Below are 51758 nucleotides of genomic sequence, written 5' to 3'. Positions count from 1 at the left end.
CGCGCAGATAGCGGCCGGCGATCATCAGCAGCGCGAACAGGATGCTGCCGAGGAGAGCGATCAGCGCCGGCCAGCTCAGGCTTGCACCCGTCGGGTCGAGTGCGATCACCACGCCGACGAAGCCAGCCGCGACCGCCAGCCAGCGCGGCAGATCGACCTTCTCGCCGAGCAGCAGCGCCGCGAAGACGACGGCCCAGACCGGCGCCGCCATCCAGATCGTCATGGTGTCGGCAAGCGGCAGATAGACCACGGCCGCGTAGAACAGCGCCGATTCGGAGGCGCCCAGCGCGACACGCAGCGCCTGGAGCCACGGCTTGGCTGGCCGCAGCGTGCGCATGACGCCCTGCCTGACGATGAAGGGCGCGAGCACGACCAGCGCGGCGGCGCTGCGGATCAGCAGCAATTGGCCCACGGTGTAGGTGGCGACCAGCCATTTGCCCATCACGTCGTTGAGCGAGAACAGCAGGATGCCGAAGAGCATCATCGCAATGCCGGCGAGGGTCGCGTTGCGGGTGGGCATGGGGCCTTCGAACCGTGGCGGATGCACTCCGCAATGGCGGAGGCCGCCTTAAGGATCAAGCGCGCTCGCATCGGAGGGGGCAGACCGGAAGCGCCGCACAATAATTCGTTATTGACTTAATTAAGCTAAGTATGAATTATCGATCCATGGACGCCTTCACCGCCCTCGCCGATCCGACCCGCCGCCGCATCGTCGAGATGCTGGCGCAAGGCGCGCTCTCGGCCGGCGAGATCGGGGAGGGGTTCACGGTGTCGGCGCCGGCGATCTCGCAGCATCTGAAGACGCTGCGCGAAGCCGGGCTGGTGCGGGTCACGGTCGCCGGCCAACGGCGCATCTATGCGCTCGATCCCGACGGCATCGATCAATTCGACCAGTGGGTCAGGCGCGTGCGCGCCTTCTGGCCCGATCGTCTGGCGGCTCTGGAGGCCGCGTTGCAACAGCCCGATCCGGGCGAGGAGGCGTGATGCAGACGGATGCAATCGCAGCGAAGACCCGCGAAGCGACGACCGGCAAGGCCTATGGCGAGGTTCTGGACAGTGGCGCGGTGCGCTTCGAGCGGCTGCTGCCCGGGCCGATCGAACGCGTCTGGGCTTATCTCGTCGAGGGCGAAAAGCGGGCGACCTGGTTCTGCGGCGGTGAGACGGAGGCGCGGGTTGGCGGCAGGATCGAGCTGTTCTTCAAGCATTCGCAGATCACGAACGAGCCGCCGCCCGAAAGCGCCCGCAAGATGCACGACGAAGGCGCACTGATGAGCGGCACTGTCACGGTCTACGACCCGCCTCATCGGCTCGCCTTCAACTGGGTCGGCATGGGCGACCCGGACTCGGATGTCGAGATCGAACTCGCTCCGGTCGGCGACAAGGTCCGCCTCGTGCTGATCCATCGCCGGCTGGCGACGAAGCACCGGATGGCGATGGTCTCCAGCGGCTGGCACCTGCATCTGGGCCTGCTCGAGGACCGGCTGCTCGGGCAGCCGCCGCGTGCCTTCTGGTCGGTGCATGAAGGGCTGATGGCGCAGTATGCGCAGATGCAGCAGGAGGTGCCCTGTAAGGCCGGCCCGTAGAACCCGAGGCAACCAAGGGCCGTGTGCCGGCCGGCGAGCGGCGGTGTCGGCCCTACAGACTCGCCGCTGCCCGCGCCGCCTGGTCGTACTGGCCCGAGAGCGAGCGCATCGCGGCGGCGATCTCGGAGATGCGGGCGGGGTCGACGCCGGTGGCGAGGATCGACTTGACCAGGAGCTGTTCGCGGATCCGGGCGTAAGCCCGGCACGCCTCCTCGCCGGCGGGCGTCACCGTGACGGTCTTTTCCTTGCCCTTGCGGCCGGCCTTCAACAGCTTGAGCCGCTCCAGCTTCTTGAGCGCATAATTCACCAGATGGGTGTCCTCGATGTTGAGGACGAGGCAGATGTCCGCCAGGCGCTTGGCCTTGCCACGGTGATTGACGTTGTGCAGCACCAGCACGTCGAGCGGGGAGAGATCCGGCAGCCCGCCGGCCGCCATGCCGCGCACCATCCAGCGATGGAAGGCGTGCACGGTCATGCTCATCGCGAATTCGAATTCCGACAGAGCCGGCATCGCGCCCGCGGCCAGATGGCCGGAGGAGACGATGGGGCCGAGATCGTCGGGGAAAGGCTTTGGTTCTGGCATGGCTGAGGCGCCCGTCATTCTCGGGCGGCGCCAGAGCGCCGACCCGAGAATCTCCTGCAGGAAAGCCTCCTGTGGGAGATGGTCGGGGCAAGCCCGACCATGACGCGGTTCGTCACATCTTCTTGTAGGCGTCGACGATGGCCTGGCCGTCGGCGCCGGCCTTCTTCAGCCAGTCGGCGGTCAGGGTGTCGCCGGCCTTCTTGAAGCCCGCCGCGAGTTCGGCGCTCGGGGCCTGGACCTTCATGCCCTTGGCCTTGAGCTGGTCGAGATACCAGCCCGACTTGTCCTGCCACATCTTCCAGCCGCGCTCCTCGGCGGTGGCCGAGGCCTTCAGGATGGCGTCCTGCGTCGCCTTGTCGAGGCCGGCGAAGGCGGCCTTGTTGACGAAGGTGGCGTTCTTCGGGATCCAGGCCTGGACGTCGTAGAAATGCGTCAGCGACTCCCAGACCTTGGAATCATAGCCCGTGCCGCCCGAGGACATGAAGGAGTTGACGACGCCGGTCGCCAGCGCCTGCGGCAGTTCGGCCGCCTGGATCGTCACCGACTGCATGCCGAGCAGATCGCCCAGCCGCGCCGTGCCGACATTGTAGGAGCGCCACTTCTGGCCCTTCATGTCGTCGATCGTGTTGATGTCCTTCTTGGTGTAGACGCCCTGCGGCGCCCAGGGAACCATGAACAGGAGCTTGATGCCCTGGCTGTCGAGCTTCTTCTCCACGGCCGCCTTCGAGGCCGCATAGAGTTTCTTCGCCTCGGGAAAGGACGCCGCGAGGAAGGGCACGACATCGATGCCGAAGATCGGGTCCTCGTTCTCGTGGATCGAGATCAGGACTTCGCCCATCTGGGCCTGGCCGCTCTGGACGGCGCGCTTGATCTCGGGCGCCTTGAAGAGCGAGGCGCCGGGATGGACCGTGATGGCGAGCTTGCCGCCGGTCGCAGCTTCGACATCCTTGCCGAACTGGATGAGGTTCTCGCTGTGCGGGTTGTCGATCGGATAGGCGGCCGGCAGGTTCCACTTTGTCTGCGCGACGGCGGGCGCCGCGAAGGCGAGTGCGCTGACGCCGAAGGCGAGGGCGGCGGCGCTGAAGGTTCTGCGATTGATCATGATCTTATTCCCTCTTTTGTTGCTTGGTTGCTTGGTCGAAAGGCATCAGTCCGGGAAAGCGAGCTTGGGCAGATAGAGCACGATCTGCGGGAAGGTCGTGATGATGAAGACGGCGATGTTGAGCAGAATGAAGAACGGAAACGCGGCCTTCGCAACCGTCCAGGTGTCCCGCCCGCTCATGTTCTGCAGCACGAAGAGGTTGAAGCCCACCGGCGGGGTGATCTGCGCCATCTCGACATGGATGATCAGGTAGACGCCGAACCAGACCAGGTCGAAGCCGGCCTCCTTGACCATCGGCAGGACAATCACCGCCGTCAGCACGATCATCGAGATGCCGTCGATCAGGCAGCCCAGGATGATGTACATCACGGTCAGCGCCAGCACGAGCATGTGCGGCGAGAGGGCCTGGCCCTTGACCCAGTCGGCCAGCGCGGCGGGGATGCCGGTATAGGCCATGGCCGCCGTGCAGAAAGCCGCGCCCGCCAGGATCAGCATGATCATGCAGGTCAGGCGCGTCGCGCTCATGATGCTCTCATAAAGCGTCTTCCAGGTCAGCGTGCCGCTCCACCACGCCAGGAAGAGCGCACCGGTGACGCCCCAGGCGGCGCATTCGGTCGCGGTGGCGAAGCCCAGCACGAGTGCCAGGAAGACCGCCGCGATCAGCAGCAGGCAGGGCGCCAGCTTGGCCGACTGCCTGAGCTTCTCGAAGAAGGGCAGCGAGGGGTCGCGCGGCGGCGTCTTGTCGGGGTTGAGCAGCGACCAGATGATGACGTAGCCCATGTACAGCGCCATCACGAGCAGGCCGGGCAGGAAGCCGCCGAGGAAGACCTGCAGCACCGAGACGTTGGCGGTGACGGCGTAGACCACCATCGGGATCGAGGGCGGGATCAGCAGGCCGAGCGTGCCGGAGCCAGCGAGCGTGCCGAGGCTCAGGCTTTCGCTGTAGCCGCGCTTGCGCAGCTCCGGCAGCGAGATCTTGCCGATGGTCGCCACGGTGGCGGCCGAGGAGCCCGAGACGGCCGCGAAGATGCCGCAGCCGATGATGTTGGTGTGGATCAGCCGGCCGGGCAGCCATTGCAGCCAGGGCGAGAGCCCCTGGAACATCTGCTCGGACAGCCGCGTCCGGAACAGGATCTCGCCCATCCAGATGAAGAGCGGCAGGGCGGCCAGCGTCCAGGAGCTGGCGCTGCTCCAGACGGTGGTGGCCAGCACCTGGCCGATCGGAACGTCGGTGACCAGCACCATGGCGAGCAGGCCGACGAGGCCGAGGCCGACGGAAATCCAGACGCCGCTGCCGAGAACAAGGACGAGGAAGCCGAGCAGGATGAGGGCGAGAATAGGCAGGGACATCAGACGCTTCCACCCTGGGCAATGCGCTCGATCAGCTCTTCGGCCGACTTCGGCGGTTCCGGCTCATAGGTCGGACGCCCGCCACGGGCGACGATGACGAACTCGTCGAGGATGGCGACGAGCAGGATGGCGAGGCCCGCAACCAGCCCGAGCTGGGGAATCCAGAGCGGAACGGCGACGACGCCGGTCGACATGTCGAAATACTGCCAGGAATCATGCGCGAGCTTGCCGGCCTGGAAGGTGAAGTAGCCGATGAAGAGCGACGCCGTGCCCAGCGAGAACAGTTCGGCCGCACGGCGCTTTCGACCCTTCAGCCGCTCGATCAATAGGCCGACGCGGATCATCTCGCCACGCTTGAAGGTGTGGGCGAGGCCGAGAAACGCCATCGCGACCAGGGCCCAGCCGGTGAAGTCGTCGCCCGACGGCACGTTGAAGTTGATCTCCCGGCCGACGGAGAGCAGCATCATCAGCGCGAAGATCACGACGAGGAAAGCGCCGGCGAGATAGCCGGCGGCGAGGTAAAGGCCGTCGAGGAAACGCCGCATCAGACGCCGCGCCCCATGGAGCGAGCGCGCACTGCGCCTGCGGTTGCCAGGACTGTCGCCATCATTGCATCCTCCGCCTCGTGGCCGTCCGGCCCCTCAGCCATGTTCCGGTCACAATTGCGATCGTATCGACCGAAACCTCCTTGTCAACAACACATCGACAATTTATCGATGAAACGTCAGAGACGCTGGTTTTGCGTCAGATCAGGGGATGTCGGGGATGTCGTTTTCGCGTTGGGACTTCTGGATCGACCGGGGCGGCACCTTCACCGATGTGATCGGCCGTGATCCCGCAGGCAAACTTCACGCCAGGAAGCTGCTGTCGGAGAATCCGGGCGCCTATCGGGACGCGGCGGTGCAGGGAATCCGCGACCATCTCGGGCTGAAGGCGGGCGAGGCGATTCCGGCCGGGCTGGTCGGCGAGGTCCGCATGGGCACGACGGTGGCGACCAACGCCCTCCTCGAGCGCAAGGGCGACCGGACGCTCCTGGTCACGACCAAGGGTTTCCGCGACGCGCTGCGCATCGGCTACCAGGCGCGACCCGACATCTTCGCCAAGGAGATCATCAAGCCCGAGCAGCTCTACGAGGCGGTGGTCGAGATCGACGAGCGCGTGCTGGCCGACGGCGTGGTCGAGCAGGCGCCCGACGAGGCGGCAATCCGCACCGCGCTGCAGGCGCAGTTCGATGCCGGCTTCCGCGCGGTGGCGATCGCCTTCATGCACGCTTATCGCTATCCGGCCCATGAGCAGGTCGCGGCCAGGATCGCCCGCGAGATCGGCTTTCCGCAGGTCTCGGTCAGCCACGAGGTCTCGCCGCTGATCAAGCTGGTCGGCCGCGGCGACACCACCGTGGTCGACGCCTATCTCTCGCCGATCCTCGGCCGCTATGTCGCGCAGGTGTCGGAAGAGCTCGACATTGCCCGCACCGGCGCGCGGTTGATGTTCATGATGTCATCGGGCGGGCTCACCGCCGCCGAACTCTTCCAGGGCAAGGATGCGATCCTGTCCGGCCCGGCCGGCGGCGTCGTCGGGCTCGCCGAGACCGGCCGCTCCGCCGGCTTCGACAAGGTCATCGGCTTCGACATGGGCGGCACCTCGACCGATGTCGCCCATTTCGACGGCGAGTATGAGCGCGCCTTCGAGACGGAGGTCGCGGGCGTTCGGATGCGCGCGCCGATGATGCTGATCCATACGGTCGCGGCCGGCGGCGGCTCGATCCTGCATTATGACGGCGCGCGCTTCCGCGTCGGGCCCGATTCCGCCGGCGCCAATCCTGGGCCGGCCGCCTATCGCCGCGGTGGGCCGCTCGCTGTGACCGATGCGAACGTCATGGTCGGCAAGCTGATCCCGGCCTACTTCCCGCCGATCTTCGGCGAGAAGCGCGATCAGCCGCTCGATGTCGAGGCCGTGAAGGCGAAGTTCGTGGCGCTTGCGGCGGAGGTCGGCGACGGCCGCAGCCCCGAGCAGGTCGCCGACGGCTTCATCCAGATCGCCGTCGCCAACATGGCGGAGGCGATCAAGAAGATCTCGGTCCAGCGCGGCTACGACATCACGCGCTATGCGTTGAACTCGTTCGGCGGCGCCGGCGGGCAGCATGCCTGCCTCGTGGCGGATGCGTTGGGCATCAAGACCGTGCTGCTGCACCCCTTCTCCGGCCTGCTCTCGGCCTATGGCATGGGTCTGGCCGAGATTCGCGCGACGCGGACCGCTGCGCTCGACGTAGCCCTCGATGGCGGCGCCCAGGCGGCGGTCGAGGCAGCCGCGGCCGGGCTCGCCGCCGAGACCCGGGCCGAGGTGTCTGGGCAGGGCGTGCCTGACGGCGATATCGCGATCCTGACCCGCGCCCATGTCCGCTATGCCGGCACCGATACCGCCATTGCGGTTGCGGCCGGCACGCCCGACGCGATGAAGGCGGCGTTCCAGGCGGCGCACAAGGCCCGCTTCGGCTTCATGGACGAGGCCAAGGCGCTGGTGATCGAGGCCGTCGAGGTCGAGGCGATCGGCGGCGGGGCGAAGTTCGAGGAGGCCTCTGTGCCCGAAACCGCGGGCGAGCCCGTGGCCGCGCAGACGACTCGCCTCTTCTCGAAGGGCCAGTGGCACGAGGCGCAAATCGTCCGGCGCGAGGCGATGCAGCCCGGCCAGGGCGTCGCGGGGCCGGCGATCATCATCGAGCCGAACCAGACCGTCGTGGTCGAGGAGGGCTGGAGCGCCAGGCTCACCGCCAAGGATCATCTCGTGCTGGTGCGCTCCAAGGCGCTCGTCCAGAACGCCGCGATCGGCACCCGGGCCGATCCGGTGATGCTGGAGATCTTCAACAACCTGTTCATGTCGATCGCCGAGCAGATGGGCGTGACGCTGCAGAACACCGCCTATTCGGTGAACATCAAGGAGCGGCTCGACTTCTCCTGCGCGGTCTTCGACCAGAGCGCGGCGCTGGTGGCCAACGCGCCGCACATGCCGGTGCATCTGGGCTCGATGGACAAGTCGGTCGAGACCGTCATCAAGAACAACCCGGTTATCAAGCCGGGCGATGTCTACTGCCTGAACGCGCCCTATAATGGCGGCACGCATCTGCCCGACATCACGGTCTGCACCCCGGTCTTCGACGAGGCGGAGGAGCAGATTTTGTTCTGGGTCGCCAGCCGCGGCCACCATGCCGATGTCGGCGGCACCGCGCCGGGCTCGATGTCGCCGCTGGCCACCGTGATCGAGGAGGAAGGGGTCTATATCGACAACTTCAAGATCGTCGATCAGGGCCGCTTCTGCGAGGACGAACTGGTCTCGATCCTGACCGGCGCGCGCTATCCGGTGCGCAACGTCGTGCAGAACGTCAACGATCTGAAGGCGCAGATCGCCGCCAACGCCAAGGGCGTCGCCGAGCTGAAGAAGATGATCGCCTCCTTCGGGCTCGACGTGGTGCAGGCCTATATGGGCCATGTGCAGGACAATGCGGCCGAGAGCGTGGCGCGGCTTTTGACCAAGCTGCACGATGCCGAGTTCACCTATCCGATGGACCAGGGCTGCGCGATCAAGGTCAGGATCAGCATCGACCGCGACAAGCGCGAGGCGACCGTCGATTTTACCGGCACCTCCGAGCAGCGAACGGACAATTTCAACGCGCCGGCCCCGGTGACGCGGGCGGCCGTGCTCTATGTCTTCCGCGTGATGGTCGACGATGCGATCCCGATGAATGCCGGCTGCTTGCGGCCGATCAGGATCGTCATCCCCGAGGGCTCGATGCTCTCGCCGCGCTATCCGGCCGCGGTCGTGGCGGGCAATGTCGAGGTCTCCCAGGCCGTGACGAACACCCTGTTCGGGGCGCTGGAGGCGATGTCCTCCTCTCAAGGGACGATGAACAACCTGACCTTCGGCAATGACGAGTACCAGTATTACGAGACGATCTGCTCGGGCTCCCCGGCGGGGCCGGGCTTCAACGGCACCTCGGGCGTGCATGTCCACATGACCAATTCGCGCCTGACCGACCCCGAGATCCTGGAGACGCGCTTTCCCGTCGTACTGGAGGATTTCCACATCCGCGCCGGCTCGGGCGGCAAGGGGCAGTGGAGCGCCGGGGACGGCACGAGCCGCACGATCCGCTTCCGCAAGACGATGGACTGCGCGATCCTCGCCTCGCACCGCAAAATCCGCCCCTTCGGTATCAAGGGCGGCGAACCGGGAGAGCTCGGCAAGACGCTGGTGCGGCGTCTCTCGGGTGCAGTCGAGGAGCTCAAGCCCTGCGACCAGACGCTGCTCCAGGCCGGCGAGGCGGTGACGGTGATCACGCCGACGGCGGGAGGGTATGGCAAGGCGGAGACGTAAGCCTCCGCGCTCAGGCGGTTTCGCTCAGGCGGCCTTGCGCGGGCGAACCGAGATCGAGACCTCGACCTCCTGCCCGAGCTTGCCGAGGATCGAGATCATCCGGTCGATGGTGAACCTGTCCAGCTTCACGTTGCGAATGCGCGAGAACTCGGAGGCGGCGACGCCGGTCATCGCCGCTGCGGCCTGCGCGCCGAGACCGCGCTCGTCGAGGACGGCGATGATCTTGGCCGCGAGCAGCGCGCGCGCCTGTTCGAGATCGGCATCGGGCGAGCCGAAGTCGCGGAAGACATGGCCGCTGCCACGGACCAGTTCGATGTCATCCTTCATCGCAGGGCGTCCTTCAGTCGTTTCAACCGGTCGATGACGAGATCGATATCCGCCTTCGACGTCTTGATGCCGGAGGTCGATTTCTTCTGGAAGGCGTGAACGACCCAGATCTCATGGTCGATCTGGACTGCGTAGACCACGCGAAATGCGTCTCCGCGCGAGCGCAACGCGACCTCGAACACGCCGCTGCCGAGACCGTGCAGCGGCTTGGCCATGCCGGCCATGCCGCCTTCGGCTGCAATGGTCAGCGCGCGCAAAGCGTCCCGCTGAGCCGCTTCGGGAAAATCGAGGAAATCCTTCCGAGCGGCCTTGATCCACGATATCGGCCGCGTGTCTCTCATTTGAAGATTTTGACATATTTGTCAAGGCTGGCAAGGCGGAACGCGACGCCTCAGCCCAGATCGGTCTGCGCGAAATCGTTGCCTTTGTAGAGCAGGGCCGCGCCATGCTCTTTGGCGCAGGCATAGGCGAAGCAATCGCCGAAATTCAGCGCGGCGGGGCTGCCGACGGCGCGGCCATAGCGCTTGGCAGCCTCGATCGCGGCCTGACCGATGGCGGGGGTGATCGTCACCTCCGTGGCGTCGATATCAGCGATGAACTGCACGACGCTGGCCTGGGCTGCGGTCATCAGTCCGGCATCCAGGACCTTGCTCGTATCACGCGCCTTCTTTGCCGCCAGAGAGACCACCGCTTCGAAAACGCCGGCTGGTGACACGAGGAAAGGGCGCGGCGATGCCTGTAGCCGCTCCAGCACGGTCTCGTGGTCGCTCTCCCGCCCGAGGATGGCGACGATCACCGAGGCGTCGAGATAGGTCATGTCTCCCACATCTCGTCGGTGAACGCCTTCATGTCGAAATCGCTCTGACCCGAGCCCATCGCATCGGCCATTGCCATGCTTTTGGCGATGCGTTCGCCGAGCGGCCGGGCGGCTTCCAGCCGGCTGATTTCCCGTTCGAGGGCCTGGCGCACCACTTGGGTCTTGGTCGGCGTGCCGGTCAGATGCTGGAGCCTGGTCGCCAGTTCATCGACCTCGTCATCGCGGATGTAGAGCGGCATGATCCTTCCTCCGGAATGAATATTCATAAGCGAAAAATGGATATTCATCAAATGGTGTCCCGCCTCTCTTGCCACCGCGGGGCCGCTCTGCATGGCTGGCGTTCCAAGGCAGGCGCGTCTCGCCTAGAACGGCAACCTCAACCACGAAAGCCACGCCATGCCCCAGACCTGGATGATCACCGGCGCCAATCGCGGCATCGGGCTCGCGCTGACGATGGAACTGCTGCGGCGCGGCGACCATGTCGTGGCGGCGGCGCGCAATCCGTGGGGTGGTGCGCTGGCGGAACTGTCGGCTGCGCATCCCGCCGCGCTGGTGCCGCTCGAACTCGACGTGACCTCCGATGAAAGCGTCGCTGCGGCCAAGACGGCGCTCGATGGCCGGCCGATCGACGTTCTCGTCAACAATGCCGGCATCCATGGGCCGCGCGGCGGCGACAGCGCGCTCGCGATGGATTTCGACGTCTGGCGCGAGGTCTTCGAGGTCAATGTCTATGGTCCGCTGCGCGTGGCGCAGGGTCTCCTGCCGAACCTCGAGGCCGGGCAGGGCCGCAAGATCGCGACCATCACCAGCCGCATGGGCTCGATCGGGCTCAACCCCTCAGGGTCGCTGCCTTATCGCTCCTCGAAGGCGGCGGTGAACATGACGATGGTGGTGTTCGGCAATGCGGTGCGCGAGCGCGGCATCGCGCAGCTGCTGTTCCATCCCGGCTGGGTGCGCACCGATATGGGCGGTGGGGCTGCCGACATTGCGCCTTCGGAGAGCGCGGCCGGGCTCATCGCCACGATCGACGCGTCGGGGATGGCGCAGACCAACAGCTTCCGGACCTGGCAGGGCGAGACGATTCCTTGGTGACCGTCCGGGCTTGAAGGGGGCCACCATCCCGGCTGCCGAGCGCCGAGGCTGGACCAGGCCTTCCCTCTGCAGCACTGTGCGATCGCACGCGCCCGGTGAGTGGCGCGATCGAAGCCGATCGGCTCTGGAGGGAACGGTATGTCGGATATCGCGGGACTATTCGATGTCGAGATGCTCAAGGCGAAGCTTTACTCGGCGGTGCTCTCGGACGTGCTGGACCAGCTCGGCTCGCCAAACCAGGCCCTGAAGCCCTTTGTCAGGCCGCTCGACGAAGCCAGCATCCTGTGCGGGTTCGCCCGCACCGGCCTCTACATGAAGCGCTATCACTTTCCCGAAGGCCACAATCCCTATGCCCTCGAAATGGACCTCATCGACAGTCTCGCACCGGGCGAGATCGCTGTGCTGGCTTGCGATGGCCCGACGGACCGGATCGCGCCCTGGGGTGAGCTGTTGACCACGGCCTCCATGGTGCGGGGCGCGGCCGGCTGCCTGACCGATGGTCTGGTGCGCGATGTGCGTCGCATCCGCGAGCTGAACTTTCCGCTCTTCCATGGCGGCATCGGCCCGCTCGACACCAAGGGCCGGGCCGAGATGATGGCCAAGGACGAGCCGGTCGAAGTCGCCGGTGCGCGGGTCGAGCCGGGCGATTTCATCTTCGGCGATGCCGACGGGGTCGTCGTGGTGCCCAAGCGCCTGTTTGGGGAGGCGGTGACGCTCGCTCTCTCCAAGATCGAGGCGGAGGACACGACGCGCGACGAACTGCTGGCCGGAGCGAGCCTGCGCGCGGTTTTCGAGCGCCACGGCGTGCTCTAGCGGGGCGGCGCCTTCTCCTCGATAACCGGCTAATCTCTTGAATTGATTGATTTTGCCGGTGCCGTTAACCGCTTGTTGTCTCGCGCCTGCGAGACAGACGGCGTCTCGCGATATGGTGGCCTATGACGATGCGTCGACTCGGACTGACGGCGAAGATCATCCTGCTCTTCGCGCTCCTCAGTCTGGCTGCGGGCATCGGTTTGATCAGTGCTGTGCGGGGGCTGGACGAGGTTCACCGGATCGACGAGGAGGCCATCGGCGCTCTGGGTTTGGCCAACCGGGCGGCCCTGCTGACCAACCGCGTGACCTATGCCTCATTGCTCAGCCGCTTCGACGAGGGCGCAGGAAAGCGTGACGTCGAAGCCGCGCTCGATCAGCTCGACGGTGCGGTCGAACTGGTGGATTCCGCGCGTGCAAGCCTGATCTCCGCGCTGCCCTCGGAGATGCTGGACGCCAATCCGACCCTGGACCCCGGCATCAGGACGTTCATCGCCTTCCAGCGCGACATCGTCGAAATCGGCCGGCGGATTTCGGCCAGGGCAGCGCTGCTCGAAGCCGCGTCGGAGCCTGCGCGCCAGAACGTCAGCCAGATCATCGTCACGACCACGGCCATGCGGGACGAGCTCGGACGACGCGGCGCGGACGCCCGCTTGCGGGCCTCCGACCTTGCCGCGGGCGTGCGCCAGAGAACGATGGCGATCGCGCTGCTGCTGCCGCTCGCCGGCGGCATGATGGCGTTCCTGGTGCTGCGATACCATCTGATCAGACCGCTTCGGGCTCTGATGGCGGCCATTGCCCAGGCGACATCGTCGAGCGCGCTCATCGACGTTCCCCATCAGGACCGGGCCGACGAGATCGGACAGCTCGCTCGCACGGTGCGGGCGCTGAGCGAGGTGCGGGCGACGCTGGTGACCCGTGAGGCCGAGGCCGACCTGGCGCAGCAGAACCGGCAGGAGCGGACGCGCGAGCTGCATCGCATCGCGGATGACTTCGAGGGGCGGCTCGGCGCCCTGCTGGCGGAGATCGCCGGGGCGAGCGAGGTCTTGCGCGTCGCCCTGCAGGATTCGGCGGTGCGGGTGCATCAGGTGTCGCGCAGCGCCGAGACTGCGGCCGCGTCGATGAGCGATGCGGGGGGCGATGCGCAGGCCAGCACCGAGGCCGCCATCCATCTCGAACAGGTGATCGGGCAGATCAACGCCGAAGTTCGACGCGTCTCGGTGATGGCGACGGCGGCGACGCGGGAGGCTGCCGGCACCACTGCGCTCGTCGATCGCCTGACCGACAACGCCACGCAGATTCGCGAGGTCGTCGGCATCATCGAGGCGATCGCGCGTCAGACCAATCTGCTGGCGCTCAACGCCACCATCGAGGCGGCGCGCGCCGGGGCCCATGGCCGGGGCTTCGCCGTCGTCGCCAACGAGGTCAAGGAACTGGCGGGTCAGACGGCGGCGGCCACGGGCCGGATCGTCGGCCGCATCGCGCTCGTCGACGAGGCGCTGTCCAGCGCCGCGAGCGCCGTCTCGGCGATCGCCGCCAGCGTCGGCGCCGTGGAGCAGGCCAGCGCCGAGATTTCATCCATGGTCGGCTCGCAGACGGAACTGCTCGGATCGCTCGGCGACACGGTCGCGCGGATTTCCGACGTCACCGGGACCGCGGCCGGCGCCATGTCCGAGATCGCCATCGCCAATGCGCAGACGGTCGGCCAGGCCGATATGGGCGCGGCCGGGGCGCGGGCGCTCGACGAGCGCATCGGCAGCCTGCAGCGCGAGGCGCTCGATTTCGTTCGCCGGTTGCGCGCCGCCTGAAACAGGGCCGGGCGCGCGCCTTCGCGCTTGCCATTGGCCCACGACTCGTCCCCATCTGCGGCATGAAATCGCTTCGTCCGTTCCCCGCATGAGCTGGTCGCCGCAACAGGATGCCGCGCTGAGCGCGGTCGCGCGCTGGATGCAGGCCGGCGAGCCGCAGCTCTTCCGCCTGTTCGGCTATGCCGGCACGGGCAAGACGACATTGGCGCGCCACATTGCCGAGGCCGTCGATGGCGACGTCGCCTTCGCCGCCTTCACCGGCAAGGCTGCGCTCGTTTTGCGCAACAAGGGCTGCGTCGGCGCGCAGACGATCCATTCGCTGATCTACCGCTCGCGCGGGGTCGACGAGGAAAGCCCGACCTTCGTGCTCAACCGCGAGAGCACGGCGGCCAAGGCCAAGCTGATCATCATCGACGAATGCTCGATGGTCGACGAGGATCTCGGCCGCGACCTGCTCTCCTTCGGCACGCCGGTGCTGGTGCTGGGCGATCCCGCGCAGCTTCCTCCTGTCAAGGGCGGCGGCTTCTTCACCGAGACCGAGCCCGACATCATGCTGACCGAGGTCCACCGCCAGGCGGCCGACAACCCGATCGTGCGGATGTCGATGACGATCCGCGAGGGCGGGCGGCTTGATGTCGGCGAGTACGGCCCCAGCCGGGTGATCCGCCGCAGCGAGGTCGATCCGCAACTGGTGATGAGCGCCGACCAGGTGCTGGTCGGCATGAACAAGACGCGGCGCAACTACAATGCCCGCATGCGCCAGATCATGGGTCGCACCGAAACCGTGCCGGTCGCGGGCGAAAAGCTCGTCTGCCTGCGCAACGACAAGAGCAAGGGGCTGCTCAACGGCGGCTCCTGGATCGTGCAGGAGCTGAAGACCTCGAAGAAGGGCCTTGTCACCATGCGGGTGACGCCGGAGGACGACCCCAACGCCAAGCCGGTCAAGGTCTCGGTCCTGCCGAACTTCTTCGACGGCACGGAGGAGGAGATTCCGTGGGAGCTGCGCAAGCACACCGACGAATTCACCTTCGGCTACGCGCTGACCGTCCACAAGGCGCAGGGCTCGCAGTGGAACGACATTGTGCTGTTCGACGAGAGCTTCGCGTTTCGGGAGCACCGGGCGCGGTGGCTCTATACGGGACTGACGCGGGCCGCGGAGACGATCACCGTGGTGGTTTGAGGGGGGGGGTGGTATACTCCATTGCCTGAACATCATGGGTGGGCTATATGCCCACCTACTGCTTGGCGCAGGAGGGTCTAATGGCTCAGATGATTATCAGCGACCATACAATCTGGCTGAAGCATATCGATAGCGAGCATATTGTCGGTCGAATTGCGGGCCTGAAGCAAAATGCGGCGATCGCGCTGCGTGTCGATGGCAGGCCTGTTCTCTTTCGGAAAATGCGTGATGGGGGGGATGGTAGGCCCACCCCGGGAATAAGGCCAGACGAGGCGTTCAAAGATTATTGGAACCGACTTTATCGCGAGCGACGCGGCGAAGCGGTCGAGATCGAACTGGATGACACGCCTCCGACTGATCCCTATCTCGCAGCGGTGTCCGAACTCATGACTGAGTGGACCAGCAAGGCTGACGCGGACGCCTATGATGACCTCTGACGACCTGAAGTTGGATCGTTGGGATATCGTCGTCGCGCCATTCCCCTTCACCGATATCGCCTATGGCAAACCGCGGCCCGTCGTTGTTCTGTCCAATACCGCGTTCAATGAAGTACATCGTCATGTCATCGCGGCGATGGTAACGACCGGCGCTGGGAGCTCGTGGGATAGTGACCACGTCATTGTTGATCTGGCTCCAACAGGTCTCAAGCATGCCTCGCTCGTGAGATGGAAGCTGGTTACGCTGTCGCTCTCGATCATACCCCGCAAGATTGGCACCCTCGGTGCAGCGGACCGAGGGCTCTTGACTGCCAAGATGGCCGGCATCCTGCTAGGATAACCTCACAACGCCTGCGATGTCGTCCCCTTCGCCACGATCGGCCCGGTCGGCCTCCCGGTCGGCGAGCCGGTCGCGGGTTCGATCGTGATCTCGAAGAGCTGGTTGGTCCCGAGCGGCAGCTGGTCGAGGCGCAGCGGCGTGGTGCGGGCGCGGTCGATCAGGCCGACCGAGCGCGGGCCGACCGCCCGGTCCCAGAGCGTCCAGATCTCCAGCGCCATCCCCGCGGGCACCGCGATGTTCTGCAGCGGCACCATCTCGACGCGCCCGTCGGGATAGGTGTTGACGACGGCCGCTGCGACATTGGCGTCCGTCAGCAGGACGGCGACCATCAGGGGCTGGCGCTTGGCCCGGTCGAGCGCGCCGTTGAGGCCGATGGCGAGCACGAGGGCGGCGAGCGCCCCGGCGAAGGCCGCGCCGCGCCAGACGAACAGGCTGTTCCACCAGTCCGAGAGCGTGCCGCCGGCCTTCACCGCCTTGGCGCGGCCGCGCTCGGCGGCGGGCAGGATGGCTGCGATCTCGGCCTCGATGCGGGCCCAGAGACCGGGCGAGGGCGGGATCGGCCGGGCCGTGGCGTCGATGGCCGCGAGGTGTCCGCGCCAACTCTCGACGCTCGCGGCCAGGGCCGGCTCGCGCGCGATGCGCTGTTCGAGCCGCTCGCGATCGGTGCCCTCGACGAGGCCCAGCACATATTCGCCGGCGAGCGCATCGCGGTCCGGGGCGGTTTCGGGGGAGGGGCTCATCCGAGGCATTCCTTCAGCGCAATCAGCGAGCGCCTGATCCAGGATTTCACGCTGCCGATCGGCAGGCCGAGCTTGCCGGCGATTTCGCCATGGGTCAGGCCCTGGACGAAGGCGAGCAGCACGAGGCCGCGCCGCTGCGGCGGCAGCGTCTCCAGGCAGGCATGCAGTGCCTTGGCATCGGACAGTTTCGACATCACGGTCTCGGGGTCGTCCTCTTCGCTGGCCGCTTCCTCGCCGAGCGGGGCATCGCTCGTTTCCGTCCGCTTCTCGTCGCGCAGGATCGAGAGCGAGCGGTTGCGCAGGATGGCGTAGATCCAGGTCAGGCCGGCGCCGCGCTGCGGATCGAAGCGCGCGGCATGCCGCCAGATCAGGACGAAGGCATCCTGCACAGCCTCCTCGGCCAAGGCGCGACGCTTCAGCAGACGCTGGGCGACACCGACCATACGCGGCGACTCGGCATCGTAGATGCGCCGGAGCGCGGATTTATCGCCTGCGGCGCAAGCCAGCAGCGCCGCCTCGATTTCTGCCGCCTTCTGCGTCAACGCGAAGTCCCCCACCGTCTCCAGAACCCGGGCAATCGCAGCACGGCACCCGGCTCCCAACGGGAGGATACGCCGACGGTTCCCCTCGGGATGCAAGGCTTCAGTTTATTTTTCAGCCTGCATCCGCCGGTCGCCGGCCGCGATAGCCGCTGCGAGTGCCGCGGTTCCCAAGCGGTACCGCACCCGAACCCGGAGGACCCTGACATGACCAGAACCCTGCGCCTCGCGCTGACCGCCTCGACCCTTCTCGGGGCGTCGCTTTCCGCCTCGCTCTCCGCCCAGGCCGCGACGCTTGCCGCGCTCACCGGCGACGACACCCTGACCCTGATCGACACCGCCACGCAGAAGGCCGGCAAGTCGATGAAGGTCACCGGCATCGCCGGCAAGATCGCTGGCATCGATGTCCGCCCCGCCGACGGCCTGCTCTATGCGCTGTCCACGGACGGCGCGATCTACACCGTGGACGCCGCCGGAAAGGCGACGATGAAGTCGAAGATGGACACGGTGCTGGCGGCGGGCGCGATGGCAACCGTCGACTTCAACCCGGCCGCCGACCGGCTGCGCGTGATCGGATCCGACGGCACCAATCTCCGCGTCAATGTCGAGGACGGCAAGACCATCGTCGACGGCAAGCTGAAATTCGCCGAGACCGACATGCACAAGGGCGAGACGCCGATGGTCGTCGCCGGCGCCTATTCGAACTCGGTCAAGGGCACTAAGGAGACCGCGCTTTACGACATCGACGGCAAGATCGGCGCGCTGCTGAAGCAGGCGCCGCCGAATGACGGCGTGCTCGGCGCCATCGGCAAGCTCGGCGCGACGCCGAAGGCGATCGCCTTCGACATCGAGACGGCTGCGGATGGCAGCAATACGGGCTGGCTGGTCGCCGACGGCGCCCTGCACAAGGTCGATCTCGCCACCGGCAAGGCGACGATGGTCGGCAAGATCGCCGGGCTGAGTGGCGCGGTTCGCGACGTCGCGGTCCTGCCGGCCATGTGAAGACGCACGCTTTTACCTGTCGTGACAACGCCGCCGCCCCGAACAGGGCGGCGGCTCTTTTTTTGAGCATATCGTCGTGTTTCGGGCTACTACACGCCGTCTCTCCGACAAAGCCTCGCATTGTCCCGGCGGTCTTCCGCTTTTCGCCATGATTGAGGGTCTAGTCTTCGTCGCCAGAGAGACCCGGCCGGAGGCGACGCATGGCGAGCCCGAGTGTTTTGCGCAGCGACAGCGTGGGGTTGCAGCGGTTCGGGCTGGGCTTTGGCCTCGGTCAAACCCCTGAGATTCGCGGCCCGGCGCGCGAACGCCTGCTCGCCGAGATCGCGCGGCGCACGCTGCCGCAGCCGACGGGTATGCCCTATTCCGGCACGGCCGAGATCGGTGCGGCGCTCTACGCCTTCGAGGATGCCGAGCGGGCGGCGCGCGAGGCGCGTCCCGCCGCCGGCCAGCCGGTCGCGGCGGCTCCGCCTGCCGCGCCAAACGGTCAGAATCCGGCCGGCCAGAACCCGATGGCGCAGCCGAAGCCCGCCAGTGAGCCGGCGTTGCCCTACCGGACCTATCGCGACGAGGTTTCGGCGCGGGTGCGGCTCGCGCTCGAGGCCGAGACCGGTTTCGGGGAACGGCTCGTCCAGTTCTGGTCGAACCATTTCTGCATTGGCGCCACCAAGAGCAACATGACGCGGATCATGGCCGGCGCCTATGAGCGCGAGGCGATCCGCCCGCATGTCTTCGGCCGCTTCGAGGACATGCTGGTCGCGGCCGAGAGCCACCCGGCGATGCTGGAGTTCCTCGACAACCGGCTCTCGATCGGCCCGTCCTCGCCGGCCGGCAAGCGGCGCGGGCGCGGGCTGAACGAGAACCTCGCCCGCGAGATCCTGGAGCTGCATACGCTCGGGGTCTCCGGCGGCTATGCCCAGGTCGACGTCACCAATCTCGCGCGGATCATCACGGGCTGGACGGTGGTCGGGCGCGAGGCGGTGCTCGGCTTTCCCGGCTCGTTTGCCTTCAATGCCGGGCTGCATGAGCCGGGCGCACAGGTGCTGCTCGGCAAGCCCTATGGCCAGCCGGGCAAGGAGAAAGGGCTGGCGGCGCTGACCGATCTCGCCCGCCATCCGGCCACGGCGGATTTCATCGCGATCAAGCTCGTCCGGCATTTCGTTGCCGACGATCCGCCGCCGGCGCTGGTGCGCGACCTCTCGGCGGTGTTCCGGAAGACCGAGGGCGATCTCGCCGCGGTCTCGCGAGCGCTGATCGAGTCGGATGCGGCCTGGGGGGCCGAGCCGACCAAGATCCGCTCGCCGCAGGAGTTCCTGCTGGCGGCCTTCCGCGCGCTTGGGCGCAAGGCCGAGTTCGGCGCGATCGTCGGCCCGCTCAACGCGATGGGTCAGCCCTTCTGGCAGCCTGCCGGTCCCAATGGCTATCCCGATGGCAACGATGCCTGGGCCTCGCCCGAGGGAATCAAGACCCGCATCGACGTCGCGGCTGGCTGGGGGCGCCAGGCGGCGGCCAGCGTGCCCGATCCCCGCGCGCTGACCGAGGCCATCCTGGGGCCGCTGCTCTCGGCCGAAACGTGGCAGGCGGTGGCGCGTGCCGACAGCAAGCCGCAGGCGCTGGCGCTCATGCTGCTGTCGCCCGAATTCCAGCGGAGGTGAGTCCGATGGTTGATGACGACGATGATTGCGAACGGATGACGCCGTCGCGCCGCGCCGTGCTGGGCGCGGCCGGGGCGCTCTTCGCCTGGTCCTTCGTGCCGAAATTCGCCTATGCGGCGGCGGGCAGCCGCGATCCGCGCTTCCTGCTGGTGGTGCTGCGCGGGGCACTCGACGGGCTCTCGGCCGTGCCGCCGCTGGGCGACCCCGATTATGCGGGCCTGCGCGAGGGCATCGCGCTGACGCAGGACGGGCCTGATGCGGCGCTGCCGCTCGACGGCTTCTTCTATCTGCACCCCGCTATGCCCAACCTCGCCCGGCTTTACGCCGCCGGGCAGGCCTCGGTCGTCCATGCGGCCGCTACCGGCTATCGCGAGCGCTCGCATTTCGACGGGCAGGACGTGCTGGAGAGTGGCCAGGCCGGCCCCGGCAAGACCGAGAGCGGCTGGCTGAACCGGCTGATCGCCCATCTGCCGGCGGGGGAGGGCATCTCGCGCAAGGGTGTGCTCGGCGTCGGCGTGGTGCCGCCGCTGGTGGTGCGCGGCGAGGCGCCGGTGCTGGGCTGGGCGCCGCCGCGCATGGCCCGCGCCGGCTCCGATCTGATCCAGCGGCTGGAGGATCTCTACGGGCAGCGTGATCCGGGGCTGGCCCGCGCACTCGCGCAAGCGAAGCTGACGGAAGAGATTGCCAGGCGCCAGGGCATGAGCGGCGAGGCGAAGGGCGGCGGCGGGCCCGACAGCGCAGACGGCATGAAGCGCATAGCCGAGGGCGCGGCGGCGCTGGTCGGCGCCGATGACGGACCGCGCATCGCCGCGCTCGCCTTCGAGGGCTGGGATACGCATGCCAATGAGGGTGGGGCCAAGGGCCGTCTCGCGCAGCTGCTGGGCGGGCTCGACGGCGCGCTGGCGACCTTCGAGCAGGGCCTGAAGCCGGTCTGGAAGGACACGGTGGTGATGGTCGTCACCGAGTTCGGCCGCACCGCCCGGGTTAACGGCACGGTCGGCACCGATCACGGCACCGGCACGGTCGCCTTCCTCGTCGGCGGCGCCGTCAAGGGCGGGCGGATGATCGTCGACTGGCCAGGGCTGAAGCCGGAGCAGCTCCACGAGCAGCGCGACCTGAAGCCCACCGCCGACATCCGCGCCGTGGCGAAGGGGGTCGTCGCCGATCTGTTCGGGATTTCCGGGCCGGTGCTGGCGGAAAAGGTGTTTCCCGGCAGCGGCGGGATTGGGCCGATGGCGGGGCTGGTGGGGTAGAGGGCTCGCGCAACCACAGCCCTCATCCTGAGGAGCCGCGTAGCGGCGTCTCGAAGGATGAGGGCTGCTGATTGTCGGCGCAGGTACCCCCACTCAAGCCCAGGCGCGCGCCTTCAGCTTCTCCTCGAAGGCCTCGATCTTCGGCGCCTTCTCCATGGTCAGGCCGATATCGTCGAGGCCGTTCATCAGGCAGTGCTTGCGGAAGGGGTCGATGTCGAAGCTGACCGTGCCGCCATCGGGGCCGGTGATCTGCTGCTTTTCGAGATCGACCGTCAGCGTCGCGTTGGAGCCGCGATCGGCGTCGTCGAACAGCTTCTCGAGGTCCTCGGGGCTGACCACGATCGGCAGGATGCCGTTCTTGAAGCAATTATTGTAGAAGATGTCGGCGAAGCTCGTGGAGATCACGCAGCGGATGCCGAAGTCGAGCAGCGCCCAGGGGGCGTGCTCGCGCGAGGAGCCGCAGCCGAAATTGTCGCCGGCGACGAGGATCTCCGACTTGCGATAGGCCGGCTGGTTCAGCACGAAATCGGGGTTCTCCGAGCCGTCCTCCTTGTAGCGCATCTCCGAGAACAGCGCGGTGCCCAGGCCCGTGCGCTTGATCGTCTTCAGATACTGCTTGGGGATGATCATGTCGGTGTCGACATTGATCACCTTCAGCGGCGCGGGCGTCGAGGTCAGGGTGGTGAAGGGCTGCATGAGCGGTCGGTCCTTGCTGCTTTATGGGTGTCGCCGGTCATTCCGCGGCGCGTTCGATGGCTTCGAGATCCTCGTCCGAGAAGCCGAAATGGTGGCCGATCTCGTGGACCAGCACATGGGTGACGATGTGGCCCAGGCTCTCGTCATGCTCGGCCCAGTAGTCGAGGATCGGGCGGCGATAGAGATGGATCGTGTTGGGCATCTGGCCGGTCTGCGGGGCGTAGCCCTGCTGCGGCAGGCCGATGCCGGTGAAGAGGCCGAGGATGTCGAAGGGGCTCTCCGCCTCGAGCTCCTTGCAGACATCGTCCTCGGGAAACTCGGTGACGGTGAAGATCACGTCGCTGCAGAGCGCGCGGAACTCGTCGGGCAGCCGGTCGAAGGCGGCCTGCGCCAGCAGTTCGAAGGCCTCGATCGAGGGCGCGCGGGCGCCGTCCCAGTCGATCTCGGCCGGGCTTGCGGTGGCGGCGATAATGGCGGGAACGCTGCCCATCACCAGACCTTCAGCTGATGGCCGAGCCACCAGGCGAGCACGACGACGCCGACGAGCGAGAGCGAACGCCCGATGCGCCGGCCCCAGAGCTCGATCTTGTCTCCTTCAGGCGCGTCGCCGCCGCTGAAATGATCGGCGGCGCGGCCCATCGACGAGCCGAGCAGGCTCTCGCTGTCGCGCTTGACGCGGTCGAGCGCGGCTTGCGCCTCGGCGGCGCGGGCGGCTTCGCGGGGGTCCTTGCTCATTTCACCACGCCGGGCGCGGCCCATCCCATCAGCAGGCCCTTCACGCTGAGGTCCTCGTCGATCTGGGGCCAATGGATGCCGTAACCGGCCCCGGCGAGCTGCCAATCCGCGCGCTGGGCGGGCGTCGCGTTGAGGAGCCGGGGATACCAGCGAATGGGCACGGACAATTCGCGACCGTCCGTCAGATCGACGATGAGCCGGTCGTCCGTGCAGCGCGCCTTCTGCACGCGTGCTTCAATGAGATTTGTTTCCGTAGCGCTCATCAACAGCTCCATTTAAAGAATTTCGACTTTCATCTCCATAATATTTCTGAGCTGCTTTTGAATTGTTGATATATTTTCGAAAAGTCTATTTCCTGATTTTATTCCCGACTTATTGCCTGTAAATAGAATAATTATATGATCGCACAAATCCAGAATTTGCTTGTAAACTAGTATATTGTTCAAATTTTTATTGTTTTTGTTCTCAGAATCTACCCAAAACTCGAATTTCTCTCTGTTTACAGATTCGATAAAATCATCGATTCCTTGTCGCAGCAGTTCTATCACGATTGCATCGTCTTGTGTAAATGTCTCTCGTGAGATGTTCCAAATTGTTTTAGAGCCATTCTTGACCGTCCTGATATACATCTCATTAAACGCGTATGTGATTGATACTATCGACTTTACAGAATTGTCTATCAACTTTTCAGAGTTAATAGTTATATTTAAGTCAAGTTGCTTCTTTGAAAGATCTGATAATTCAGAAGTTCTTTTTGCTGATTCGCGTTGTGCTTGTTCTTGTGCTTTTAGGACTTCTCTCGTTTCTTTTATTTCCTCGCGTTGAAGTGCAAGTTCTGAGCTTTGCATCACAACGGAATAGGCGAGCCAAGCGAACGCTACGGGCGCAAATGCGCCTGATAGAAAATCGCCGAAGTTATTTGGTTCAAGTTGAAGGATGCGATCAATAGCAGTCCATCCGGTTGTGGCGCCCGCGATGTAAAGCGCGAGCGCCAGAAACCAGCATATCGACAACGTCGATGCGATGATCGCAGCCATTGTCTCAGCCCAACTGCCTCACATCGACGAACCGCCCCACCAGCGCGGCGGCCGCCGCCATCTGCGGCGAGACGAGATGGGTGCGGCCCTTGAAGCCCTGCCGGCCCTCGAAATTGCGGTTCGAGGTCGAGGCCGCGCGCTGGCCCGGCTTGAGCTGGTCGGGGTTCATGCCCAGGCACATCGAGCAGCCCGGCTCGCGCCATTCGAAGCCGGCGGCGAGGAAGATCTTGTCCAGCCCCTCGGCCTCGGCCTGCTGCTTCACCAGGCCCGAACCCGGGACGATCATGGCATAGTCGAGCGAGCCGGCGATCTTTTTGCCCTCGACGATCTTGGCGACCGCGCGCAGATCCTCGATGCGGCCATTGGTGCAGGAGCCGATCCAGATCACGTCGAGCGGGATCTCGGTCATCTTCGTGCCGGCGGTCAGGCCCATATAGTCGAGCGCGCGCTGCTTGGAGGAGCGCTTGGTCTCGTCCTCGATCAGCGCCGGATCGGGCACGCTGCCGGCGACCGAGATGACGTCCTCGGGGCTCGTGCCCCAGGAGACGATCGGCGGCAGGTTGTTGGCGTCGAGCCTGACGATGCGATCGAAATGGGCGCCCTCGTCGGTGTAGAGGGTTTCCCAGTAGCTGATGGCCTCGTCCCAGGCGGCGCCCTGCGGCGCCTTGGGGCGACCCTTGAGATAGGCATAGGCCTTCTCGTCGGGGGCGACCATGCCGGCGCGCGCGCCGCCCTCGATCGACATGTTGCACAGCGTCATGCGGCCCTCCATCGAGAGCGCGCGGATCGCGTCGCCGGCATATTCGATGACCGAGCCGGTGCCGCCGGCCGTGCCGATCTCGCCGATGATGGCGAGCGTGATGTCCTTGGCGGTGACGCCCTTGGTCAGGGTGCCGTCCACCTGGACGAGCATGTTCTTGGCCTTCTTCTGGATCAGCGTCTGGGTCGCCAGCACATGCTCGACCTCCGAGGTGCCGATGCCGTGTGCGAGCGCCCCGAAGGCGCCATGCGTCGAGGTGTGGCTGTCGCCGCAGACGATGGTGGTGCCGGGCAGGGTGAAGCCCTGCTCGGGGCCGACGATGTGGACGATGCCCTGGCGGATATCGAGCTCGTTGAAATACTCGACGCCGAACTCCTTGGCGTTCCTGGCGAGCGCCTCGACCTGGATGCGGCTTTCTTCCTCCGCGATGCCCTTGGAGCGATCGGTGGTGGGGATGTTGTGGTCGACGACGGCCAGCGTCTTCTCGGGCGAGCGGACCTTGCGGCCGGTCATGCGCAGCCCCTCGAAGGCCTGCGGGCTGGTGACCTCATGGACGAGGTGGCGGTCGATATAGAGCAGGCAGGTGCCGTCCTCCTGCCGGTCGACGATGTGGTCGTCGAAGATCTTGTCGTAGAGCGTGCGCGGGGCGGAGGTCGCGGTCATGGCGTCGAGCCTTATGGTCTTGAAGTCGGATCGGAATCTTCGGAGAGCGTCGGGGCGCGCGTCGCGCCGTCTCGCAGCCTGTCGCCCGCGCGTCCGCGCGGGTCTCAGGCGCGGCTAAGGCCTGCGGCGATCGAGGCGGTGAAGCGGCCGAAGAAGCGCCAGGGCAGGCGGGCATGGTCGTGCAGCGCCGCGAAGCCTTGCGTCGTGGGCATGCGGCGCAGGTTCACCTCGCGGCGAACCACGCAAAGCCGGCCATGCTCGATCGCGGGGCGCTTCGTCATGACGCGGTTCTAACAGTTCCAGACTGCGGCGGCAACGAAGCCGGCGGCGGAGGGAAGCGCGCGGGATGCAGGGCGCGCATGGGGTCGGCGCAGAAAAAAACGCGGCCCCGAAGGACCGCGTCTGATCGTCTCTCGCCTGGGGCGAAATTCTTACTTGGCGTCGGCCTTGGCGCCCTTGGCGGGGCGGGCCTCGACGCGCTCGGCGATGCGGGCCGACTTGCCGCGACGATCGCGCAGGTAATACAGCTTGGCGCGGCGGACCTTGCCCTTGCGGATGACCTTGATGGAATCGAGGTTCGGCGAATACAGCGGGAACACCCGCTCGACGCCCTCGCCATAGCTGATCTTGCGGACGGTGAAGCTCTGGTTGAGGCCGCCGCCGTTGCGGGCGATGCAGACGCCTTCATAGGCCTGAACGCGGCTGCGCTCGCCTTCCTTGACCTTCACATTGACCTGGACGGTGTCGCCGGGCTGGAAGTGCGGGATCTCGCGGCCTTCGCTGAGCTTGGCAACCTGCTCCTTGTCGAGCTGTTCGATGATGTTCACGGGTCTCTCCAATTGCCGTTGTCGCGCTTGGTTGCGCGGGCGTTCGGCACGCTGTTTTCAGTTGAGTGCGCGGGCCATACAGGAGATGGCCGCGCTTGTCGAGCGGGGGGCAAAGCCGTCGCCCCGGTTGCGCTGTGGGCGCGGGCTTTGCCCGGCTTGGCGGCCCCCGTGCCGGTGTGCATAGGCTGGCGCCAACCATAAAGACAGCCACAGGGTCGAAACCGCATCATGCCTCAGGACTCCATCAAGGTCGCCCTCGTCACCGGCGCCGCGCGCGGCATCGGGCTTGCCACCGCCCGGCGCTTTCTGGAGGAGGGCTGGCGGGTCGCCATGCTTGACATCGAAGCGCAGACGCTGGCCGAGGCGATCGCCGCGATCAGCGCGCCCGAGGCCACGCTGGCGCTGCCCTGCGACGTCTCCGACCCTTCCGCGCTGGAGGGAGCCTATACGGCGCTGATGGCGCGCTTCGGGCGGCTCGATGCGCTGGTCAACAATGCCGGCACGGCGGTGTTCAAGCCGCTGCTGGAGACGACGCTGGAGGAGTGGAACCGGGTGCTGGCGGTCAACCTGACCGGCCCCTTCCTCGCGACGCAGCTCGCCGCGCCCCTCATGGCCGACGCCGGCGGCGGCGCGATCGTCAACATCACCTCGATCTCGGGCCTGCGCGCCTCGACGCTGCGCGTGGCCTACGGCACGTCCAAGGCGGCGCTGGGCCATCTCACCAAGCAGCAGGCGGCGGAACTCGCCTCGCTCGGCATCCGGGTGAATGCGGTCGCGCCCGGCCCCGTCGAAACCGCGATGGCGGCGGCCGTCCACTCGCCCGAGATTCGCGCCGATTACCGCGACGCGATTCCGCTCGCCCGCTACGGGCTGGAGGAGGAGCTGGCGTCCGCGATCTTCTTCCTGTGCAGCGACAAGGCGAGCTACATCACCGGCCAGACGCTGGCGGTGGATGGCGGCTTCGACGCGGTCGGGATCGGGCTGGCGACGCTGCGCGGCGAGCGGCGCAACCGCTGAGCACACCGTCCGGAATGGCGTCAGGGCAAGGCCTCCTTCACATCCGCGTGGGTGCGGCGATGCGCGGCTTGCGGGGCTGGGGCCCGCTTGCATCATCCTCCGCGCAACAGGAGGGGGCGAGGGATGACACGGCACTGGCGATGGGCGGGGCTGATGGGGCTGGCCCTGGCGGGAGCGGCGCAGGCTGCGCCGCCTGAAGGTGCGGTCGCGATCGGCGGCTTTGCGATAGACGCCACCGAGGTCACGGTTGAAGCCTTCGCGCGCCATGCCGCCGCCCGCGGCGTGCAGACGGCGGCCGAGCGCGAGGGCGGCGGGCATGAATATGTCGGCGGCTGGCAGCGAAGGCCGGGCTGGAGCTATCGTAGCCCCTCGGGCAGCCCGGCGCAGCCGACAGACCCGGCCGCACATCTGACCTGGTTCGAGGCGCGCGATTACTGCGCGGCACAAGGCGGGCGCCTGCCGACGCTGGCGGAATGGCGCGAGGCCGCCTTCACCGAGCGCCGCCCGGCGCCGACGGACGGCTTTGTGCCCGGCCGGACCTACCCCTTCGCTGTCGGCGACAAGCCCGAGGGCATGAACCTCGCGGGCACCGACCCCGCCAGCGGCGACGTCTGGGAGCGGCATGCTCCCACGGGGGCGACGCGGCGCGGCGTCAACGGCCTTCACGACATGGGCGGCAATCTCTGGGAATGGCTCGCCGACCGGCGCGGCACCGAGGCCCTCACCGCGGGCGGCTCGTGGTGGTACGGCCCCGCCCAGACCCGCAGCGATGCCCCGCAATGGAAAGAGGCCGGTTTCACGGCGGTGTATATCGGGTTTCGCTGCGTCTATGGGTGATGGGAAGGTCAAGCCAGCCATCCATCTCCCGGTGAAACAAGGGAGAGGCGTTGCGCCCGCGAGCATTCCCGCCATCCTTGCCCTGGTGGCGCCCTCGCCTGATCAAGCGCGGGGAACCCCTCTCCCGGATGGGAGAGGGGCAGGGGTGAGGGCCCGCCGCTGATTGTTGAAACGAGACGGAGCCGTGGCGCCCCCTCGCTGCAACGGCAGGCCCTCATCCGGCGCTCCGCGCCACCTTCTCCCATCCGGGAGAAGGCAAGAGGCGTCGCGGTTGTTTATCCCCGCCGCTTCTTTCTCGCCCATAATCGTCCCACCTCATCCCCGAGGGGGCAGCCATCCGGAAGGCACAGCCATGGTGGGGATGAGCGCGGCGCCTGCGGCCGGGTTTGCACCCCGGTCCCGGGAGGCTTCGGGGCACCGCCCTGGGGGTACTACGGCCCCTGTGCGAGGAGCTCGCTGGACCGGTCGTCGGCATCACGCCTGCGTCCCATGCCTCAGTAGACGCGACAACCCGATGAGGGGCACTGGCGTCGAAAGGGCTCGCGGCGGCGGCTGGCTTTCGACCCGATAAGCGCGGCCCGGAGTCCGAAATCGCCGACAAGCGGAGCGCCACGGGGCGTGCGGGCAGTGGCTCAATCTGCCCGCGCCGCGTCCTGGCTCAACGGATGCGGCTGGCTACCCAACGCGCCTCGCGGCGCTCCGCTGCCCCTCATTGATCAACGCCTGTGCGCGAGCGCGGGCGGAGAAGTCGGCTGCCCGTCATGCGCGGGCGAAGCCCTCGGGTCCGGCCTGCGGGTGCGCCACAGATCAGCGCAAGGTCGGCAGCGTTGAAATTATCGTGATCTCCAGATCGGGAACTGATCTGCGCCGCCATCTGTTGGTCCTGCGACAGTTCAATTCACTTTGGAGAATCCAGATGATCAAGAAACTCGCTCTCGTTGCCGCGCTCGCTTTTGTTCCCGCCACCGGTTTTGCTCAGACGGTGACGCCCAATCCTGCCGGCAGCGGCGTCTCCGGCGTTCCGACCCCGGGGCCGAACCAGCCCGGCGGGCTGGCGCCGACGGCGCCGGCGGTCAAGCCGAACCCGGCCGGTGGCGGCGCTCTGGGCGCCAACACCAATCCCCCGGCCTCGCCGGGCGGCACCGTCGCCCCGAGTGGCGCCGACAGCACGATCCAGCGCAACCCGGCGGGCGGCACCACGGTGGCGCCGCGCCCCTGAGCCTCGCCATCGAGGCCGCATCGCCTGACGGTTTTGCGCAGAAACGTCCCCGGAGCCCCGCCGCAAGGCGGGGCTCTTGGCATGACCCCACCGCTCGCTCGCCCGCAACGGGCGGGACGCAGGCGACAAGGTGGTTTACATATGAACTATTAAGCCGATAAAGATTGCCCGGCGCTTGCGTCCGCCTTCGCGGTTCAGCACTGTAGGCGCTTGAAAAAAGGCACCGGCAGCCTGCTTCGGCAGGTGAAATCCGGGCGACGGGGAGGATGAGCATGAACGCGCGCAGCGCCACGCAGGAGACGTCTGTCTCACAGCCTTGGCTGGCCCATTATCCTGCCGCCGTACCGCCGCAGATCGGCGATCCCGGCACGCTGGCCGATCTGATCGGCCGCGCCTGCGAGACCTATGCGACGCGGCCGGCCTTCGAGAGCTTCGGCAAGGCGATCAGCTTCGCCGAAACGGGGCGCGCCGCGCGGGCTTTCGCCGCCTGGTTGCAGGCGAAGGGCTTCCGCAAGGGCGACCGCATCGCCCTGATGATGCCCAATATCCTGGCCTATCCGGCGACGATCTTCGGGGCGCTGCTGGGCGGCTACACGGTGGTCAACGTCAACCCGCTCTACACGGCGCGCGAGCTGACCCATCAGATCAACGATTCCGGCGCGCGCGTGCTGGTGGTGATCGAGAACTTCGCCCATGTCGTCGAGGAGGCGAAACCGAACCTCAAGCTCGACAGCGTCGTCGTCGCCACCGCCGGCGATCTGATGGGTTTCAAGGGGCATATCGTCAATTTCGTCGCCCGGCGGATCAAGAAGGTGGTCAAGCCCTTCGACCTGCCGGGCTTCGTGCCGCTCGCCACGATCCTCGCCGGGTCGGATGCGATGACGCCGGTGACGGTGACGCCGGACGACATCGCCTTCCTGCAATACACCGGCGGCACGACCGGGGTCGCCAAGGGCGCGACGCTGTCGCACCGCAACGTCGCCTCCAATGTCGAGCAGTGCGGCCTGTGGCTCGGCTGGGCGCTCGAGCCGCCGCTGGGGCGCAGCGACTACCAGCATGTGATGGTCACGGCGCTGCCGCTCTACCACATCTTCGCGCTGACCTGCTGCTGCCTGTTCATGCTGCGCATCGGCGCCAAGGGGCTGCTGATCGCCAATCCGCGCGACATCGCCGGCTTCGTCAAGACGCTGAAGGCGAGCCGCTTCACGCTGATCTCGGGCGTCAACACGCTTTACAACGCGCTCGGCAACCATCCCGAATTCGCCAAGGTGAATTTCAGCGAGCTGCGCTTCGCGGTCTCGGGCGGCATGGCGACGCAGGCCGCCGTCGCCAAGCACTGGAAGCTCGTCACCGGCCGGCCGATCATCGAGGGCTACGGCCTGTCGGAGACCTCGCCGGTCGCCTCGATCAACCGGACCGATATCGCCGAATTTACCGGCACCGTCGGCTTCCCGCTGCCCTCGACCGAAATCGCCATTCGCGACGCGGAGGGGCATGACCTGCCGCTCGGCGAGGCCGGCGAGGTCTGCATCCGCGGCCCTCAGGTCATGGTCGGCTACTGGAACCGCCCCGATGAGACTGCCAAGGTGATGTCGCAGGACGGCTATTTCCGCAGCGGCGATATCGGCGTGATGGAAGCCGACGGACAGGTCCGCATCGTCGACCGGATGAAGGACATGGTCCTGGTGTCCGGCTTCAACGTCTATCCCAACGAGGTCGAGGACGTGATCGCGATGCATCCCGGCGTGCTGGAATCGGCCGTCGTCGGCCTGCCCGACGAGCATTCGGGCGAGGCTGTCACCGCCTTCGTCGTGCGCAAGGACGACGCGCTGACGGCCGACGAACTGCGCGCCTTCTGCAAGGAGAGCCTGACCGGCTACAAGGTGCCCAAGCAGATCTTCTTCCGCGACAGCCTGCCGAAGACCAATGTCGGCAAGGTGCTGCGCCGGGCACTGCGCGAGGAGGTCGCCGGCAAGGGCTGAAGGCCGCTGGCCATCGCCTTCGCGGCGGGGCTGGGCTAATCTCGCCTCCATCGCGCCCGGGTGCCCCGACGCAACCCGGCGCCCCTGGAGATTTGCCGCTTGCCGCATCCCCTGATCGACGAAGCGCTGCTGCGCCAGCTCAAGCCGGGGCTGCATATCCATGACGATGCGGCGCTGAACGCCGAGCCCGGCCTCGATCTGCTGGTTGATCCGATCACCCCGGTCGACACCTTCTTCATCCGCAACAACGGCACCGTGCCCGCGATCGCGGACGGGGCGGACTGGACGCTGACGATCGATGGCGAGGTTGAGCGGCCCGCGGTCTGGACCATCGCCGCGCTGCGCGTGCGCTTCGAGACGGTGACGCTCACCGCCGTGCTGGAATGCGCCGGCAACGGCCGCTCGCAGTTTTCGCCCGCGACCGATGGGCTGCCCTGGCGGCTGGGCGCCGTGGGCTGCGCGCGCTGGACCGGTGTGCGGCTGCGCGATGTGCTCGCTGATGCCGGTGTGCGGGAAACAGCGGTCTATACCGGGCAGTACGCGCCCGACCGGCTGATCTCCGACCCGTCGCGGCCGGCGCTGTCGCGCGGGCTGCCGATCGCCAAGGCGCTGAGCCCTGAAACGCTGATCGCCTTCGCGATGAACGACGCGCCGCTGCCCATCCTGCATGGCGGCCCGCTGCGGATCGTCGCGCCGGGCTTTCCCGGCTCGGCCTGGCAGAAATGGCTCGACCGGATCGAACTGCGCGCCAGCGAGCATGACGGCGAGAAGATGCGCGGCACGAATTATCGCCTGCCGACGGCGCCGGTCGCGCCGGGCGAGCCGCTCGACGAAAGCCGGTTTGCGGTGATCACCGACATGCCGGTGAAGTCCCTGATCAGCGCGCCGCTGGCGGGGTTCACGGTTCCCGTCGGCGCGATGCTCGAGGTTTCGGGTTTTGCCTGGAGCGGGGCGATTGCGCTGGCGGGCGTGCGCGTCTCCTGCGATGGCGGCGAGAACTGGCGCGAAGCTGCGCTCGATGACTGCGAGGGGCGCTATGCGTGGCAGCGTTTCAGGGCCGCCTTCGCCATCGCCCGCGCCGGCCCGCTCGCCGTGCTGGCGCAGGCACGCGATGTCGAGGGCCACGTCCAGCCGCTGGAGATTGCGTGGAATCCGCGCGGCTACTGCAACAATCAGGTGCAGCGGGTCGAGGGCGTCGCGCTGGCGGCGTGAGGCCTCACGCGGCGATGAGCGCGCGCCCGTCGGCGGCGTCTGCGGTTACCGTCAGCAACTCGCCGGCCGCGACCTCGCGGCCGAAGCGCACCAGCGTGAAATCCGCGGCGCGGCCGCTGTTGCCGCGCTCGGTCAGGACTTGGAGCGGCCGGCCGAAGCGGGCGACGAGATGGGCCGCATGGGCCGTCGCCGCAGCCCGGCGCAGCCGCGCGGCGCGCTCCGAGACGATCTCGCCAGGAAGCTGCGGCATCCGGGCGGCCGGCGTGCCGGGGCGTGCCGAATAGGGGAAGACGTGGACATAGCTCAGCCCGCAGGCGCCGATCAGGTCGAGCGAGCGGGCAAACATCGCCTCGTCTTCGGTGGGGAAGCCGGCGATCAGATCGGCGCCGAAGGCGATGTCGGGGCGTAAGGACCGCATCTCCGCGCAGAAGCGGATCGCATCGTCGCGACCGTGGCGGCGCTTCATGCGCTTCAGGATGAGATCGTCACCGGCCTGCAGCGAGAGATGCAGATGCGGCATCAGCCGCTGCTCGGTCGCGATGGCGTCGCGCAGATCATCGTCGACCTCGACGGCGTCGATCGAGGACAGGCGCAGGCGCGGCAGTTCGGGGATACCGCGCAGGATGGCGCGCACGAGCGCGCCCAGCGTCGGCGCGTTGTGCAGATCGCGGCCATAGCTCGTCAGATCGACGCCCGTCAGCACGACCTCGCGGGCTCCCGCTTCCGTCAGCGCCCGGCATTGCGCGACGACGGTCTCGACGGCCAGCGAGCGCGAATTGCCCCTACCGAAGGGGATGACACAGAAGGTGCAGCGGTGGTCGCAGCCGTTCTGGACCTGGACGAAGCCGCGCGTCTGGCGTGCGCCGCGCCCGCTGTCGATACCGCCCAGCATGGTCTGCGCCATGATGTCGCCGACCGCGATCTTGTCGGCCGCGTCGGCGCCGGGTGCGGCCATGAGGCTGTTCGAGCGGGCGAGCGCGGTCCAGGTCGCAGCCTGCATCTTCTCGGCGTTGCCGATCACGCGGGCCGTCTCCGGCATCTGCGCGAAGCGGGCCGGCTCGATCTGGGCGGCGCAGCCGGTGACGACGACGGGGCGGTCGGGCCTGTCGCGATGGAGCCTCCGGATCGCCTGGCGGGCCTGCCGGGTGGCCTCTGACGTCACGGCGCAGGAGTTGACGATGGCGAGATCGGTGAGGCCCGCGGCTTCCGCCTGGCGCCGGATCGCCTCGCCCTCGACGATGTTGAGGCGGCAGCCGAAGGTGACGACCTCGAGGGTCATCAGGCGGCGGTCTCGAACAGTTCGGGGGCGAGCGTGCCCTCCCATTCGAATTCGACGGGGCCGGTCATCAGGACATGGCCGTCGCTCTCGCGCCATTCGATGGTGAGGTCGCCGCCGGGCAAGCTGACGACCGCCTTGCGGGCGCTGAGCTCGCGGCGCACCGCCGCGACGAGGGCCGCGCAGGCGCCCGAGCCGCAGGCGCGGGTGATGCCGGCGCCGCGCTCCCAGACGCGCAGCACGATATGGTCGGGCGCGACGACGGCGGCGAGCTCGATATTGGCGCGGTCGGGGAAGATCGGGTGGTTTTCGAGCAGCGGGCCGATCTGCGCGAGATTGAAGCGGTAGGGATCGTCGACGAAGAAGACGGCGTGCGGATTGCCCATGTTGACGGCGCAGGGCGTGTGCAGGATCGGATCGTCGATCGGGCCGATCTGGAGCTCGAAATGCGCGGTGTCGTGGAAGGGCTCGGCCAGCGGGATGTCCTCCCAGCCGAGCTTCGGCGCGCCCATGTCGACGGTGAAGACGAGGTCGCTGTCGCGCTTGGCCGGCAGCAGGCCGGCTTTGGTCTGCAGCGTCAGCGCGGTCTTCGCGGCATCGCCCATCATGGGATCGGCCAGCATCGCCCAGGCGACGCAGCGCGTGCCGTTGCCGCAGGCGCCGGCTTCGGAGCCGTCGGTATTGTAGATCCGCACGAAGGCGTCGGTGCCGGGTGTCAGCGCGTCATGGAGGACCATGAGCTGGTCGAAATGCGCGCGCGGCTCGGCCGCGATGGCGCGGGCATCACTTTCGGTGACGCGGAGCTTCGTGCGGCGCAGGTCGAGAACGGTGATCTCGTTGCCGAGGCCGTTCATCTTCAGGAACCGGCGATGGGCGAGGGCGTTCATCGTGTCATACATCCCTTGAAGTGCGGATCTATGACGGAGGCGACGTGAAAAAGCCACCCTCCGGGTCGTTTCATGGCGTAAGTGATGCTTCATGCTGCGCCGCAAGGGCGCGAATCGGTTCCATGGGTAGGACAGTGACAATGCCGCATTATCGGGTTGCTGTTGCGGCGCTCGTCGCCGTTTTGGCGGGCGCGGGATTGGCCGGAGCGCAGACGCGTGTCGCGCCGCCCACGGCGGTCGAGTCGGCCCCTTTGGCGCCACCGCCCGGAGCGCCTGTTCCTGTCCAGGCTCAGCCCGCGCCGCTGACCCCGACGCCCCCTGCCGCCGTGCCCGACGCCGTGCCCGGCCCCCAGCCCGTGCAGCCCGCGCCGGCTCCGCAGTTGCCGATTACGCCCGAGCCGGTCCAGCCGGCGCCGACACCGCAGGTTCCGCTGGAGCCGCAGCCCGTCCAGCCGCCTCCGACCTTGCCTGCCCCGGGACCTGTCCAGCCGATGCAGCCGCCGACGCCGCAGCAGCAGACCGGGACGATCGATCCCAACGCGACACTCGCGGGCAAGCGCGGTGACCAGAGCGATGTCGACGAGGTGCTGCTGGTGGCCAAGCCGGTGCTGATGCTCTCTGGCTCCGCGAGCTGGGACGAAGGCTTCAAGCGTCTGAACGAGAGCTTCCGGGTGCTGCGCCAGGAGGCCGAAGAGGCCCGCCTGCCGGTGGCGGGACGTCCGCTGACGCTGTTCCTCGAAACCGACGACAACGGCTTCCGCTACGAGGCGATGCTGCCGGTCGGGCCGGGGCCTGCCGGGGATCGCAGTTCCACCTTCGGCAACGGCGTCCGGCCGGGGCTGACGCCCGGCGGGCCGTCCCTGCGCTTCGTCCACGTCGCGCCCTATGACGACATCGATTCGACCTACGAGACGATCACCGCCTATCTCGAGGCCAAGGCCATCAACGTGAAGGACGCCTTCCTCGAAGAGTATGTCGGCGATCTCACAGATCCGGCCGACCCCAATCTCGAGATCAACGTCTACGTCCAGCCGCGCTGATCAGGCGCTACAGCTCAGGCCTGCCAACTCAGCCCCGGCCGCATCGCGCGGAAGCGCTCCTCTTCGAGGCCCGCGGCCGTCAGAGCCGCCGCCAGCGCGGCCGGCGGGCGCTCGATGCCCTCGTCGGTGAGCTGGAAGGTGCCCCAATGGTGCCCGAGCGCCTGCTCGGCCCTGAGGGACAGCATGACCTTGACCGCTTCCTCCGGGTTCATGTGGTTGTCGCGCATGAACCAGCGCGGCTCATAGGCGCCGATCGGCAGGACGGCGAGACGGAAGGGGCCGTATTCCGCCCCCAGCCGCTCATAGAGCGAGCCGTCATGGAAGCCGGTGTCGCCGATGTGGAAGATCCGGGTGCCCGTCGTCTCGACGACGAAGGAGCACCACAACGCCATGCGGCGGTCGAAGGCGCCCCGCGCCGACCAGTGATAGCTCGGCACCAGGGTGACCGCGACGCCGTCCGACAGCGTCAGGCGGGTCGACCAGTCATGCGCCTCGGCCTTCGCATCGGGGATGCGGGCCTTGACGATGGTGTCGTTGCCGAGCGGCATGATCATGCGCGGCGCGTGCCGCTCATGCAGCCGCGCCAGGGTCTCGATGTCGAGATGGTCGTAATGGTTGTGCGTGATCAGCACCGCGTCGATGCGAGGCAGGTCGTCGAAGGCGACGCCGGGCTCGTTGACGCGGCGCGGACCCATGAAGGAGAGCGGGCTGGCACGCAGCGAATAGACCGGGTCGATCAGCAGGTTCAGCCCTGCGACCTGATACAGAAACGAAGCATGGCCGAGATGGACGATCCGGACACCCTCGACACGGGCCGGCGGCTTGTCCTGCGACGGGGCGGGGAAGGTCTCGGGAAAGGCCTCGCGATCCCGCTTCGAGGTCTGCCATTTCAGGACGTCGGCCAGTCCCTTGGTTACCGGGCGGCCGTCGGTGAAGACGACGCCGTTGAAGTTCTCGGTCACGGGGCCCTGGTAATACGGGTTGCGCGAACGCGAGATCGAGGCCCAGGCCGCGCTGCCGGTGCCGAGCAGCGCGGGGAGACCGAGGAGGGTGAGGAGCTTGCGGCGATTCATGCCGCAGAAAGTGGGTTCGCGACGCCGCGGGTCAAGCGGGCAGCGTTCACGGTCGCTTGATCGCCGTGGCATGAAGCCAGGCTGTCGGCTCGCCGTCATAGCCGCCGCCGGTCTCCTCGACGATGACGAGGCTCTGCCAGCCTGCGGGCCCGTAGGCGGACCGCAGCCAGTCCGGCGAGGGATAGTTGAAGTAGCGGCCGAAGCGGTCGCGCCCGTCGGCCGTGCCCGCCTTGTAGCTGGCGTAGAAGAGTCCGCCGGGCTTCAGCGCCCTGTGAATGGAGGCGAGGATGCCGGGCAGCGCCGTGCGGGGCACGTGCAGCAGGCAGGCATTGGCCCAGACACCGTCGAAGGCCTCGATCGCGTCGATGTTCTCGAAGAGCAGCACCTCGACGCGCCGCCCGAGACGCCGGCTCGCCTGCTCGGCCAGTTCCGGCGAGCCGTCGGTGGCGACGAGGTCGAGGCCGTGATCGAGGAGGACGACGCTGTCGTGGCCGCCGCCGCAGCCCAGTTCCAGCACGCGGGCGCCGGGCGGCAGCGCCGCGGCGAAGGCGGCGATGCGGGCATGCTCGGCTTCGCGGGAGCGCCCTGCATAGGCCTGGGCCTCGGCGGCATAGAAATCGAGCGTGGCAGTGTCGCGGGCCGTCATGATCGTCTGCCCTTCAGCGCGTGCCGGTGCGCATCGCGACGGTCGCGATGCCGGCCCCGATCAGCAGGGTCCCGCCGGTCCGGTTGATGGCTCGGATGGCGCGCGGGCTGCTGACGACGGCGCGGGCGCGGGAGGCGATGAGCGCGTAGCCGAAGGCGTTGGCGGCGGCGAGCGCCACGAAGGTCGCCTCGAAGATCAGCATCTGCGTCCAGAAATCCGCCTTCGGATCGAGGAACTGCGGCAGGAAGGCGACGAAGAAGGTGAGGCTCTTGGGGTTCAGCGCCGTGACCAGCCAGGCATGGCCGAGCATCTTCAGCGACGAGACGGCATCCTCGCGCGGCTTGGCGTCGAGCGTGCCGCCGGCGCGGAACAGCTTGATGCCGAGCCAGACGAGATAGGCCGCGCCCGCCCATTTCAGCGCGGTGAAGACGGTGGCCGAGGTCGCCAGCAGCGCGCCGACGCCGAGCATCGAGAGCGTCATCGCGGTGAAGTCGCCAAGCGCCACGCCGGCGGCCGTCGGCAGCGCCGTGCGCCAGCCCTGGCCGAGCGCATAGGAGACGACCAGCAGGATGGTCGGGCCGGGAATGACGAGAAGCACGGCGGTGGCGGCGGCGAAAGCGGCCCAGGTTTCGAAGGTCATGACGCTGTTTCCCGATGGCGTCAGGCGAGCCATCCCCAGCTGCGGCGGTTTGTAAAGAGGAGCCGGTTCAGCTCAGGCCGAGATGCTCACGCAGCGCAGCGCCGACACGCTCGCGCCAAGCAGCCGGAAGCCGCCCCAGCTTCTGCGCATGCCGGGCTTCGATGGTTGCTATCTTGCAGGGACGAACCACCGATGGCGCCGGCAGCCCCGTTTCCTCGTCGGCTCCGTCGATCGCCACATCTCCCGGCCAGGGCCGGTTCTCTGCACTGGTGATCATCACGACCCAGAGCAGGCCTTGCTCCTCGCCGATGCCGCCGGCTGAAACCACCAGCGCCGGGCGATGCTGGCGTGTCGAGCGGTCCGTGTACGGGAAGGGGACGCGGACGACGTCTCCCTGTTCAAAGCCCGCCATAGGCCTTGCGATCGGCCTCGCCGTCCCATTCGTCGAATGTCGCAAACGGGTCTTCGGCCTGGTGTGCTCGCGCCTTCGTCATGACGACGCGATCAGGTTCGATCGCATAGGCAATCTCGTCACCCTCCCGCAGGCGCAGAGCCTTGCGCACGGACTGAGGAACAGTCGTCTGCGCCTTGCTGGTGAGTTTGCTGAGGATCATCCACGTCGCCCTGAACGACCAAACTAATTAGATAGTGTAAGGAAAATCCTTGCCGGCGGCAATATCGTCGTGGTCAGCGCGGCGGCCGGTTCGAACCGAACCAGCCGACGGGCCCCGCCGACATCTCGACGCGCTTCTCCGGTTCGCCGGCCACGACCAGCGCCCACCAGGCGCGGTATTGCGTCTGCGGGTCCTTGGCGAGCGCGATGCCGAAGCGGGTGGCTTCCTTCATCCGCAGGTTGGCGTCATGGCCCGAGGAGGCGCGCCAGCCGGCGAAGGCTTCCTCGGTCGAATAGTAGCCGCCTCCGAGATTTTCCGCCGCGCGGGCGGCGTCGAGGCCGGCGGCATGGACGCGCGCGGCGAAATTGCCGGCGGCGTCGTGTGAGAGTGTGTTGGCGCGCGCCATCGCATCGGCCTGGCGCTGGGCCATGGCGGTCAGGGCCGGGTCGAGCCGGACGGGCCCGAGGCCCTGGCTGGCGCGATAGGCGTTGAAGATTCGGCTGGCTTGCGCCGGATCGAGCGTGACCGCCGCCAGGCGCTCGGTCGCGCGGGCATCGAGCGGCGTCGCGCGGCGCGGCTCGCCGGCGCAGCCGGCGGCGAGGAGGGCGAGGGCGGCGGCGAAGAGAGGGCGCATGGGCGAAGATGGGTCCGGCATCGCTTGGGAGCCTGCGCCGCTAGCGCCCCATCATGGCGAGATTGCTGCGGCGACCCCGCCAACCTTGACTTTCGCCACAATCTTCCGCTTTAACCCGCGCATCCGTTTCGCCGACATCGTCGAGACCGCATCAGCCGACCGGGCCGCTTCACGCATTTCGAGCCCGGAGGTCAACGCCCGACAGCGCGACTGCGCCCTCGGGCGCGAAACCGTTTGGCGATGAGGCTTCGCGTTATCGGTCCCTGAAGGCAAGCAGGCAGGTCCGCATGTTCGGCACTCTCAGCGACAGGCTATCAGGCATCCTCTCGGGGCTGACCCGCAGGGGTTCGCTGACCGAGGAGGACGTCAACGCCGCGCTGCGCGAGGTGCGCAAGGCGCTGCTCGAGGCCGACGTCGCGCTCGAGGTCGTGCGCTCCTTCACCGACAAGGTCCGCGAGCGGGCGGTCGGCGTCGAAGTGCTGAAGTCGGTCACGCCCGGCCAGCAGGTCATCAAGATCGTCAACGACGCGCTGATCGACATGCTCGGCGGCGATGGCGAGGGCATCACCTTCGACGCGGTGCCGCCGGTGCCGATCCTGATGGTGGGTCTGCAGGGCTCGGGCAAGACGACCTCGACCGCCAAGATCGCCAAGCGCCTGACCGACCGCAACAAGAAGCGCGTCCTGATGGCCTCGCTCGACACGCGCCGTCCGGCCGCGATGGAGCAGCTCGCCATCCTCGGCAAGCAGGTCGGCGTCGAGACGCTGCCGATTGTCGCCGGCCAGTCGGCGGTGCAGATCGCGCGCCGTGCGATCGAGGCCGCACGTCTCGGCGGCTACGACGTCGTGATGCTCGACACCGCCGGCCGCGTTACGCTCGACGACACGCTGATGGCCGAGGTCGCCGAGGTGAAGGCGGCGACGAACCCGCATGAGGTGCTGCTCGTCGCCGACGCGCTGACCGGGCAGGACGCGGTCAACACCGCGCGCGCCTTCGATGCGCGCGTCGGGCTGACCGGCATCGTGCTGACCCGCATGGATGGCGATGGGCGCGGTGGTGCGGCGCTCTCGATGCGCGCCGTCACCGGCAAGCCGATCAAGCTCGTCGGCACCGGCGAGAAGATCGATGCGCTCGAGGATTTCCACCCCTCGCGCGTCGCCAACCGCATTCTCGGCATGGGCGACATCGTCGGCCTGGTCGAGCGCGCGGCCGAGACGGTCGACGCCGACAAGGCGCAGGCGCTGGCGCAGCGGCTGGCCAAGGGCAATTTCGACCTGTCCGACATGCGCACCCAGCTCCAGCAGATGGAGAAGATGGGCGGGCTCGGCGGTGTCATGGGCATGTTGCCCGGCATGAAGCAGGCCCAGAGCCAGCTCGCCGCTTCCGGCGTTGGCGACAAGATGTTCAAGCGCATGATCGCCGCCATCGACTCGATGACCGAGGCCGAGCGCAAGAACCCCGACCTCCTCAAGAACAGCCGCAAGAAGCGCATTGCGGCGGGCTCCGGCACCAGCCCTGAGGCGATCAACAAGCTGCTCAAGATGCATCGCGGCATGGCCGACATGATGAAGCAGATGAGCAAGCAGAAGGGCGGCATGCTCGGCAAGCTCGGCGCGATGTTCGGCATGGGCGGCGGTGGTCTGCCGCCAGGCATGCCCGACCCGTCGAAGATGGATCCGGCGCAGCTCGCTGAACTGCAGAAGCAGATGGGCGGCGGCGGCATGCCGGGCCTGCCGCCCGGCGGTTTTCCGGGCCTGCCCAAGGGCGTCACGCCGCCGGCCGGGATGATGCCGAAACTGCCAGGGCTCGGCGGGATGCCGGGCCGGGGTCTTCCGGGGCTGGGGGGCACCAACCCCTTCGGAGGCAAGAAGAAGTGACCAAGCCCACTGAAATGCGCGTCGGCATGTTCGACGTGTTCAAGCAGGTCAAGGCGCGTCTCGACGATGCCAACCTGTCCTATGAGACGTCGTCCTATCGGGACGACGCCTTCTCCTTCCTCGTGCATGCGCCGGGCGAATATTGGGAGATCGACGTCCTCGAAGACGGCTCGATCGATCTCGAAATCTTCACCTCGACCGGCATGAAGGACGATCCCTGGGCCGCCATCGACCAGCTGGTCGACGACAACAAGCCCTGAGTTCCACCGCAACGCCCACACGTTCAAAAACCAAGGAAGAACGCGCATGTCCCTCAAGATCCGCCTGACCCGTGGCGGCGCCAAGAAGCGCCCCTACTACCGCATCGTCGTCGCCGATGCGCGCGCGCCGCGCGATGGCCGCTTCATCGAGAAGATCGGCTCCTATGATCCGATGAAGGCGAAGGATTCGCCCGAGCGCGTCGTTCTCGATATCGAGAAGGCCAAGGATTGGCTTGCCAAGGGCGCCCAGCCGACCGACCGCGTGCTGCGCTTCCTCGACGCCGCCGGCCTCGCCAAGCGCCCCGCGCGCAACAACCCCAACAAGGCTGTTCCCGGCGAGAAGGCCAAGGAGCGCGCCGAGAAGAACGCCGCCAAGTCCGCTGCTCCGGCTGAAGCCGAGGCGTGATGCCCCGCCGCCAACGCACGTCATTCTCGGGCGAAGCGCAGCTTCGACCCGGGAATCTCCGGCAGGAGATGGTCGGGTCAAGCCCGACCATGACGCGTCATGGCCGCTGACGACAAGCTCGTCCTGCTCGGCGTCATCGGCGCCGCGCATGGCATCAAGGGCGAGGTCCGGATCAAGGCTTTCACCGGCGATCCGCTGGCGATTGCCGAATACGGCCCGCTGACCGACGAAAAGGGGCGGCGCTTCGAGATCGCCGAAATCCGCCCCGCCAAGGAGGTCGTGGTCGCCCGTCTCAAGGGCATCACCAGCCGCGAGGCGGCCGAGAGCCTCAACGGCGTCAACCTCTTCGTGTCCCGCGACAAGATCCCGGCACCCGAGGACGAGGACGAGTTCCTGCAGGCCGATCTGATCGGCTGTGCCGTGATCGGCCCCGATGGCGCGGTTCTGGGCACGGTCACCACCGTCGCCAATTACGGCGCGGGCGATCTGCTCGACATTCTGCTGCCGGATGGCCGCTCGGTGCTGATGCCCTTCACCAAGGCCTTCGCGCCGCGCATCGACATCGCCGCCCGGCGGATCGAGGCGGTTCCGCCCGAGGGGTTGTTCGAGGCCGACGATGAAGACTGAGACCGGGATGCCCGAAGCCTGGAAGCAGCCGGCTGCCGCGCTGATCTTCGACATGGACGGCACCATCGTCGACAATATGCGCTTCCACGAGGACGCCTGGGGCAAGCTGCTCACCTCGCACGGCCTGCCCTTCGATGCGGACGAGTTCTTCCATCGCACGGCGGGCATGGCGGTCGGCGAGATCATCACCCCGCTGTTCCCGCAGGCGACGCCGGAGGAGGTGATCGCGCTGGGCGAGGCGAAGGAGGTGTTCTATCGCGACGCCTATCGCGCCCATGTCGTCGCGCTGCCCGGCCTGCTGCCGCTGATGGCGCGGGCGCAGAGCTGCGGCGTGCCGATGGCGGTCGCCTCGGCCGCGCCGCCGGAGAACATCGCGCTGGTGCTCGACACGCTGGGCCTGCGCCCGCATTTCGCCACGGTGATCTCGCCGAGCCAGGGGTATCGCGGCAAGCCGCATCCCGACATGTTCATCGAGGCGGCGCGCCGTATGGACGTCGCGCCCGAGGCCTGCCTCGTCTTCGAGGACGCGCCCAACGGGATCGAGGCCGCGCGGCGGGCCGGCATGCGCGCCGTGGCGATGCTGACCATGCTCAGTGCGGATGGGTTTGCGGGTTACGACAACGTCATCGCCAGCGCGGTCGATTTCAACGCGCTGGACCGTCTGCCGGCGCTACGCTTCGGTTAAAGACGACTTCGTTTCGGTTTTTCGCGCGGTCATCCCGGACAAGCGGCGAGAGCCGCGCCGATCCGGGATCCACTCCGGAACGGTTCAGGCATGGATCCCGGGTCTGCGCTGCGCTCCGCCCGGGATGACGGCGCGTTTCCAGTTTTAGTCCGGTAAGGTCTCTCCATGCCGTTCCGTGCCTCTGTCCTCACGCTCTATCCGGAGATGTTTCCCGGCCCGCTGGGCGTGTCGCTCGCCGGCGAAGCGCTGCGGCGTGGGTTGTGGTCGCTTGAGACGCACCAGATCCGCGACCATGGCATCGGCCGGCACCGCAATGTCGACGACAACCCGGCCGGCGGCGGCGCCGGCATGGTGCTGCGCTGCGACGTGCTGGGCGCTGCCATCGACGCCGCCGTTCCCGCCGATGACACGCGCCCGCGCCTGCTGATGTCGCCGCGCGGGCGGCCGTTGGCGCAGCGCCAGGTGCGCGACTGGGTCGCGGGCGAGGGCGTCGTCATCGTCTGCGGGCGCTTCGAGGGTGTCGACGAGCGGGTGATCGAGGGGCGCGGGCTGACCGAGGTCTCGATCGGCGACTACATTCTCTCGGGTGGCGAGATGGCGGCGCTGGTCCTGCTCGACGCCTGCGTGCGGCTGATCCCCGGCGTGATGGGCAAGGAGCTCTCCGGCGAGGACGAGAGCTTCGAGAATGGCCTGCTCGAATATCCGCATTACACCCGCCCGCGCGAATGGGAGGGCCGGGGCCTGCCCGAGGCGCTTCTCTCCGGTGACCATGCCCGGATCGCGAAGTGGCGGCGGGCTGAGGCGCAGAGGATTACCGCGGAGAGGCGGCCGGATTTGCTTCAGCAGGGGATGGTGCGGACGAAGCCGGACTCGCCATAGGCAATAATCTTGCGGTCGCGCGTGACGATTGGCAGTCCCAGGTTCCGCGCGGTTGCGATGATCAGGCGGTCGGCCGGATCGCCATGGAGATCGCCGGGCAGATGAGAGGCCTCGATCGCGATGTCAGGCGTCAACGCAGCGGCCTGAATGCCTGGACCGCCCACGAAGCGCGCGAACCACGTCTTCGGATCGGGCTGGAAGTGTAGATCACCCGTCCGGTTGGGGCGCGGGCGACTCAAAAGACCAATCTCCCACGCTGACACGGGCGAGACATGGATCGACTGCGTCAGTCCTGCGGCACGGATCGCCAGCATGGCCTGCGGCGACATCGGGTCGCCATTTGCCAACCAGATGACGGCGCAGGTGTCGAGTAGGACTGCGGCCCCGGCAGCTGTCATCGATGCAGGATACCGTCCTCGGCGTCGAGGCGATCGTCGAGTATAGGGGCTGTCAGATCGAAACCGTCCGGGACGGTCACGCTTCCGCGCATGAACCCATGAAGGCCATCGATGGCGTCGGCATGGCTCTCGGGCGGGGTCAGCACGGCAACGGGACGCCCGCGTCTCGTGATCACGACACGCTGAAGTTTATGCTCGTCGAGCTGCTTCAGGAGGTCGAGGCACGTCGCTTTGAATTCTGATGCGCTGATCGAACGGGTCTCGCCCATGGCAGCCCTCATATGGTCAACTGACTTGACCATATCATCGTCCGTGCTGCAGACCAAGATCGCCGTCAGTGATAAGCCACCACCGGCAGCTTCTCGGCGAGCCAGCCGCCCGGGCCCAGCATGCCGCCGCGCACCGCCAGGATGTCGCGGAAGCCGCGGCCGGCGAGCTTGGTGCGGATCGAGGCGCTCAAGCCGCCGTTGCGGTCGATCAGGGCGATGCGCTTGCCGGGGTGGTCGAGCCGCAGCCCCGCCAGACGGACCTCGAAGGCGGGCGTCTCGACATCGAGGGCGGTCGCGCCCTGGGGGATGCCAGTGTCGCGCCACTCTTCCGGTGTGCGGATGTCCAGGAGGAGGAGGGTGCCGGCGCGGGCTGCACCGTAAGCTTCGCCCGGCGACAGCGTGGTCGGCGCCTGCGCCTGCGCCCGGCACGGAAATAGGAAAACCGCCGCTCCCGCGATGAGGATGCGGCGGTTCAAGATGGAGTCGACGTCATTGCGAGGAGCGTCAGCGACAAAGCAATCCAGGAGCCGTCGCGCGAGACCCTCTGGATTGCTTCGCTGCGCTCGCAATGACGACGCCCCGATCAGCGCAGCTCGGCGCAGAAGCGCTGGATGCGGCGGCAGGCCTCTTCCAGCTTCTCGTCCGAGGTGGCGTAGGAGATGCGGAAGTTGGGTCCGAGCCCGAAGGCCGAGCCGTGGACGGCCGCGACCGCTTCGTTCTCCAGGATCCCCAGGACCAGATCCTCGTCGGTCTCGATGACCTTGCCGTTGGGCATGGTCTTGCCGATCAGGGCCGAGCAGTCGGGATAGACGTAGAAGGCGCCCTCGGGCTTGGGGCAGACGAGGCCGCGGGTCTGGTTCAGCATGGAGACGACGAGGTCGCGGCGACGCTCGAAGGCCTTCTTGAAGACGGGCAGGTGGTCCTGCGTGCCGTCCAGCGCCTCGACGGCAGCCCATTGCGAGATCGCCGAAGTGCCCGAGGTCTGCTGGCCCTGGACGAGGTCCATGGCGTTCATCAGATGCTGCGGACCCGCCGCGTAGCCGATGCGCCAGCCGGTCATGGCATAGGACTTCGAGACGCCGTTCATGGTCAGCGTGCGCTCATAGAGGCCGGGCTCGACCTGCGCCGGGGTGACGAATTCGAAGTCGCCATAGACCAGATGCTCATACATGTCGTCGGTCAGCACCCAGACATGGGGGTGGCGCATCAGGACGTCGGTGAGCTTCTTCATCTCGGCGCGGCTGTAGGCGGCGCCCGAGGGGTTCGAGGGGGAGTTGAGGATCACCCACTTGGTCTTGGACGTGATCGCACGCTCGAGCTCTTCCGGCTGAAGCTTGAACTCGTTCTCGATCTTGGTCTCGGCGAAGGTCGCGGTGCCGCCGCAGAGGGCGACCATCTCGGGGTAGGAGACCCAGTAGGGCGAGACGCAGATGACCTCGTCGCCGGGGTTCAGCGTGGCGAGCAGGGCGTTGTAGATGACATGCTTGCCGCCGGTGGAGACGATGGTCTGGCTCGGCTTGTAGTCGAGGCCGTTCTCGCGCTTGAACTTGCGGGCGACCGCCTCGCGCAGCTGCGGGATGCCGGAGACGGGGGTGTACTTGGTCTCGCCACGGCGGATGGCGGCGATGGCCGCCTCCTTGATGTTGTCGGGCGTGTCGAAATCGGGCTCGCCGACGGAGAGCGAGATCACATCCTTGCCCTGCGCTTTCAGGTCGCGCGCCTTCTGCGTGATGGTGATGGTCGCAGACGGCTTCACGCGCTTCAGGGCGTCGGCAAGGAAGGCCATGGCAGGTTCTCCGGATCTCGGACGAGGGCACGCCGTTTCGCAGGCGCGGGCGTGGTTTAGGACTCGTGGCGGGCCATCGCAAGCCAAACTCCTTGATGCCGCCGGTGAATGGCGCGAATGTCGTGTCGACAGCACGGTCGCGGAGATCCACGTCGCAGGCGTCGCTTTGGCCGGTCGCCGCTTCGCGCCACTGCCGAGAGGTTGCGATGGACCGCCTCGTCGAACTCTGGCGTCGCCTGCCGGACTGGGCCTACGGGCCCCTGCTGCTGGCCGTTTTCGTGGTCGTTGGCCTCGCGATTGGCCTCTGGTATCGCTTCGTCACCTCCGGCACCAACAGACCCGAGATCGCCGAGACCTGCGCGCTGGGCTCCTACGACGAGGCGGCGTTTCGCGCGCTCATTGGCCGCGTCATGCGCGAGGGTGGTCGTGGTGACGGCGGCTGCCGCGATGTGACGCTGCCGGGGGATTGTTTCGAGCGCGTGCTGAAGGAGCGCATCGACGCCGTCCAGAAGGTCGCCGGGCCGGAGATGGTCGGACGCATGATGGCGATGCACGCGGTGATGCGCGCCAGCAAGGCCGTGCTGCTGTCGCAGAAGACGATTCCGCCGCGCCAGCCCGTCAATTTTCCTGGGATGGAGGCGCACCGCAAGGCGTTTCCGGACGCGTTCAAACCGCCGCTGCCGCCCCGGGCCGAGCGCTTCGTCTATGCGCTCGACAAGCGCGAGGTCGGCCTGTCGGGGCCGGCGCTGATCGGCGGCGGTCGACGCAACAGCTGGGATACGGGGCGCACCCGCTCGCCGAGCGGTCTCTACGCCATCGCCGAGGTCGCGATCATCCTGTCCGATCCCGCGCTGAACTATCCCGTCGACAGCGATGTCGGGGCGGAGAAGGAGGAGATCGCCTATGTCGAGGCGGCGTGGACGCACCGACGCACAGACTACAACGCAGCGCGGCCGGCGCTGCCCTCGGAGTCCGTCCACAGCATGACCTCGCTGTGCCCGCGCCGCCCGGCCTGGCTCGATACACCGGCGCAGCCTTCGGGCAGGCAGGCGCGGCCCTCCCTCATGTGGGGCAGCATCAGGCAGGAGATGGAGGATGCGATGCGACCGATCGTGCCCAACAACTGAACCGGTCCGGGCAAGCGTTTCGCCGCGCCGGATTGGCCGGAAACATGCATAGTGGGCCGACCGGCTGAGGGGCCAACCATCATCAGCGCGCAGCAAGCCGCGCGGAAGGCATGTCGTGAAACTCAGGATCGGTTACGAACTCGACTATCATTTCCCGCAGCCCACGCCGCTGATCCTGATGCTGAACGTGCATTTCAGCCGGGTGTCGGACCTCCAGACTCCCGATTACATCCGCTTCAGCCCTTCCGTTCCGGTCAGCGCCTATCGCGACGGCTTCGGCAACTGGTGCACGCGGCTGCTGGCCCCGCAGGGCGCGATGCGGATCACGGCGGATGCGATCATTTCCGACAGCGGCCTGCCCGAGGCTTACGACCGCAGCGCCGGCCAGGTTCCGGTCGAGCGGCTGCCGGAGGAGGCGATCGTCTTCCTGCTGGCGAGCCGGTTCTGCGATTCCGATCGCCTGCTCGACCTCGCCTGGCAATTGTTCGGACATACCCAGCCCGGCGCGCCGCGGGTGCAGGCGATCTGCGATTTCGTCAACCAGCGCATCACCTTCAACTACAACGATGCGAGCGTGACCCGCTCGGCTTCGGACGCCTATGCGGAAGGGCGGGGCGTCTGCCGCGACTATGCCCACCTGGCGATCGCGTTCTGCCGGGCGATGAACATCCCGGCGCGCTACTGCACCTGCTATCTCGGCGATATCGGCACGCCGCCACCCTGGCCGCCGGGCGATTTCGCGGCCTCCTTCGAGGCCTATCTCGAGGGCGGCTGGCAGATGTTCGATCCGCGCAACAACGCGCCGCGGATCGGCCGCGTCCTGATCGCGCGCGGTCGCGATGCGGCGGACGTCGCCATCGCCACCACCTTCGGTCCCAACACCCTGACGGGGTTCAAGGTCTGGACCGACGAGGTGACGGAGGGCTGAGGCGCGGGCGCCTCACGCCATCGCGGTAGGTCGCGCCGGGCCGGCGTTGCGCTGGCCCGGAACGACACGGCTTTCGACGGCGTCGCCGTCAGTCCCGAAACAGCCGCGCCGCGTCCGGCTTCTTGGCGCGCAGCGGTGTCTTGCGGGTCATGCCCTTGCCCTTGGCCGCCGGCTCTTCGGCGGCGGCATCGCCATCCTCGGCCGGCTCAGCAGCGGGGGGGGCGACCGTGGCGGGCTTGGCGGCGGGCTTCTCGCCCGCCTTGTCGGCTGCCTTGGCCTGTTCGGCTGGGTCGATCGTCTTGAAGCGGATCATTTCTTCTTCGGCCCCGCAGCCTTGGCGACGACGGCTGCAAATGTCGACGGCGCTGCGGCCGCGACCTTGGGCTTGTCCTTCTTGGGCTTCTTGGCTTCGCGATTGCCGCGCTGTTCCTTGGCCATGGTCGGATTCCTTTGCGGTCGAACGGCGCGGGATCGCGCTTTGGTGTTCGTGACAAGTCGTCAGGCGCTGCCGCGATCGCAAGGGGCGCTGGTGCGAGGCATCGTCCGGGGTGACCTGCACCCGCTGCGGCCGGCCCGGCGGATGCCGGGTCTCGTCATGTCGAAGCAGATCGTGACTCTAGGCCAGAGCCCGGCCGGGCGCACGCGCTTTCTTGGCTCATCGCCGTCCGTCGTCGCCATGCCGCTTGCGTCGGACGTTTGTCCCTGCGATGCGCTTGTCGCCATGGAGTCCCCCACGCTGATCGCGATCTATGTCGACGCCGACGCCTGCCCGGTGAAGCCGGAGATCTTCAAGGTCGCCGAGCGCCATGGCCTGCGCGTCTTCGTCGTCGCCAACAGCTACATGATGCTGCCGCGCGAGCCCTGGATCGAGCGGATCGTGGTGACCGGCAATTTCGACGCGGCGGATGACTGGATCGCTGAACGCGTTGCGCGCGGGTCGATCGTGATCACCTCCGACATTCCGCTGGCGGATCGCTGCATCAAGGCCGGCGCGGAGGTCATCGGCGCGACCGGCAAGCCTTTCACCGAGGCCTCGATCGGCATGGCGCTGGCCACCCGCGACATGATGGAGGATCTGCGGGCGATGGGGACGGCCACCGGCGGGCCGAAGCCGTTTTCGCCCAAGGACCGCTCGGCCTTCCTGCAGGCGCTCGATCTTGCGATCCAGCGGCTGAAGCGCGCGGGGTTCGCTGCCGGCTGAGAGACGGCCTAGGTCGTTGATTTCGCGGCGGCTTTATCCGGAAGCGGCATTCCCCTTCCGCCGATGATGCTCTAAAGCTCGGCTCAAGCCTGTGATCAATCGGGCCGCCCGGGAGGATTTCCGCATGTCGATGACCCGCCGCTCCACACTCGGCCTGATGGCCGGTGCCGTCCTCGCGCCCTCGCTCGTGCGCGCGCAGAGCTTTCCCACCAAGCCGATCACGCTCGTCGTGCCCTATCCGGCGGGTGGGCCCACCGATGCGATCGCGCGCTTCGTCGCGCAGGACCTGTCGACCTCGATCGGCCAGAACGTCGTCGTCGACAACCGCGCCGGCGCCTCCGGCGCGGTCGGCACGCGGGCGGTGGCCAAGGCGGACCCCGACGGCCACACCATCATCTTCGGCAACAACCAGACGCATGGGAACAACATGTTCCTGCTGAAAGAGCCGGGCTACGACGCGGTCAAGGATTTCGCCCCGCTGGCCGGCGTCGGCGCCTTCGAGCACGCCTTCGTCGTGCGCAAGGACCTGCCGGCCAAGGACATCAAGGAGCTGATCGCGCTCGCCAAGGCCGATCCCGACAAGCTCAATTACGGCTCGACCGGTGTCGGCTCCGGCTCGCATCTGGCGATGGAGCTGTTCATGGCGCGCACCGGCATCAAGATGACGCATGTGCCGTTCAGGGGCGCGGCGCCGCTGGTCCAGGAGATCATCGGCGGACGCATCGACATCGCCAATTCGACGCTGCCGAGCGTCCTGGAGCAGATCAATGCCGGGACGCTGCGCGCAATCGCGCTCGCGAGCCCCGAACGCAATGCGCGCGCCAAGGACATCCCGACGCTGCGCGAACAGGGCGTGAGCAACGCCGACGCCGATTCCTGGGCCGCTTTCTTCGCGCCGGCCGCGACGCCCACGCCGGTTCTGGAGGCGCTGTCCAAGGCGATCCTGGCTTCGCTCGCCAAGCCGGCGGTGACCGAGCAGATCCTCAAGCTCGGCTTCACGATGAGGTTACGTGACCCCGTCGCGTTCCGGCCCTATCACCTGCAGGAAATCGCGATCTGGGAAAACATCATCAGGTCCGCTGGCGTGAAGCCGGAGTGATCTGACAGCGGAGGACAGCATGGGCGCAGCGACAACGAAACGGCGCGCCCTGCTTCTCCTCGCGGCCTTCCTGGGCCTGTCCGGTCCGGCTCTCGGCATCGAGACCGACCGGGAGCGGCTCTGGTCGGCTCTGGCCACGCCCGGTCATGTCGTGCTGATGCGCCATGCCGATGCGCCGGGCACCGGCGACCCGGCCGCGATGCGGCTGGGCGACTGCACGACGCAGCGCAATCTCGGCGCGCGCGGCCGTGCTCAGGCGCGCCAGATCGGCGAGGCGTTTCGTCAGCGCGCGATCCCGGTCGCGCTCGTCCTGACCAGCCAATGGTGCCGGACGCGCGAAACCGCTGAGCTGCTGGCGCTCGGCCCTGTCGAGGAGGAGCCGGCGGCGCTTAACTCCTTCTTCGGCCGGCCCGGCGAACGCGAGGCCGCGACCGCGGCGCTGCGACGCAGGCTTGCCGCGCTTCCGCCGCAGGCGGCCACCGTCGTCATGGTCACGCATCAGGTCAACATCACCGCGTTGACAGGCGTGTTTCCCGCCTCGGGCGAGATGGTCGTGCTGACGCGCGACCCGCAAGGCGGGATCGTCACGGTCGGACGCCTGCCGCCGCCTTAAGGCCACCGGTGCGGGTGTCCTTTGCGAACACTCCGGAGGGACTGCAACCGATCGCGGTCGATGACGTTGTCCGAGGCAAACGGACGTTACTCAAACCCACGTCCTGCGACCGATGAGGAGATACCCATGCGCGCTCACGCCTATGCCCTTGCCCTCATGGCCTTTCCCGCGCTTCTGGCCGGCGAGGACGCGGCCCAGGCGCAGCAGCGCTTCCCGTCGAGCGCGGGCGATCTCGTCGTCGAGACGGTGGTGGGCGGTCTGGAGAACCCCTGGGGCCTGGCTTTCCTGCCGGACGGGCGCATGCTGGTGACGGAGCGGCCGGGGCGGTTGCGGCTGGTCGGCGCGGACGGCAAGCTCTCGCCGCCGCTGTCTGGCGTGCCCAATGTCGCGGCACGCGGCCAGGGCGGGCTGCTCGACGTGGTGCTCGATCCGAACTTCGCCCAGAACCGCGCGATCTACCTCTCCTTCGCCGAGGCGCGCGCCGGGGGCAGCGGCACCAGCGTCGCCCGGGCCCGGCTCAACGAGCGCGGCACGGCGCTGGAAGGCGCAAGGGTGATCTTCCAGCAGATGCCGACCATCGCCAGCAACATGCATTTCGGCTCGCGTCTGGTGTTCGACCGCACGGGCGCGCTCTTCGTCACGGTGGGGGACCGCTACGGCCAGCGCGACCAGGCGCAGAACCCGGGCAACCACATCGGCAAGATCATGCGGATCAATCCCGAGGGCGGCGCGGCCACCGGCAATCCCAGGATCGAGGGCTGGCAGCCCGAGATCTGGTCGATCGGCCATCGGAACGTGCAGGGCGCGGCTCTCCATCCGCAAACAGGC

64 protein-coding genes (2 of these 64 cut by a window edge) are annotated in these 51758 nt (G+C 67.4%); 31 read left to right on the top strand and 33 right to left on the bottom strand.

Annotated elements, in window-relative coordinates:
- Window positions 1–520 carry the 5' portion of a DMT family transporter gene (locus tag Q8S38_RS01160; protein WP_305678580.1) on the bottom strand. The gene continues 368 nt to the left of window position 1, outside the view, so the window shows 520 of its 888 coding nt (coding positions 1–520); the start codon lies at window positions 518–520; the stop codon falls past the left edge of the window.
- A 146-nt stretch (window positions 521–666) separates the two neighbouring features.
- Here Q8S38_RS01160 and Q8S38_RS01155 point away from each other — a divergent pair, with 146 nt between their 5' ends.
- Both Q8S38_RS01155 and Q8S38_RS01150 read left to right on the top strand, forming a co-directional pair.
- Window positions 667–984 (top strand): ArsR/SmtB family transcription factor, encoded by a 318-nt coding sequence (locus tag Q8S38_RS01155; protein ID WP_305678579.1) that lies wholly within the window; start codon window positions 667–669, stop codon window positions 982–984.
- Window positions 984–1583 carry an SRPBCC family protein gene (locus Q8S38_RS01150; RefSeq protein ID WP_305678578.1) on the top strand — a complete coding sequence of 200 codons (600 nt, stop codon included), beginning with the start codon at window positions 984–986 and terminating at the stop codon, window positions 1581–1583. The genes Q8S38_RS01155 and Q8S38_RS01150 overlap by 1 nt, the downstream gene beginning before the upstream one ends.
- Window positions 1584–1635: 52 nt before the next feature.
- Here the strand turns inward: Q8S38_RS01150 and Q8S38_RS01145 are convergent, their stop codons facing one another.
- The 4 genes from Q8S38_RS01145 to Q8S38_RS01130 form a co-directional block, all read right to left on the bottom strand.
- The gene (locus tag Q8S38_RS01145; RefSeq protein WP_305678577.1) at window positions 1636–2166 is read right to left on the bottom strand and encodes a winged helix DNA-binding protein; all 531 of its coding nucleotides are present in this window, start codon (window positions 2164–2166) and stop codon (window positions 1636–1638) included.
- Window positions 2167–2278: 112 nt separating this feature from the next.
- Window positions 2279–3268: a TRAP transporter substrate-binding protein gene (locus Q8S38_RS01140; protein ID WP_305678576.1), complete on the bottom strand. Its 990-nt coding sequence runs from the start codon at window positions 3266–3268 to the stop codon at window positions 2279–2281.
- Between the two features lie 45 nt (window positions 3269–3313).
- Complete coding sequence (locus Q8S38_RS01135; protein ID WP_305678575.1) at window positions 3314–4618, bottom strand: TRAP transporter large permease; 1305 nt, start codon at window positions 4616–4618, stop codon at window positions 3314–3316.
- Entirely contained in the window at window positions 4618–5163 is a 546-nt protein-coding gene (locus tag Q8S38_RS01130; protein ID WP_305678574.1) for a TRAP transporter small permease, read from the bottom strand. The genes Q8S38_RS01135 and Q8S38_RS01130 overlap by 1 nt, the downstream gene beginning before the upstream one ends.
- Window positions 5164–5383: 220 nt before the next feature.
- Between Q8S38_RS01130 and Q8S38_RS01125 the strand changes: the two genes are divergently transcribed.
- The gene (locus Q8S38_RS01125) at window positions 5384–8983 is read left to right on the top strand and encodes a hydantoinase B/oxoprolinase family protein (RefSeq protein WP_305678573.1); all 3600 of its coding nucleotides are present in this window, start codon (window positions 5384–5386) and stop codon (window positions 8981–8983) included.
- Window positions 8984–9007: 24 nt separating this feature from the next.
- Here the strand turns inward: Q8S38_RS01125 and Q8S38_RS01120 are convergent, their stop codons facing one another.
- The 4 genes from Q8S38_RS01120 to Q8S38_RS01105 are packed head-to-tail and all read right to left on the bottom strand — an operon-like array spanning window position 9008 to window position 10459.
- Window positions 9008–9310 (bottom strand): helix-turn-helix domain-containing protein, encoded by a 303-nt coding sequence (locus tag Q8S38_RS01120; RefSeq protein WP_305678572.1) that lies wholly within the window; start codon window positions 9308–9310, stop codon window positions 9008–9010.
- Window positions 9307–9651 (bottom strand): type II toxin-antitoxin system RelE/ParE family toxin, encoded by a 345-nt coding sequence (locus Q8S38_RS01115; protein ID WP_305678571.1) that lies wholly within the window; start codon window positions 9649–9651, stop codon window positions 9307–9309. Before Q8S38_RS01115 ends, Q8S38_RS01120 begins: the two co-directional genes overlap by 4 nt.
- Before the next feature lie 50 nt (window positions 9652–9701).
- A complete protein-coding gene (locus tag Q8S38_RS01110; RefSeq protein ID WP_371125811.1) occupies window positions 9702–10127 on the bottom strand; it encodes a type II toxin-antitoxin system VapC family toxin in 426 nt (141 codons plus the stop codon).
- Complete coding sequence (locus Q8S38_RS01105) at window positions 10124–10459, bottom strand: type II toxin-antitoxin system VapB family antitoxin (RefSeq protein WP_371125810.1); 336 nt, start codon at window positions 10457–10459, stop codon at window positions 10124–10126. The genes Q8S38_RS01110 and Q8S38_RS01105 overlap by 4 nt, the downstream gene beginning before the upstream one ends.
- 64 nt (window positions 10460–10523) lie before the next feature.
- Here Q8S38_RS01105 and Q8S38_RS01100 point away from each other — a divergent pair, with 64 nt between their 5' ends.
- The 6 genes from Q8S38_RS01100 (at window position 10524) to Q8S38_RS01075 (ending at window position 15794) form a co-directional block, all read left to right on the top strand.
- Window positions 10524–11219 carry an SDR family oxidoreductase gene (locus Q8S38_RS01100; RefSeq protein ID WP_305678569.1) on the top strand — a complete coding sequence of 232 codons (696 nt, stop codon included), beginning with the start codon at window positions 10524–10526 and terminating at the stop codon, window positions 11217–11219.
- Between the two features lie 138 nt (window positions 11220–11357).
- Complete coding sequence (locus Q8S38_RS01095; RefSeq protein WP_305678568.1) at window positions 11358–12032, top strand: RraA family protein; 675 nt, start codon at window positions 11358–11360, stop codon at window positions 12030–12032.
- Between the two features lie 122 nt (window positions 12033–12154).
- On the top strand, window positions 12155–13837 hold the full coding sequence (locus Q8S38_RS01090) for a methyl-accepting chemotaxis protein (protein WP_305678567.1): 1683 nt from the start codon (window positions 12155–12157) through the stop codon (window positions 13835–13837).
- An 88-nt stretch (window positions 13838–13925) separates the two neighbouring features.
- Window positions 13926–15017 carry an ATP-dependent DNA helicase gene (locus Q8S38_RS01085; RefSeq protein ID WP_305678566.1) on the top strand — a complete coding sequence of 364 codons (1092 nt, stop codon included), beginning with the start codon at window positions 13926–13928 and terminating at the stop codon, window positions 15015–15017.
- An 80-nt stretch (window positions 15018–15097) separates the two neighbouring features.
- On the top strand, window positions 15098–15454 hold the full coding sequence (locus tag Q8S38_RS01080; protein WP_305678565.1) for a hypothetical protein: 357 nt from the start codon (window positions 15098–15100) through the stop codon (window positions 15452–15454).
- The gene (locus tag Q8S38_RS01075; RefSeq protein ID WP_305678564.1) at window positions 15444–15794 is read left to right on the top strand and encodes a type II toxin-antitoxin system PemK/MazF family toxin; all 351 of its coding nucleotides are present in this window, start codon (window positions 15444–15446) and stop codon (window positions 15792–15794) included. Before Q8S38_RS01080 ends, Q8S38_RS01075 begins: the two co-directional genes overlap by 11 nt.
- Window positions 15795–15796: 2 nt before the next feature.
- Here the strand turns inward: Q8S38_RS01075 and Q8S38_RS01070 are convergent, their stop codons facing one another.
- Both Q8S38_RS01070 and Q8S38_RS01065 read right to left on the bottom strand, forming a co-directional pair.
- Complete coding sequence (locus tag Q8S38_RS01070; RefSeq protein WP_305678563.1) at window positions 15797–16534, bottom strand: anti-sigma factor; 738 nt, start codon at window positions 16532–16534, stop codon at window positions 15797–15799.
- Window positions 16531–17076: a sigma-70 family RNA polymerase sigma factor gene (locus Q8S38_RS01065; RefSeq protein ID WP_305678562.1), complete on the bottom strand. Its 546-nt coding sequence runs from the start codon at window positions 17074–17076 to the stop codon at window positions 16531–16533. The genes Q8S38_RS01070 and Q8S38_RS01065 overlap by 4 nt, the downstream gene beginning before the upstream one ends.
- 204 nt (window positions 17077–17280) lie before the next feature.
- On the opposite strand from Q8S38_RS01065, the gene Q8S38_RS01060 reads away from it, so the two are divergent.
- From Q8S38_RS01060 to Q8S38_RS01050, 3 genes are all read left to right on the top strand, one after another.
- Window positions 17281–18075, top strand: coding sequence for a DUF4394 domain-containing protein (locus Q8S38_RS01060; RefSeq protein ID WP_305678561.1), 795 nt, complete (start codon window positions 17281–17283; stop codon window positions 18073–18075).
- A 200-nt stretch (window positions 18076–18275) separates the two neighbouring features.
- The gene (locus tag Q8S38_RS01055; RefSeq protein ID WP_305678560.1) at window positions 18276–19727 is read left to right on the top strand and encodes a DUF1800 domain-containing protein; all 1452 of its coding nucleotides are present in this window, start codon (window positions 18276–18278) and stop codon (window positions 19725–19727) included.
- 5 nt (window positions 19728–19732) lie between these two features.
- Window positions 19733–20980 carry a DUF1501 domain-containing protein gene (locus tag Q8S38_RS01050; protein ID WP_305678559.1) on the top strand — a complete coding sequence of 416 codons (1248 nt, stop codon included), beginning with the start codon at window positions 19733–19735 and terminating at the stop codon, window positions 20978–20980.
- Window positions 20981–21073: 93 nt separating this feature from the next.
- Here Q8S38_RS01050 and leuD read toward each other — a convergent pair whose 3' ends face one another.
- From leuD to rplS, 8 genes are all read right to left on the bottom strand, one after another.
- A complete protein-coding gene (gene leuD / locus Q8S38_RS01045) occupies window positions 21074–21676 on the bottom strand; it encodes a 3-isopropylmalate dehydratase small subunit (RefSeq protein WP_192644608.1) in 603 nt (200 codons plus the stop codon).
- 37 nt (window positions 21677–21713) lie between these two features.
- Window positions 21714–22166: a metallopeptidase family protein gene (locus tag Q8S38_RS01040; protein WP_305678558.1), complete on the bottom strand. Its 453-nt coding sequence runs from the start codon at window positions 22164–22166 to the stop codon at window positions 21714–21716.
- Window positions 22166–22411 carry a hypothetical protein gene (locus Q8S38_RS01035; RefSeq protein ID WP_305678557.1) on the bottom strand — a complete coding sequence of 82 codons (246 nt, stop codon included), beginning with the start codon at window positions 22409–22411 and terminating at the stop codon, window positions 22166–22168. The genes Q8S38_RS01040 and Q8S38_RS01035 overlap by 1 nt, the downstream gene beginning before the upstream one ends.
- Entirely contained in the window at window positions 22408–22686 is a 279-nt protein-coding gene (locus Q8S38_RS01030) for a DUF2442 domain-containing protein (RefSeq protein ID WP_305678556.1), read from the bottom strand. The genes Q8S38_RS01035 and Q8S38_RS01030 overlap by 4 nt, the downstream gene beginning before the upstream one ends.
- Window positions 22687–23448 carry a hypothetical protein gene (locus tag Q8S38_RS01025; protein WP_305678555.1) on the bottom strand — a complete coding sequence of 254 codons (762 nt, stop codon included), beginning with the start codon at window positions 23446–23448 and terminating at the stop codon, window positions 22687–22689. It lies immediately after the preceding gene.
- Between the two features lie 4 nt (window positions 23449–23452).
- The gene (gene leuC, locus Q8S38_RS01020) at window positions 23453–24871 is read right to left on the bottom strand and encodes a 3-isopropylmalate dehydratase large subunit (RefSeq protein WP_305678554.1); all 1419 of its coding nucleotides are present in this window, start codon (window positions 24869–24871) and stop codon (window positions 23453–23455) included.
- A gap of 104 nt (window positions 24872–24975) precedes the next feature.
- Window positions 24976–25152, bottom strand: coding sequence for a hypothetical protein (locus tag Q8S38_RS01015; RefSeq protein ID WP_305678553.1), 177 nt, complete (start codon window positions 25150–25152; stop codon window positions 24976–24978).
- 150 nt (window positions 25153–25302) lie between these two features.
- Entirely contained in the window at window positions 25303–25698 is a 396-nt protein-coding gene (rplS, locus tag Q8S38_RS01010; RefSeq protein WP_305678552.1) for a 50S ribosomal protein L19, read from the bottom strand.
- A 228-nt stretch (window positions 25699–25926) separates the two neighbouring features.
- Between rplS and Q8S38_RS01005 the strand changes: the two genes are divergently transcribed.
- The 5 genes from Q8S38_RS01005 to Q8S38_RS00985 all read left to right on the top strand — a co-directional run bounded on the left by Q8S38_RS01005 (window position 25927) and on the right by Q8S38_RS00985 (window position 31965).
- Window positions 25927–26715, top strand: coding sequence for an SDR family NAD(P)-dependent oxidoreductase (locus Q8S38_RS01005; protein ID WP_305678551.1), 789 nt, complete (start codon window positions 25927–25929; stop codon window positions 26713–26715).
- Window positions 26716–26838: 123 nt separating this feature from the next.
- Window positions 26839–27552, top strand: coding sequence for a formylglycine-generating enzyme family protein (locus Q8S38_RS01000; RefSeq protein ID WP_305678550.1), 714 nt, complete (start codon window positions 26839–26841; stop codon window positions 27550–27552).
- A 916-nt stretch (window positions 27553–28468) separates the two neighbouring features.
- The gene (locus Q8S38_RS00995) at window positions 28469–28771 is read left to right on the top strand and encodes a hypothetical protein (protein ID WP_305678549.1); all 303 of its coding nucleotides are present in this window, start codon (window positions 28469–28471) and stop codon (window positions 28769–28771) included.
- Window positions 28772–29043: 272 nt separating this feature from the next.
- Window positions 29044–30753 carry an AMP-binding protein gene (locus tag Q8S38_RS00990; protein ID WP_305678548.1) on the top strand — a complete coding sequence of 570 codons (1710 nt, stop codon included), beginning with the start codon at window positions 29044–29046 and terminating at the stop codon, window positions 30751–30753.
- Window positions 30754–30852: 99 nt separating this feature from the next.
- Window positions 30853–31965 carry a sulfite oxidase gene (locus Q8S38_RS00985; protein ID WP_305678547.1) on the top strand — a complete coding sequence of 371 codons (1113 nt, stop codon included), beginning with the start codon at window positions 30853–30855 and terminating at the stop codon, window positions 31963–31965.
- Between the two features lie 4 nt (window positions 31966–31969).
- Here Q8S38_RS00985 and mtaB read toward each other — a convergent pair whose 3' ends face one another.
- Together mtaB and dapF are read right to left on the bottom strand one after the other, a co-directional pair.
- A complete protein-coding gene (gene mtaB, locus Q8S38_RS00980) occupies window positions 31970–33244 on the bottom strand; it encodes a tRNA (N(6)-L-threonylcarbamoyladenosine(37)-C(2))-methylthiotransferase MtaB (RefSeq protein ID WP_305678546.1) in 1275 nt (424 codons plus the stop codon).
- Entirely contained in the window at window positions 33244–34128 is an 885-nt protein-coding gene (gene dapF / locus Q8S38_RS00975) for a diaminopimelate epimerase (RefSeq protein ID WP_305678545.1), read from the bottom strand. Before dapF ends, mtaB begins: the two co-directional genes overlap by 1 nt.
- 140 nt (window positions 34129–34268) lie before the next feature.
- On the opposite strand from dapF, the gene Q8S38_RS00970 reads away from it, so the two are divergent.
- The gene (locus Q8S38_RS00970; protein ID WP_305678544.1) at window positions 34269–35168 is read left to right on the top strand and encodes a GyrI-like domain-containing protein; all 900 of its coding nucleotides are present in this window, start codon (window positions 34269–34271) and stop codon (window positions 35166–35168) included.
- A 14-nt stretch (window positions 35169–35182) separates the two neighbouring features.
- Here Q8S38_RS00970 and Q8S38_RS00965 read toward each other — a convergent pair whose 3' ends face one another.
- The 6 genes from Q8S38_RS00965 to Q8S38_RS00940 all read right to left on the bottom strand — a co-directional run bounded on the left by Q8S38_RS00965 (window position 35183) and on the right by Q8S38_RS00940 (window position 38775).
- Window positions 35183–36241 carry an MBL fold metallo-hydrolase gene (locus Q8S38_RS00965; protein WP_305678543.1) on the bottom strand — a complete coding sequence of 353 codons (1059 nt, stop codon included), beginning with the start codon at window positions 36239–36241 and terminating at the stop codon, window positions 35183–35185.
- A gap of 46 nt (window positions 36242–36287) precedes the next feature.
- Window positions 36288–36887 carry a class I SAM-dependent methyltransferase gene (locus tag Q8S38_RS00960; RefSeq protein ID WP_305678542.1) on the bottom strand — a complete coding sequence of 200 codons (600 nt, stop codon included), beginning with the start codon at window positions 36885–36887 and terminating at the stop codon, window positions 36288–36290.
- Window positions 36888–36900: 13 nt separating this feature from the next.
- The gene (locus Q8S38_RS00955; RefSeq protein WP_305678541.1) at window positions 36901–37527 is read right to left on the bottom strand and encodes a LysE family translocator; all 627 of its coding nucleotides are present in this window, start codon (window positions 37525–37527) and stop codon (window positions 36901–36903) included.
- A gap of 67 nt (window positions 37528–37594) precedes the next feature.
- A complete protein-coding gene (locus Q8S38_RS00950; protein ID WP_305678540.1) occupies window positions 37595–37939 on the bottom strand; it encodes a type II toxin-antitoxin system PemK/MazF family toxin in 345 nt (114 codons plus the stop codon).
- The gene (locus Q8S38_RS00945; protein ID WP_305678539.1) at window positions 37926–38141 is read right to left on the bottom strand and encodes a type II toxin-antitoxin system PrlF family antitoxin; all 216 of its coding nucleotides are present in this window, start codon (window positions 38139–38141) and stop codon (window positions 37926–37928) included. Before Q8S38_RS00945 ends, Q8S38_RS00950 begins: the two co-directional genes overlap by 14 nt.
- 73 nt (window positions 38142–38214) lie before the next feature.
- A complete protein-coding gene (locus Q8S38_RS00940; RefSeq protein WP_305678538.1) occupies window positions 38215–38775 on the bottom strand; it encodes a CAP domain-containing protein in 561 nt (186 codons plus the stop codon).
- Here Q8S38_RS00940 and Q8S38_RS00935 point away from each other — a divergent pair.
- The 7 genes from Q8S38_RS00935 (at window position 38774) to trmD (ending at window position 43509) form a co-directional block, all read left to right on the top strand.
- Window positions 38774–39019, top strand: coding sequence for a hypothetical protein (locus Q8S38_RS00935; protein WP_305678537.1), 246 nt, complete (start codon window positions 38774–38776; stop codon window positions 39017–39019). The genes Q8S38_RS00940 and Q8S38_RS00935 overlap by 2 nt on opposite strands.
- A 43-nt stretch (window positions 39020–39062) precedes the next feature.
- On the top strand, window positions 39063–40652 hold the full coding sequence (ffh, locus tag Q8S38_RS00930; protein ID WP_305678536.1) for a signal recognition particle protein: 1590 nt from the start codon (window positions 39063–39065) through the stop codon (window positions 40650–40652).
- Window positions 40649–40912 carry a hypothetical protein gene (locus Q8S38_RS00925; protein WP_192644627.1) on the top strand — a complete coding sequence of 88 codons (264 nt, stop codon included), beginning with the start codon at window positions 40649–40651 and terminating at the stop codon, window positions 40910–40912. Before ffh ends, Q8S38_RS00925 begins: the two co-directional genes overlap by 4 nt.
- 46 nt (window positions 40913–40958) lie before the next feature.
- Complete coding sequence (rpsP, locus tag Q8S38_RS00920; protein WP_305678535.1) at window positions 40959–41318, top strand: 30S ribosomal protein S16; 360 nt, start codon at window positions 40959–40961, stop codon at window positions 41316–41318.
- A gap of 99 nt (window positions 41319–41417) precedes the next feature.
- Entirely contained in the window at window positions 41418–41945 is a 528-nt protein-coding gene (gene rimM / locus Q8S38_RS00915; RefSeq protein WP_305678534.1) for a ribosome maturation factor RimM, read from the top strand.
- On the top strand, window positions 41935–42630 hold the full coding sequence (locus Q8S38_RS00910; RefSeq protein WP_305678533.1) for an HAD family hydrolase: 696 nt from the start codon (window positions 41935–41937) through the stop codon (window positions 42628–42630). The genes rimM and Q8S38_RS00910 overlap by 11 nt, the downstream gene beginning before the upstream one ends.
- A gap of 165 nt (window positions 42631–42795) precedes the next feature.
- Window positions 42796–43509 (top strand): tRNA (guanosine(37)-N1)-methyltransferase TrmD, encoded by a 714-nt coding sequence (gene trmD, locus Q8S38_RS00905; RefSeq protein WP_305678532.1) that lies wholly within the window; start codon window positions 42796–42798, stop codon window positions 43507–43509.
- On the opposite strand, the gene Q8S38_RS00900 is transcribed toward trmD, so the two are convergent.
- The 4 genes from Q8S38_RS00900 to Q8S38_RS00885 form a co-directional block, all read right to left on the bottom strand.
- On the bottom strand, window positions 43470–43907 hold the full coding sequence (locus Q8S38_RS00900) for a type II toxin-antitoxin system VapC family toxin (protein ID WP_305678531.1): 438 nt from the start codon (window positions 43905–43907) through the stop codon (window positions 43470–43472). The genes trmD and Q8S38_RS00900 overlap by 40 nt on opposite strands.
- A complete protein-coding gene (locus Q8S38_RS00895; RefSeq protein ID WP_305678530.1) occupies window positions 43904–44176 on the bottom strand; it encodes a type II toxin-antitoxin system Phd/YefM family antitoxin in 273 nt (90 codons plus the stop codon). Before Q8S38_RS00895 ends, Q8S38_RS00900 begins: the two co-directional genes overlap by 4 nt.
- Before the next feature lie 65 nt (window positions 44177–44241).
- Complete coding sequence (locus Q8S38_RS00890) at window positions 44242–44652, bottom strand: rhodanese-like domain-containing protein (RefSeq protein ID WP_305678529.1); 411 nt, start codon at window positions 44650–44652, stop codon at window positions 44242–44244.
- A gap of 107 nt (window positions 44653–44759) precedes the next feature.
- Complete coding sequence (locus Q8S38_RS00885; RefSeq protein WP_305678528.1) at window positions 44760–45962, bottom strand: pyridoxal phosphate-dependent aminotransferase; 1203 nt, start codon at window positions 45960–45962, stop codon at window positions 44760–44762.
- A 206-nt stretch (window positions 45963–46168) separates the two neighbouring features.
- Here Q8S38_RS00885 and Q8S38_RS00880 point away from each other — a divergent pair, with 206 nt between their 5' ends.
- Entirely contained in the window at window positions 46169–47089 is a 921-nt protein-coding gene (locus Q8S38_RS00880; RefSeq protein WP_305678527.1) for a hypothetical protein, read from the top strand.
- Window positions 47090–47204: 115 nt separating this feature from the next.
- Window positions 47205–48017: a transglutaminase-like domain-containing protein gene (locus Q8S38_RS00875; RefSeq protein WP_305678526.1), complete on the top strand. Its 813-nt coding sequence runs from the start codon at window positions 47205–47207 to the stop codon at window positions 48015–48017.
- 88 nt (window positions 48018–48105) lie between these two features.
- Here the strand turns inward: Q8S38_RS00875 and Q8S38_RS00870 are convergent, their stop codons facing one another.
- Window positions 48106–48330, bottom strand: a complete 225-nt coding sequence (locus tag Q8S38_RS00870; RefSeq protein ID WP_305678525.1) for a hypothetical protein — start codon at window positions 48328–48330, stop codon at window positions 48106–48108.
- On the bottom strand, window positions 48327–48455 hold the full coding sequence (locus tag Q8S38_RS00865) for a hypothetical protein (protein ID WP_305678524.1): 129 nt from the start codon (window positions 48453–48455) through the stop codon (window positions 48327–48329). The genes Q8S38_RS00870 and Q8S38_RS00865 overlap by 4 nt, the downstream gene beginning before the upstream one ends.
- A gap of 283 nt (window positions 48456–48738) precedes the next feature.
- On the opposite strand from Q8S38_RS00865, the gene Q8S38_RS00860 reads away from it, so the two are divergent.
- The 4 genes from Q8S38_RS00860 to Q8S38_RS00845 form a co-directional block, all read left to right on the top strand.
- Complete coding sequence (locus Q8S38_RS00860; protein WP_305678523.1) at window positions 48739–49218, top strand: YaiI/YqxD family protein; 480 nt, start codon at window positions 48739–48741, stop codon at window positions 49216–49218.
- Between the two features lie 124 nt (window positions 49219–49342).
- Window positions 49343–50317 carry a Bug family tripartite tricarboxylate transporter substrate binding protein gene (locus Q8S38_RS00855; protein WP_305678522.1) on the top strand — a complete coding sequence of 325 codons (975 nt, stop codon included), beginning with the start codon at window positions 49343–49345 and terminating at the stop codon, window positions 50315–50317.
- 19 nt (window positions 50318–50336) lie between these two features.
- On the top strand, window positions 50337–50930 hold the full coding sequence (locus Q8S38_RS00850; protein ID WP_305678521.1) for a histidine phosphatase family protein: 594 nt from the start codon (window positions 50337–50339) through the stop codon (window positions 50928–50930).
- A 126-nt stretch (window positions 50931–51056) separates the two neighbouring features.
- Window positions 51057–51758, top strand: partial view of a PQQ-dependent sugar dehydrogenase gene (locus Q8S38_RS00845; protein ID WP_305678520.1) — the 5' portion only. Its footprint extends 432 nt past the window's final position; 702 of the gene's 1134 nt are visible here — the first part of the coding sequence; it begins with the start codon at window positions 51057–51059; its stop codon lies off the right edge, out of view.

Origin of the sequence: Allobosea sp. (genome assembly GCF_030695125.1) — a bacterium.
In the GTDB taxonomy this organism is placed as follows: domain Bacteria; phylum Pseudomonadota; class Alphaproteobacteria; order Rhizobiales; family Beijerinckiaceae; genus Allobosea.
The sequence above is the reverse complement of the archived record's forward strand: the minus strand, read 5'-3'. Positions and strand labels throughout refer to the sequence as shown.

Bases quoted from the DNA above. Each gene is read 5' to 3' on its own strand.
- Q8S38_RS00860 (WP_305678523.1), top strand. From the start codon at position 48,739: ATGGAGTCCCCCACGCTGATCGCGATCTATGTCGACGCCGACGCCTGC.
- Q8S38_RS01000 (WP_305678550.1), top strand. From the start codon at position 26,839: ATGACACGGCACTGGCGATGGGCGGGGCTGATGGGGCTGGCCCTGGCG.
- Q8S38_RS01105 (WP_371125810.1), bottom strand. From the start codon at position 10,459: ATGCAGAGCGGCCCCGCGGTGGCAAGAGAGGCGGGACACCATTTGATG.
- Q8S38_RS01125 (WP_305678573.1), top strand. From the start codon at position 5,384: ATGTCGTTTTCGCGTTGGGACTTCTGGATCGACCGGGGCGGCACCTTC.
- Q8S38_RS00850 (WP_305678521.1), top strand. From the start codon at position 50,337: ATGGGCGCAGCGACAACGAAACGGCGCGCCCTGCTTCTCCTCGCGGCC.
- Q8S38_RS01005 (WP_305678551.1), top strand. From the start codon at position 25,927: ATGCCTCAGGACTCCATCAAGGTCGCCCTCGTCACCGGCGCCGCGCGC.
- Q8S38_RS00960 (WP_305678542.1), bottom strand. From the start codon at position 36,887: ATGACGGCCCGCGACACTGCCACGCTCGATTTCTATGCCGCCGAGGCC.
- Q8S38_RS00995 (WP_305678549.1), top strand. From the start codon at position 28,469: ATGATCAAGAAACTCGCTCTCGTTGCCGCGCTCGCTTTTGTTCCCGCC.
- Q8S38_RS00855 (WP_305678522.1), top strand. From the start codon at position 49,343: ATGTCGATGACCCGCCGCTCCACACTCGGCCTGATGGCCGGTGCCGTC.
- Q8S38_RS00870 (WP_305678525.1), bottom strand. From the start codon at position 48,330: ATGATCCGCTTCAAGACGATCGACCCAGCCGAACAGGCCAAGGCAGCC.
- Q8S38_RS00965 (WP_305678543.1), bottom strand. From the start codon at position 36,241: ATGAATCGCCGCAAGCTCCTCACCCTCCTCGGTCTCCCCGCGCTGCTC.
- Q8S38_RS01030 (WP_305678556.1), bottom strand. From the start codon at position 22,686: ATGGAGCTGTTGATGAGCGCTACGGAAACAAATCTCATTGAAGCACGC.
- Q8S38_RS01090 (WP_305678567.1), top strand. From the start codon at position 12,155: ATGACGATGCGTCGACTCGGACTGACGGCGAAGATCATCCTGCTCTTC.
- rpsP (WP_305678535.1), top strand. From the start codon at position 40,959: ATGTCCCTCAAGATCCGCCTGACCCGTGGCGGCGCCAAGAAGCGCCCC.
- Q8S38_RS00865 (WP_305678524.1), bottom strand. From the start codon at position 48,455: ATGGCCAAGGAACAGCGCGGCAATCGCGAAGCCAAGAAGCCCAAGAAG.
- Q8S38_RS01025 (WP_305678555.1), bottom strand. From the start codon at position 23,448: ATGGCTGCGATCATCGCATCGACGTTGTCGATATGCTGGTTTCTGGCG.
- mtaB (WP_305678546.1), bottom strand. From the start codon at position 33,244: ATGACCCTCGAGGTCGTCACCTTCGGCTGCCGCCTCAACATCGTCGAG.
- Q8S38_RS01015 (WP_305678553.1), bottom strand. From the start codon at position 25,152: ATGACGAAGCGCCCCGCGATCGAGCATGGCCGGCTTTGCGTGGTTCGC.
- trmD (WP_305678532.1), top strand. From the start codon at position 42,796: ATGCCGTTCCGTGCCTCTGTCCTCACGCTCTATCCGGAGATGTTTCCC.
- Q8S38_RS00990 (WP_305678548.1), top strand. From the start codon at position 29,044: ATGAACGCGCGCAGCGCCACGCAGGAGACGTCTGTCTCACAGCCTTGG.
- Q8S38_RS01135 (WP_305678575.1), bottom strand. From the start codon at position 4,618: ATGTCCCTGCCTATTCTCGCCCTCATCCTGCTCGGCTTCCTCGTCCTT.
- Q8S38_RS01055 (WP_305678560.1), top strand. From the start codon at position 18,276: ATGGCGAGCCCGAGTGTTTTGCGCAGCGACAGCGTGGGGTTGCAGCGG.
- leuC (WP_305678554.1), bottom strand. From the start codon at position 24,871: ATGACCGCGACCTCCGCCCCGCGCACGCTCTACGACAAGATCTTCGAC.
- Q8S38_RS01110 (WP_371125811.1), bottom strand. From the start codon at position 10,127: ATGACCTATCTCGACGCCTCGGTGATCGTCGCCATCCTCGGGCGGGAG.
- Q8S38_RS01150 (WP_305678578.1), top strand. From the start codon at position 984: ATGCAGACGGATGCAATCGCAGCGAAGACCCGCGAAGCGACGACCGGC.
- Q8S38_RS01140 (WP_305678576.1), bottom strand. From the start codon at position 3,268: ATGATCAATCGCAGAACCTTCAGCGCCGCCGCCCTCGCCTTCGGCGTC.
- Q8S38_RS00955 (WP_305678541.1), bottom strand. From the start codon at position 37,527: ATGACCTTCGAAACCTGGGCCGCTTTCGCCGCCGCCACCGCCGTGCTT.
- dapF (WP_305678545.1), bottom strand. From the start codon at position 34,128: ATGAACGCCCTCGCCCATCGCCGGTTCCTGAAGATGAACGGCCTCGGC.
- Q8S38_RS01120 (WP_305678572.1), bottom strand. From the start codon at position 9,310: ATGAAGGATGACATCGAACTGGTCCGTGGCAGCGGCCATGTCTTCCGC.
- Q8S38_RS00935 (WP_305678537.1), top strand. From the start codon at position 38,774: ATGGGCGAAGATGGGTCCGGCATCGCTTGGGAGCCTGCGCCGCTAGCG.
- Q8S38_RS01060 (WP_305678561.1), top strand. From the start codon at position 17,281: ATGACCAGAACCCTGCGCCTCGCGCTGACCGCCTCGACCCTTCTCGGG.
- Q8S38_RS01050 (WP_305678559.1), top strand. From the start codon at position 19,733: ATGGTTGATGACGACGATGATTGCGAACGGATGACGCCGTCGCGCCGC.
- leuD (WP_192644608.1), bottom strand. From the start codon at position 21,676: ATGCAGCCCTTCACCACCCTGACCTCGACGCCCGCGCCGCTGAAGGTG.
- Q8S38_RS01040 (WP_305678558.1), bottom strand. From the start codon at position 22,166: ATGGGCAGCGTTCCCGCCATTATCGCCGCCACCGCAAGCCCGGCCGAG.
- Q8S38_RS00940 (WP_305678538.1), bottom strand. From the start codon at position 38,775: ATGCGCCCTCTCTTCGCCGCCGCCCTCGCCCTCCTCGCCGCCGGCTGC.
- ffh (WP_305678536.1), top strand. From the start codon at position 39,063: ATGTTCGGCACTCTCAGCGACAGGCTATCAGGCATCCTCTCGGGGCTG.
- Q8S38_RS00950 (WP_305678540.1), bottom strand. From the start codon at position 37,939: ATGGCGGGCTTTGAACAGGGAGACGTCGTCCGCGTCCCCTTCCCGTAC.
- Q8S38_RS00970 (WP_305678544.1), top strand. From the start codon at position 34,269: ATGCCGCATTATCGGGTTGCTGTTGCGGCGCTCGTCGCCGTTTTGGCG.
- Q8S38_RS01075 (WP_305678564.1), top strand. From the start codon at position 15,444: ATGACCTCTGACGACCTGAAGTTGGATCGTTGGGATATCGTCGTCGCG.
- Q8S38_RS01080 (WP_305678565.1), top strand. From the start codon at position 15,098: ATGGCTCAGATGATTATCAGCGACCATACAATCTGGCTGAAGCATATC.
- Q8S38_RS01100 (WP_305678569.1), top strand. From the start codon at position 10,524: ATGCCCCAGACCTGGATGATCACCGGCGCCAATCGCGGCATCGGGCTC.
- Q8S38_RS01145 (WP_305678577.1), bottom strand. From the start codon at position 2,166: ATGCCAGAACCAAAGCCTTTCCCCGACGATCTCGGCCCCATCGTCTCC.
- Q8S38_RS00945 (WP_305678539.1), bottom strand. From the start codon at position 38,141: ATGATCCTCAGCAAACTCACCAGCAAGGCGCAGACGACTGTTCCTCAG.
- Q8S38_RS00885 (WP_305678528.1), bottom strand. From the start codon at position 45,962: ATGGCCTTCCTTGCCGACGCCCTGAAGCGCGTGAAGCCGTCTGCGACC.
- Q8S38_RS01085 (WP_305678566.1), top strand. From the start codon at position 13,926: ATGAGCTGGTCGCCGCAACAGGATGCCGCGCTGAGCGCGGTCGCGCGC.
- Q8S38_RS01035 (WP_305678557.1), bottom strand. From the start codon at position 22,411: ATGAGCAAGGACCCCCGCGAAGCCGCCCGCGCCGCCGAGGCGCAAGCC.
- Q8S38_RS00910 (WP_305678533.1), top strand. From the start codon at position 41,935: ATGAAGACTGAGACCGGGATGCCCGAAGCCTGGAAGCAGCCGGCTGCC.
- Q8S38_RS01155 (WP_305678579.1), top strand. From the start codon at position 667: ATGGACGCCTTCACCGCCCTCGCCGATCCGACCCGCCGCCGCATCGTC.
- Q8S38_RS01130 (WP_305678574.1), bottom strand. From the start codon at position 5,163: ATGCGGCGTTTCCTCGACGGCCTTTACCTCGCCGCCGGCTATCTCGCC.
- Q8S38_RS01070 (WP_305678563.1), bottom strand. From the start codon at position 16,534: ATGAGCCCCTCCCCCGAAACCGCCCCGGACCGCGATGCGCTCGCCGGC.
- rimM (WP_305678534.1), top strand. From the start codon at position 41,418: ATGGCCGCTGACGACAAGCTCGTCCTGCTCGGCGTCATCGGCGCCGCG.
- Q8S38_RS01115 (WP_305678571.1), bottom strand. From the start codon at position 9,651: ATGAGAGACACGCGGCCGATATCGTGGATCAAGGCCGCTCGGAAGGAT.
- Q8S38_RS00895 (WP_305678530.1), bottom strand. From the start codon at position 44,176: ATGGGCGAGACCCGTTCGATCAGCGCATCAGAATTCAAAGCGACGTGC.
- Q8S38_RS00900 (WP_305678531.1), bottom strand. From the start codon at position 43,907: ATGACAGCTGCCGGGGCCGCAGTCCTACTCGACACCTGCGCCGTCATC.
- Q8S38_RS01095 (WP_305678568.1), top strand. From the start codon at position 11,358: ATGTCGGATATCGCGGGACTATTCGATGTCGAGATGCTCAAGGCGAAG.
- Q8S38_RS00880 (WP_305678527.1), top strand. From the start codon at position 46,169: ATGGACCGCCTCGTCGAACTCTGGCGTCGCCTGCCGGACTGGGCCTAC.